General features: G+C 60.6%; 46 protein-coding genes, 1 pseudogene and 1 riboswitch (1 of these 48 running past the window's edge). Of the genes and pseudogenes, 18 read left to right on the top strand and 29 right to left on the bottom strand.

Translation table 11 applies throughout. The features are described 5' to 3' along the window. From ttcA to AS026_RS17800, 10 genes and pseudogenes are all read right to left on the bottom strand, one after another. Nucleotides 1–791, bottom strand: partial view of a tRNA 2-thiocytidine(32) synthetase TtcA gene (gene ttcA, locus AS026_RS17845; protein WP_025661701.1) — the 5' portion only. 94 nt of this gene lie to the left of the window's left edge; the window shows 791 of its 885 coding nt (coding positions 1–791); it begins with the start codon at nt 789–791; the stop codon falls past the left edge of the window. 59 nt (nt 792–850) lie between these two features. Continuing rightward, nucleotides 851–1,781 (bottom strand): annotated as a pseudogene (locus tag AS026_RS17840) (glutaminase). Nucleotides 1,782–1,850: 69 nt separating this feature from the next. Further along, nucleotides 1,851–2,468, bottom strand: a complete 618-nt coding sequence (gene rpsD / locus AS026_RS17835) for a 30S ribosomal protein S4 (protein ID WP_025661699.1) — start codon at nt 2,466–2,468, stop codon at nt 1,851–1,853. 244 nt (nt 2,469–2,712) lie between these two features. Further along, nucleotides 2,713–4,170, bottom strand: coding sequence for an alkaline phosphatase (phoA, locus tag AS026_RS17830; RefSeq protein WP_062370811.1), 1,458 nt, complete (start codon nt 4,168–4,170; stop codon nt 2,713–2,715). A 164-nt stretch (nt 4,171–4,334) separates the two neighbouring features. After that, the gene (locus AS026_RS17825; RefSeq protein WP_025661697.1) at nt 4,335–5,849 is read right to left on the bottom strand and encodes a helicase HerA domain-containing protein; all 1,515 of its coding nucleotides are present in this window, start codon (nt 5,847–5,849) and stop codon (nt 4,335–4,337) included. A gap of 92 nt (nt 5,850–5,941) precedes the next feature. Further along, nucleotides 5,942–7,069, bottom strand: coding sequence for an MFS transporter (locus tag AS026_RS17820; RefSeq protein WP_062371009.1), 1,128 nt, complete (start codon nt 7,067–7,069; stop codon nt 5,942–5,944). A 141-nt stretch (nt 7,070–7,210) separates the two neighbouring features. After that, nucleotides 7,211–8,011 carry a glutamate racemase gene (gene murI, locus AS026_RS17815; RefSeq protein WP_025661695.1) on the bottom strand — a complete coding sequence of 267 codons (801 nt, stop codon included), beginning with the start codon at nt 8,009–8,011 and terminating at the stop codon, nt 7,211–7,213. Then, the gene (locus AS026_RS17810) at nt 7,992–8,822 is read right to left on the bottom strand and encodes an RNA methyltransferase (RefSeq protein WP_018854861.1); all 831 of its coding nucleotides are present in this window, start codon (nt 8,820–8,822) and stop codon (nt 7,992–7,994) included. The genes murI and AS026_RS17810 overlap by 20 nt, the downstream gene beginning before the upstream one ends. A gap of 57 nt (nt 8,823–8,879) precedes the next feature. After that, nucleotides 8,880–10,862, bottom strand: a complete 1,983-nt coding sequence (locus tag AS026_RS17805) for an FUSC family protein (RefSeq protein ID WP_082728552.1) — start codon at nt 10,860–10,862, stop codon at nt 8,880–8,882. Between the two features lie 130 nt (nt 10,863–10,992). Further along, a complete protein-coding gene (locus tag AS026_RS17800) occupies nt 10,993–11,523 on the bottom strand; it encodes a hypothetical protein (RefSeq protein ID WP_029867446.1) in 531 nt (176 codons plus the stop codon). Nucleotides 11,524–11,710: 187 nt separating this feature from the next. On the opposite strand from AS026_RS17800, the gene AS026_RS17795 reads away from it, so the two are divergent. From AS026_RS17795 to AS026_RS17785, 3 genes are all read left to right on the top strand, one after another. Continuing rightward, a complete protein-coding gene (locus tag AS026_RS17795; protein ID WP_018854858.1) occupies nt 11,711–12,922 on the top strand; it encodes an NADP-dependent isocitrate dehydrogenase in 1,212 nt (403 codons plus the stop codon). Nucleotides 12,923–13,000: 78 nt separating this feature from the next. After that, nucleotides 13,001–13,447 (top strand): GNAT family N-acetyltransferase, encoded by a 447-nt coding sequence (locus AS026_RS17790; protein ID WP_025661692.1) that lies wholly within the window; start codon nt 13,001–13,003, stop codon nt 13,445–13,447. An 88-nt stretch (nt 13,448–13,535) separates the two neighbouring features. Continuing rightward, nucleotides 13,536–14,156, top strand: a complete 621-nt coding sequence (locus tag AS026_RS17785; protein WP_018854856.1) for a glutathione S-transferase family protein — start codon at nt 13,536–13,538, stop codon at nt 14,154–14,156. Between the two features lie 11 nt (nt 14,157–14,167). Here AS026_RS17785 and AS026_RS17780 read toward each other — a convergent pair whose 3' ends face one another. The 3 genes from AS026_RS17780 to recA all read right to left on the bottom strand — a co-directional run bounded on the left by AS026_RS17780 (nt 14,168) and on the right by recA (nt 19,062). Next, complete coding sequence (locus AS026_RS17780) at nt 14,168–15,019, bottom strand: AraC family transcriptional regulator (protein ID WP_025661691.1); 852 nt, start codon at nt 15,017–15,019, stop codon at nt 14,168–14,170. Nucleotides 15,020–15,158: 139 nt separating this feature from the next. Continuing rightward, nucleotides 15,159–17,819 (bottom strand): alanine--tRNA ligase, encoded by a 2,661-nt coding sequence (alaS, locus tag AS026_RS17775; RefSeq protein WP_062370809.1) that lies wholly within the window; start codon nt 17,817–17,819, stop codon nt 15,159–15,161. A 154-nt stretch (nt 17,820–17,973) separates the two neighbouring features. After that, nucleotides 17,974–19,062 (bottom strand): recombinase RecA, encoded by a 1,089-nt coding sequence (gene recA, locus AS026_RS17770; protein WP_016554154.1) that lies wholly within the window; start codon nt 19,060–19,062, stop codon nt 17,974–17,976. Between the two features lie 240 nt (nt 19,063–19,302). Between recA and AS026_RS17765 the strand changes: the two genes are divergently transcribed. Together AS026_RS17765 and AS026_RS17760 are read left to right on the top strand one after the other, a co-directional pair. Next, nucleotides 19,303–20,247, top strand: coding sequence for a carbohydrate kinase family protein (locus AS026_RS17765; RefSeq protein WP_062371004.1), 945 nt, complete (start codon nt 19,303–19,305; stop codon nt 20,245–20,247). Between the two features lie 28 nt (nt 20,248–20,275). Then, complete coding sequence (locus AS026_RS17760) at nt 20,276–21,202, top strand: pseudouridine-5'-phosphate glycosidase (protein ID WP_025661688.1); 927 nt, start codon at nt 20,276–20,278, stop codon at nt 21,200–21,202. 28 nt (nt 21,203–21,230) lie between these two features. On the opposite strand, the gene cckA is transcribed toward AS026_RS17760, so the two are convergent. After that, nucleotides 21,231–23,831 (bottom strand): cell cycle histidine kinase CckA, encoded by a 2,601-nt coding sequence (cckA, locus tag AS026_RS17755; RefSeq protein WP_025661687.1) that lies wholly within the window; start codon nt 23,829–23,831, stop codon nt 21,231–21,233. 288 nt (nt 23,832–24,119) lie between these two features. Between cckA and AS026_RS17750 the strand changes: the two genes are divergently transcribed. Then, nucleotides 24,120–25,136: a flagellar biosynthetic protein FliO gene (locus tag AS026_RS17750; protein WP_025661686.1), complete on the top strand. Its 1,017-nt coding sequence runs from the start codon at nt 24,120–24,122 to the stop codon at nt 25,134–25,136. A gap of 76 nt (nt 25,137–25,212) precedes the next feature. Here the strand turns inward: AS026_RS17750 and dksA are convergent, their stop codons facing one another. Next, entirely contained in the window at nt 25,213–25,632 is a 420-nt protein-coding gene (dksA, locus tag AS026_RS17745) for an RNA polymerase-binding protein DksA (RefSeq protein ID WP_007532954.1), read from the bottom strand. 272 nt (nt 25,633–25,904) lie between these two features. Here dksA and AS026_RS17740 point away from each other — a divergent pair, with 272 nt between their 5' ends. The 4 genes from AS026_RS17740 (at nt 25,905) to AS026_RS17725 (ending at nt 29,788) form a co-directional block, all read left to right on the top strand. Beyond that, nucleotides 25,905–26,402, top strand: coding sequence for a SixA phosphatase family protein (locus AS026_RS17740; RefSeq protein ID WP_018854849.1), 498 nt, complete (start codon nt 25,905–25,907; stop codon nt 26,400–26,402). A 79-nt stretch (nt 26,403–26,481) separates the two neighbouring features. Then, nucleotides 26,482–27,954: a YcjX family GTP-binding protein gene (locus AS026_RS17735; protein WP_025661685.1), complete on the top strand. Its 1,473-nt coding sequence runs from the start codon at nt 26,482–26,484 to the stop codon at nt 27,952–27,954. After that, entirely contained in the window at nt 27,951–29,027 is a 1,077-nt protein-coding gene (locus AS026_RS17730; RefSeq protein ID WP_025661684.1) for a YcjF family protein, read from the top strand. The genes AS026_RS17735 and AS026_RS17730 overlap by 4 nt, the downstream gene beginning before the upstream one ends. Before the next feature lie 209 nt (nt 29,028–29,236). Further along, nucleotides 29,237–29,788 (top strand): hypothetical protein, encoded by a 552-nt coding sequence (locus AS026_RS17725; RefSeq protein ID WP_018854846.1) that lies wholly within the window; start codon nt 29,237–29,239, stop codon nt 29,786–29,788. 53 nt (nt 29,789–29,841) lie between these two features. Here AS026_RS17725 and folK read toward each other — a convergent pair whose 3' ends face one another. Genes folK through folP form a run of 3 tightly spaced genes read right to left on the bottom strand, consistent with a single transcriptional unit; the run spans nt 29,842 to nt 31,590 of the window. After that, complete coding sequence (gene folK / locus AS026_RS17720; protein ID WP_025661683.1) at nt 29,842–30,360, bottom strand: 2-amino-4-hydroxy-6-hydroxymethyldihydropteridine diphosphokinase; 519 nt, start codon at nt 30,358–30,360, stop codon at nt 29,842–29,844. Further along, the gene (folB, locus tag AS026_RS17715) at nt 30,353–30,721 is read right to left on the bottom strand and encodes a dihydroneopterin aldolase (RefSeq protein WP_007792223.1); all 369 of its coding nucleotides are present in this window, start codon (nt 30,719–30,721) and stop codon (nt 30,353–30,355) included. The genes folK and folB overlap by 8 nt, the downstream gene beginning before the upstream one ends. After that, nucleotides 30,718–31,590: a dihydropteroate synthase gene (gene folP, locus AS026_RS17710; RefSeq protein WP_018854844.1), complete on the bottom strand. Its 873-nt coding sequence runs from the start codon at nt 31,588–31,590 to the stop codon at nt 30,718–30,720. The genes folB and folP overlap by 4 nt, the downstream gene beginning before the upstream one ends. Nucleotides 31,591–31,682: 92 nt before the next feature. On the opposite strand from folP, the gene AS026_RS17705 reads away from it, so the two are divergent. After that, a complete protein-coding gene (locus AS026_RS17705) occupies nt 31,683–32,309 on the top strand; it encodes a DUF922 domain-containing Zn-dependent protease (RefSeq protein WP_018854843.1) in 627 nt (208 codons plus the stop codon). A gap of 290 nt (nt 32,310–32,599) precedes the next feature. Here the strand turns inward: AS026_RS17705 and AS026_RS17700 are convergent, their stop codons facing one another. Beyond that, nucleotides 32,600–32,920: a 2Fe-2S iron-sulfur cluster-binding protein gene (locus tag AS026_RS17700; protein WP_018854842.1), complete on the bottom strand. Its 321-nt coding sequence runs from the start codon at nt 32,918–32,920 to the stop codon at nt 32,600–32,602. A gap of 204 nt (nt 32,921–33,124) precedes the next feature. Beyond that, a complete protein-coding gene (locus AS026_RS17695) occupies nt 33,125–33,493 on the bottom strand; it encodes an Hpt domain-containing protein (protein WP_062370807.1) in 369 nt (122 codons plus the stop codon). A gap of 464 nt (nt 33,494–33,957) precedes the next feature. Here AS026_RS17695 and AS026_RS17690 point away from each other — a divergent pair, with 464 nt between their 5' ends. Continuing rightward, nucleotides 33,958–40,167 carry an apolipoprotein A-IV repeat region-like domain-containing protein gene (locus AS026_RS17690; RefSeq protein WP_062370805.1) on the top strand — a complete coding sequence of 2,070 codons (6,210 nt, stop codon included), beginning with the start codon at nt 33,958–33,960 and terminating at the stop codon, nt 40,165–40,167. A 184-nt stretch (nt 40,168–40,351) separates the two neighbouring features. On the opposite strand, the gene AS026_RS17685 is transcribed toward AS026_RS17690, so the two are convergent. From AS026_RS17685 to AS026_RS17670, 4 genes are read right to left on the bottom strand one after another with little or no spacing between them, the layout of a single operon-like run. Beyond that, nucleotides 40,352–40,960, bottom strand: coding sequence for an ABC-type transport auxiliary lipoprotein family protein (locus AS026_RS17685; RefSeq protein WP_018854838.1), 609 nt, complete (start codon nt 40,958–40,960; stop codon nt 40,352–40,354). A gap of 22 nt (nt 40,961–40,982) precedes the next feature. Next, the gene (locus tag AS026_RS17680; protein ID WP_018854837.1) at nt 40,983–42,353 is read right to left on the bottom strand and encodes an MlaD family protein; all 1,371 of its coding nucleotides are present in this window, start codon (nt 42,351–42,353) and stop codon (nt 40,983–40,985) included. 9 nt (nt 42,354–42,362) lie between these two features. Continuing rightward, complete coding sequence (locus AS026_RS17675) at nt 42,363–43,208, bottom strand: ABC transporter ATP-binding protein (protein WP_037089011.1); 846 nt, start codon at nt 43,206–43,208, stop codon at nt 42,363–42,365. 9 nt (nt 43,209–43,217) lie between these two features. After that, the gene (locus AS026_RS17670; RefSeq protein ID WP_205634475.1) at nt 43,218–44,387 is read right to left on the bottom strand and encodes an MlaE family lipid ABC transporter permease subunit; all 1,170 of its coding nucleotides are present in this window, start codon (nt 44,385–44,387) and stop codon (nt 43,218–43,220) included. A gap of 99 nt (nt 44,388–44,486) precedes the next feature. On the opposite strand from AS026_RS17670, the gene dgcA reads away from it, so the two are divergent. After that, entirely contained in the window at nt 44,487–45,470 is a 984-nt protein-coding gene (dgcA, locus tag AS026_RS17665; RefSeq protein WP_062370801.1) for an N-acetyl-D-Glu racemase DgcA, read from the top strand. Here the strand turns inward: dgcA and AS026_RS17660 are convergent. Together AS026_RS17660 and AS026_RS17655 are read right to left on the bottom strand one after the other, a co-directional pair. Continuing rightward, nucleotides 45,422–46,642, bottom strand: a complete 1,221-nt coding sequence (locus tag AS026_RS17660) for an MFS transporter (protein WP_062370799.1) — start codon at nt 46,640–46,642, stop codon at nt 45,422–45,424. The two genes, dgcA and AS026_RS17660, sit on opposite strands and share 49 nt — an antisense overlap. Nucleotides 46,643–46,805: 163 nt before the next feature. After that, the gene (locus AS026_RS17655; protein ID WP_025661673.1) at nt 46,806–47,612 is read right to left on the bottom strand and encodes a UDP-2,3-diacylglucosamine diphosphatase; all 807 of its coding nucleotides are present in this window, start codon (nt 47,610–47,612) and stop codon (nt 46,806–46,808) included. 245 nt (nt 47,613–47,857) lie between these two features. Here AS026_RS17655 and AS026_RS17650 point away from each other — a divergent pair, with 245 nt between their 5' ends. Both AS026_RS17650 and AS026_RS17645 read left to right on the top strand, forming a co-directional pair. Then, nucleotides 47,858–50,170: an NADP-dependent malic enzyme gene (locus AS026_RS17650; protein ID WP_062371001.1), complete on the top strand. Its 2,313-nt coding sequence runs from the start codon at nt 47,858–47,860 to the stop codon at nt 50,168–50,170. A 122-nt stretch (nt 50,171–50,292) separates the two neighbouring features. After that, on the top strand, nt 50,293–51,378 hold the full coding sequence (locus tag AS026_RS17645) for a DUF2865 domain-containing protein (protein WP_062370797.1): 1,086 nt from the start codon (nt 50,293–50,295) through the stop codon (nt 51,376–51,378). A 6-nt stretch (nt 51,379–51,384) separates the two neighbouring features. Here AS026_RS17645 and bluB read toward each other — a convergent pair whose 3' ends face one another. Both bluB and AS026_RS17635 read right to left on the bottom strand, forming a co-directional pair. Continuing rightward, the gene (gene bluB / locus AS026_RS17640; protein ID WP_062370795.1) at nt 51,385–52,074 is read right to left on the bottom strand and encodes a 5,6-dimethylbenzimidazole synthase; all 690 of its coding nucleotides are present in this window, start codon (nt 52,072–52,074) and stop codon (nt 51,385–51,387) included. 40 nt (nt 52,075–52,114) lie between these two features. Next, nucleotides 52,115–52,296, bottom strand: a riboswitch (cobalamin riboswitch). 26 nt (nt 52,297–52,322) lie between these two features. Beyond that, nucleotides 52,323–53,156, bottom strand: coding sequence for a TolB family protein (locus AS026_RS17635; protein ID WP_062370793.1), 834 nt, complete (start codon nt 53,154–53,156; stop codon nt 52,323–52,325). 217 nt (nt 53,157–53,373) lie between these two features. Between AS026_RS17635 and AS026_RS17630 the strand changes: the two genes are divergently transcribed. The 3 genes from AS026_RS17630 to AS026_RS17620 all read left to right on the top strand — a co-directional run bounded on the left by AS026_RS17630 (nt 53,374) and on the right by AS026_RS17620 (nt 56,917). Next, the gene (locus AS026_RS17630) at nt 53,374–55,302 is read left to right on the top strand and encodes an LTA synthase family protein (protein ID WP_062370791.1); all 1,929 of its coding nucleotides are present in this window, start codon (nt 53,374–53,376) and stop codon (nt 55,300–55,302) included. Between the two features lie 81 nt (nt 55,303–55,383). Beyond that, nucleotides 55,384–55,908, top strand: coding sequence for a DUF1003 domain-containing protein (locus AS026_RS17625; RefSeq protein ID WP_018854826.1), 525 nt, complete (start codon nt 55,384–55,386; stop codon nt 55,906–55,908). 133 nt (nt 55,909–56,041) lie between these two features. Further along, nucleotides 56,042–56,917: a hypothetical protein gene (locus AS026_RS17620; RefSeq protein ID WP_025661667.1), complete on the top strand. Its 876-nt coding sequence runs from the start codon at nt 56,042–56,044 to the stop codon at nt 56,915–56,917. A gap of 175 nt (nt 56,918–57,092) precedes the next feature. Here the strand turns inward: AS026_RS17620 and AS026_RS17615 are convergent. After that, a partial coding sequence (locus AS026_RS17615) for a group II intron maturase-specific domain-containing protein (protein WP_280950890.1) occupies nt 57,093–57,671 on the bottom strand: 579 nt, incomplete at its 5' end.

The raw sequence follows: 57,671 nt of genomic DNA, 5'->3' as shown, positions 1-57,671 counted from the left end.
GCTCTCAGCATCGTATCCTTGCGGCCCGGCATACGCCGCTCGATATCGGCGAGCATGTCCTTCATCGCATTGCGCTGCAGCCCGTCCTGGGAGCCGCAAAGATCGCATGGAATAATCGGGAACTGCATGGCAGCCGCGAACTTCGCCATGTCGTCTTCCGCGCAATAGGCGAGCGGGCGCAGCAACACGAGGTTGCCCTCGTCATTGAGCAATTTGGCCGGCATCGAAGCGAGCCGCCCGCCATGGAAAAAGTTCATAAAGAAGGTTTCGAGAATATCCTCGCGGTGGTGGCCGAGCACCAATGCGTCACAGCCCTCCTCCTTGGCAATCCGATAAAGATTGCCGCGACGCAGGCGCGAACAGAGCGAGCAATAGGTCGCTCCTTCAGGAACCTTCTCCTTCACGATGGAGTACGTGTCGCGATACTCGATGCGGTGCTTGACGCCGACCTTGGTGAGATATTCAGGCAGGATATGCTTTGGGAAGTTCGGCTGGCCCTGGTCGAGATTGCAGGCGATCAGTTCCACCGGCAGAAGACCGCGCCACTGCAGGTCGAGAAGAAGGGCGAGCAATCCATAAGAGTCCTTGCCGCCGGAGAGACCGATCAGCCAACGCGTCTGCCCCTTCAGCATCGCAAAATCGTCGAATGCCTGTCTGACGTTCCGCAACAGCCGCTTGCGCAGCTTGTTGAACGACACCGAGTCAGGAGCTTCGGCAAAGAGCGCGTGCGCGATCGCCCCATCCGCGTTCGGCGTTTCCAGCTCATCGGCAATGTTGGCTGCGATGTTCATTTTCTCGTCCAATCAGAGTCTGCCTCCGCCTTAGCAGAAAGCGTCACGACAACCCAGCATCAATCGCCGAAAACAGACCAGCCAGTGCGGGCCGCCAGCATTTCGAGCGCGACAGCACCGAGCTGCGAGTTGCCGACCTCGTTGAGCCCCGGCGACCACACCGCAATCGAGGCAATGCCGGGCGCCACTGCAAAAATACCACCGCCGACACCACTCTTGCCGGGGAGACCGACGTGATAGGCAAAGTCGCCGGAACCGTCATAGTGGCCGCATGTCAGCATCAGCGCGTTGATACGCCGCGCCCGCTTCGGCGACACAACGGAGTGGCCAGTCATCGGATTGCTGCCGCGTGCGGCCAGAAACAGCCCGGCCTTCGCCAGCTGCTCGCAGGTCATCGACAGGGCGCACTGGTGAAAATAGACGCCAAGCACGTGTTCGACTGGGTGATCGAGGTTGCGATAGGCCCGCATGAAGTTTGCGAGCGCGAAATTGCGGTAGCCCGTCTGTGTCTCGGACTTTGCAACGCGATCATCGATGGTGACCGACTCGTCATCGGCGAGATAGCGGACGAAGCGCAGCAACTCACCAATAGCCTCGCGTGGCGCATGGCCGGCCATGACAACATCGGTCACGGCAATTGCCCCCGCGTTGATGAAGGGATTTGCGTGGAATGCCCTGCTCGTGCTCGAGCTGGACGATCGAGTTGAACGCCGAGCCCGAAGGCTCGCGGCCGACCCGCTTCCACAGTCCCTCGCCGACCTTGCCGAGTGCAAGCGTCAGCATGAAAACCTTCGAGATGCTCTGGATGGAGAACGGGACATCGGCATTGCCAACGCTGTAGACCTTGCCATCCACGGTGACGACCGCTAGGCCGAACTGGTTTGGGTCGACCTTGGCGAGTTCCGGAATGTAGTCCGCAACCTTCCCCTCGCCGATACGGGGGGTCAGCTCCTTGTGGATGCTATCGAGAACTGCCTGCAAGTCCGTCATCGTATCTCCCCAGATAACAAAAAAGCCGCCCCAGGAGGCGGCTTTTCCGTATGCGAAAACGCCTCGCGATTAACGCGAATAGAATTCGACCACCAGATGCGGCTCCATGACGACCGGATACGGTACGTCGCCGAGCGCCGGAACACGAGCGAAGGTAGCAACCATCTTGTTATGGTCAGCTTCGATGTAGTCCGGAACGTCGCGTTCAGCCAAGCCAACAGATTCCAGAACGGAAACGAGCTGCTTCGACTTCTGACGAACCTCGATGACGTCGCCAGCCTTGCAACGGTAAGAACCGATGTTTACGCGGACGCCGTTCACGGTCACGTGGCCGTGATTGACGAACTGGCGAGCAGCGAAAACGGTCGGAACGAACTTGGCGCGATAAACGATCGCGTCAAGACGAGACTCCAGAAGACCGATCAGGTTTTCCGAGGTATCGCCCTTGCGGCGGTCGGCTTCAGCGAAGATCGCGCGGAACTGCTTCTCGCGCAGGTCACCGTAGTAACCCTTGAGCTTCTGCTTGGCGCGCAGCTGCACACCGAAGTCAGAGAGCTTGCCCTTGCGGCGCTGACCGTGCTGGCCCGGGCCGTATTCGCGGCGGTTCACCGGGGACTTAGGACGGCCCCAGATGTTTTCGCCCATACGGCGGTCAATCTTGTACTTGGACGATTCGCGCTTGCTCATCGTATTTCCTTTCAGAAAGTTAGAACGGTCTGTTGCCAAACCGCGTGAAGGAAACACGCCCTCCTTTGATCTTCTTTCGAGGATCCGACAGGATCATCCCATTACGCGAACAGGACAAATCCACGGGACATGTCAAATGAAACACCGGACATCTCTGCCCGGTGCTGGGGCGGTCTTTAGGGCGAAGTCGCTGGAATGTCAATCACAATTCCACGTTTTCGCCCGTGGCATTCGCCGACGCGGCCTACTTGGCGCTGGCCGTCTCGGTCTTCAGGCCGAGCGCGTCGCTGATCGTATAGAACAGATCCGTCTGGTCCGTCAGGCCAGTGACATTGGCAGCGCGCGGCCCGTAAGCAGCAATGCGAAGCTGCGAGCCGGTATGGCCCTGGTCATCCGCATCGTCGGAGTTGCCGTAGCTCACGGCCATCACGGCGCCGTCCTTCGTCATCAACGCTTCCGTCAAGCCCGGAGCCTTGGCGTCGGCATCGATGATCTGGCTCGCGTGCGCATGATCGGCGGTGATGATGACGAGCGTGTCGCCGGCTTCTTGCGCAAACTTCAACGCTTCCTGAACGGCTTCATCGAGATCAACCGTTTCGCCGATCTGGCCGCACGGGTTGGCGGCATGATCCTGCTTGTCGATCGACGCTCCCTCGATCTGCAGGAAGAAGCCCTTCTCGTTCGTCCTGAGCAGTTCGATCGCCTTGGCCGTCATCTGTGCCAACGTCGGGGTTGCCGACGTGCGCTTCTCGTTGGGCTTGCAGACGACCGGCTCCTTCTCAACATTGCCGTAATGGCTGGCCTTCGGGCCTTCCCAGCGAACCGGCATATTGCCCTCGGCAAACAGGCCGAGTACCGGCGCACTGTCGTTCGCCTGCTTGACGGCCTGGAGCTCGTCAAGGTTCGAGACGATCTTGTAGCCTCGTTCCTCCGCCTGCTGGCGAAGCGTCTTGTCCTTCCATTCGCCGGCCTTGGCGGTCTCGCCGAAGCTCTTTGCGCCCCCGCCGAGTGTCACGTCGGGGCGCGTATTCAGCAACTGCTCGCTGATCGAACCTTTGCCGCCGTTTTCAAGCGCGTTCGTCGGGCACTTCTCTGTGGTGGACGCCGGACTGTAGCACTTACGCTGGGTCACGTGCGCGATCTGCACGGCTGGCGTTGCATCCTGCAGTTCGGCTGTCGAGACATTGCCTGTGCCAAGACCGGCAGCCTTTGCCTTTTCGATCAGCGTTTCGTGGCTCTTCTCATGAATGTCGACGCCGATCGCGCCGTTGTAGGATTTCACGCCCGTCGCCCAAGCGGTGCCCGAGGCAGCAGAGTCGGTCACATAGGTCGGCTTGCCCGTCTTCTTGTCGAGCGAATAATGCGTGTATTGCCCGGTGACCGGAAGCGCATCGATGCCCTTGAAATACTGGCCCGCGCCGACCGCATAGCTGCGTGCGATGGTGATCTCGGAGTCGCCCATGCCGTCGCCGATCAGGAGGATGACGTTCTTCGGGCGGGTATCGATGAGCGCGGCGCGATAAGCCTCGGTGATGTCGCCGGAAAGGCGGCGTGCGCCACCGGGAGCGCTGAGATCCGCGCTTGCCGCACGTTCCAGAAGCTTGTTCGCCGCATCATCGGCATAGCCAGGCTGAACGGCAACGGTTGCAAGCAGGCCGCCGACGACAAGGCGCAGCAGCTGGTGACGAACGTTGTTTCTCATGACCGAGATCTCCTTTTGATAATCCGCATCGACCGCACGGGTCGCGCGCCTTATCCACCAACCGAATGAAGCTCTTGTGACAAAAGCAACTTCTTCGTGTGACATTAGAGATCGAGTATAAACCGGGCACATTGTCCGCGCGCTATTTGCCGTCAATTCGGCCGTCATTCTGCTGCGGAGCGCACCTCATCCACATCAGGCGCATTGGCATCGCCCGGAGCCGTCTGGCAACTCATGTCGGGGAAAGCGACGATGCGCTTGCCCGAGAAGTCCGTGTGCACAACCACAGTCCCCTGCTCCTCGAAGTAGCCAAGTAGACGTCTCGCACGCCGGGCCGAGTGGGTGCCGTAAGCGCGCGCAATCCGTGCATCCGAGGGGCATGGTTCGCCACAAATTGCCGCTTTTGCCAACATCAGGAAAACACCCTGAAGATCGTCGGTGACGCCAGAAGAGAGCGACAACGCCATTCCCCAGGCCTCGGTTTCTGCGGTCGCCGCACCTACACCGGAACGCGAAATCGCCACGCGGCGTCGGAACTCCGACAAAGACATCGGAGCACCTGGAACCCGGCGCATGCGAAGTCGCACCAGGAACTCCTGGTAAAGCACGGAATCTGTTCGGAATCCGGAGCTCGGATCGTCCAGTATTTCGTTGAGCACCGCCGTCAGCCGCTCCTCCCGTTCCTCGACCGACAGCTCGGGCTGAGGCGCACGCGTCTCCGAAACCGGAGCCGAAGCAGCAGGAGCCGATCGCGACAACTCCGCGAGAATATCGGTGGTCGGCCGTGGTGCGGGCGCGGCGCGCCGAACGATCGGCCGCTGAAATTCTTCCGGATCCGGGGTGAAGATCAGGTCTTCGACGTCCTGCGGTGCGTCCGGCAGCGGCATGAGCTTGGGGCTCGACGAACGCGCCGAGGTCTCGACATTACCGATCTGGATCGGCAGCGGGCGGCGGGACAAGGCCGGCCCAAGCGCAACGAAATTGCCACGCTTCAGGTCGCGGAACATTTCCGCCTGCCTGCGATCCATCCCGAGCAGATCGGCAGCACGCGCCATGTCGATGTCGAGGAAGGTGCGCCCCATCAGAAAGTTCGAGGCTTCCGCGGCCACGTTCTTGGCAAGCTTTGCCAGGCGCTGCGTCGCGATCACGCCGGCAAGACCGCGCTTGCGGCCGCGGCACATCAGGTTCGTCATGGCGCCAAGCGACATCTTGCGGGCATCTTCCGAGACGTCGCCGCCGACCGAAGGCGCAAACATCTGCGCCTCGTCGACCACGACGAGAACCGGATACCAGTATTCACGGTCGGCATCGAACATCCCGTTGAGGAAAGCGGCTGCGGCGCGCATCTGCTGCTCGATATCGAGACCCTCGAGGGTCAGAACGCAGGAGACGCGATGCTGGCGGATACGATTGGCAATACCGGCCAATTCGGCCTCGGTGCGCTCGCCGTCGACGACGACGTGGCCGAACTTGTCCGACAGTGTGACGAAATCACCTTCGGGATCAATGATGACCTGCTGCACCCACTGCGCTGATTGCTCCAGCAGACGGCGGAGCAGATGCGACTTGCCGGAGCCGGAATTGCCCTGCACCAGAAGACGGGTAGCCAGAAGCTCTTCGATATCGAGCGTGGCCGGATTGCCTCCCGACGCCGATCCCATATCGATACCAACCTGCAATGTCACATTCCTCTTTCAATCAAACACGGCGTCCTAGCAGGTTTGGCCGTGTCTTTGGCAACACGCCCGCGCAAACCCACAGAAGAAAAACGTCAGAAACTTGCCTTCAACATTCGCGTAAAGGCCAGGCTGACCGCGAGAGGTACCAGCAAGACCGCCAATCCGACCCGTAGCCCTGATACCTCCGCGATAAAACCGATCAGAGGCGGTCCGATCAGAAAGCCGGTCAGTGCCATGAAGGATAGGATCGCGACATTAGCGGCCGCCGGTCGATCCCTGAGGCTTGCCGCCGCGGTAACAGCCAACGGAAAGCCGACCGACACACCGATCCCAACCAGTGCAAAGCCCGCCAGCGTCACCAGGCTATGCCAGGCAAAGACGACCATGAGCATGCCCACCAGCGAAGCCGCGCCGCAGCCCCGGGCCAGTGAAATCGCCCCGAGGCGCTGTTTCAGATGGTCGCCGCTGAAACGGCCCGCCGCCACCATCATGGCGAAAATCGTATATCCGATACCGGTCATCATGCCGTCGGTCTGGAAAACGTCCTTGAGATAGACGGCAGACCAGTCGGCGATCGCTCCTTCGGTCATCGTAATCCCGAAGACGAAGGCGCAGATGCCGAGAAGCGCGCTGCTTGGCAGCTTGAACGGCATATGCGGCGGAGCCGCGCCAGCTTCGCGATCGGGCGGCAGGCGGAGACTTGCCACTATGGCAAACGGCAAAACGACGAAGGCTGCCGCCATGATCGCCCATTCGGCCGGCACGGCAATCGCCACCATTCCCGAACCAAGCAGGCTGCCGGCCATGATGCCTAGGCTCCAGAAGCCATGGCACCGGTTCATAATTACAGAGCCGGTATCCTTCTCAGCACGATCGGCTTCGACATTCAACCCAAGCTCCAGCGTCGACATGGCAACGCCAAGGAGGGCAAGCGCGATGAACAATTCAACCGGCGTCCGGGAGAAGGCCGGAAGGCAGACAATCACCGAGAAAACTACAAATCCTGCGATGACGGTGGTTTCACCGCCGATGCGCGACACCACACGTCCGGCGACAGGCAGCGTCGTGAGGATGCCGACCGGCATGCCGAGCAGCGCCAACGCAAGATCAGCAGGACCGAGCCCCAGACGAGCCTGGATTTCGGGAATGCGCGGCAACCAGCTGCCAAATGCAATCGGTTGCAGGAAGAAGATAGCCATAACAAGTTTTTGGAAAGACATGCGGAGCCTGGCGGGATCGATGCGAATCACAACCCTCAGTTTGCGCAGTCATCAGGTCTTGCGAAAGCCCCTATCGCATCAACGTTCGACGCGATTGCGCGGGAACCGCCTGACCAGCCGGTCAGCCCTGCAAGCAGCCCATCAAGCCTTGAGACCAAAACCCTGCATCAGCCGCCTCGTCGCAAAATCGGGATTGCCTGAGGTGAAGACCGCAAAGTCGAAATTATCGGGATGCACGGCATCGGCGACATGCGGCACGAGGCTGCGGGCACGCCGGGCAATTGCCTCAGCGGGATCGAGCCAATCTACCGGCCAGGGCGCAAGTCGACGGAAGACGTTCGCCATGAAGGGATAGTGCGTGCAGGCGAGCACGACGATATCGGTCTTCGATCCGTCTTTCTCCACGAAGCATTGATCTATCTCGGAAAGAACAGCCTCATCCGACACCACATCACCGCGGATATAGGCCTCGGCCATTCGGGCCAGATTTTCGGACCCGACCAGACGCACATGGCACTGCTGCGCGAAGGACTGGATCAGGTCGCGCGTATAGGCCCGCTTGACCGTACCCGGCGTTGCCAACACGGAGACAAGCCCCGAGCGTGTCCGCTCGGCGGCCGGCTTGATCGCCGGTACCGTGCCGACGAAGGTCATCTGCGGAAACGCCGCACGCAGATCGGCGCCAACAAGCGTAAAGGCCGTGTTGCAGGCGATGATGCAGACTTCGGGATCATGCTCGTCAAGCAGCTTGGCGAAAAGACCAATGATCCGTTCCTTCAGTGCTTGCTCTTCCCAGCCGCCATAGGGAAAGCCGGCATCGTCAGCAATGTAGATGAAGCCGCGCTCGGGCATCAGCACGCGCGCCTCCCGCAATACGGTCAGCCCTCCGATACCGGAATCGAAGACCAGAACCGGTTTCAGCTCATTCAGCGCTGCTGTCATCTTCCGACTGTTCCTTGACGTCGACGGGCGGCCGCCTCCCGCGCGGATATTTCCGCGAGAAGCGGTCGAGGGAGGAGATTACGCCGCGCAACACGCTGATTTCCTGCTCCGTGAACGCGCGACGGGAAAGGACTGCCCTGAGGTTGTCTACCATTTTCGGCTTTTTCGCGGGTGGATGGAAATAATTGCGTGCATCCAGCGCTTCTTCCAACTGGTCGTAGAGACCGAACAATTGTTCCTTCGTGGATTGCGTCTGCGACATCGCCTGGAAGGGAACGGATCCGACATCCTCCATGCCCGACTTCATCCACTCGTAGGACATCAGCAATACCGCCTGGGCGATGTTGAGCGACGCAAAGGCAGGATTGACCGGGAAGGTGACGATCTCGTCGGCCAGCGCAACCTCCTCGTTCGTGAGTCCCCAGCGCTCGCGGCCGAACAGGATGCCGCTGCCCTCGCCTGCCTGGAATTTGGCGCGCAGCGTTTGCGCCGCCACGACGGGCGACCGTACGGGCTTGAAGCCATCGCGCTCACGCGCTGTCGTTGCGTAAACGAAGTTCAGGTCGGCGATAGCTTGCTCGAGTGTGTCGTAGACCTTGGTGCCCTCGATGACGTGGTCGGCCTTCGAGGCGGCGGCCTGTGCCTTCTCGTTCGGCCAACCGTCACGCGGATTGACGAGCCTCAGTACCGAGAGACCGAAATTCGCCATGGCCCGCGCGACCATCCCAATGTTCTCCCCCATTTGGGGTTCGACGAGAATGATTACCGGACCTTCCGTAAGAAGTTGCCGCTCGCTGTTCGTGCCTGCCATGACGCTGGATCCTTTTGCTACGGGCGGAATAGCCAAGCCGGGCCGAAACGGCAAGGGTCAACCATTCGGGTAGAGGCGATCGAGCGTCGAGCCGATCATCTCGACCCCAAGGCGCGCACCCGCATGCGACAGCGGCAAATGCCGTTCCGGTGCACTGCTGGCCTTTTGGTCGACGAAGAAGCAGTCAGACTGGCGCTTTGCGAGAAGCGTCGCACGCTCACGTTCAGCATCGATCAGTTTCATGCCATCGTTGTCACACGCGCTCCTGTCGAAATCCTTCGCCAGGATTCGCGCCCAATAGGTCGCCGCAAGAAAGATCGCGAGCGTCTGCCGTATGTGTCCCGGCCTGGTGACAACCGACCAGGTCGAACCGAGTGGGCGGGCAGCTGCAGCTATGTCCCGGTAAGCCGCATCGAGCTTCTGCGAAAGAGCGATCAGCGCGTTCGTTGCTTCGCCCGCCGCTGCGGCAGAAAGCAGCTCTTCCAATGCCGAAAACCACGTCGCCAGCGCCGTATTGAGCGCGCTGCGCGTTCGCGCAGGAAAAACGACGAAGGCAATGAACGTGCCCGCTGCAGCCCCAAGCATTGTTTCTTCGACGCGCAGCAACAGCAGGTCGACTGTCAGCGATCCCGTCATGCCATAGACTAGGCAAAGCGCAATCGATACGAAGAAGGTCATTGTCGCGTAGGATGTCTGAAGAAAATAGAAGGCCAGAAAGATGGCAATCGTGGTGATTACTAGGGCAACCGCCATATGCCCCGTCAGAGCTGTTGCGAGAAACAAGCCCATCGCAATCCCGAACAGCGTCCCAAGCGAGCGTTGCAGGGCCTTCATCGCCGTATCACCACGCGAATTCGTGTTGGTGAACACCAGGAAGGATGCAAGCACCGCCCAGAACCAACGTTCGCGTGACAGCATCAGCCCGAGGGTCATTGCGATTGCCGATGCCAGCGTAATCTGCAGGGCCGCGCGGATCAGGGGATTGGCCAGCGAGAAGTCGATCTTCGCGGGAGCAGCAGTCGCTTCGGTTACGGCCCCGACTTCGGCAAATCCTGTCGAATAGCCCTTCTCGATCGTTTCCGAGAGGAGCGCTCGCGCCTCTCCCAGCCGGATCAAGGATCGAGCCGTCTTGGCCTGCAGATCATCCGATTTCTTCGCCTCCACCAGAACGGGATCGCCCTCGATGACGGCATGAACGAGAGCGAACGGCGGCAAGCTCTGCGAGCTCAGCACAATCGCACTCTCCGCGGCAAGGTGGACGTCGAACAGTCGGATCGCCAGGATTGCCGCAGGCTCGGTACCATCAAACACGCCGGACGGCGGCCGCGGAATGAACCCCTCGGCCATCAGAACGACTTCCTTCAGGCGGTTTTCCAACTGCTCTAATTTGTGCGCATCCCTCGCCGTCATTCGCCCAACGGAGGCGAGCGTCGCGATCTTGAACAGGATCTGGTTGATGCGGCCGCGCACACTTTCGAGTGAGCGCAAGAGATCCGGGCGCCAATCATCGGGGAGGACAAGAGAGCGCACGACATGCCCGATCAATGCCGGAACGATGGGCCCCATCGCAATCAACGGAAGCTCACCAAGCGGGGGGCGGAAATAGGCACCCATGAAATAGGAGGTGAAGGCGAACATGCCGATTGCGTGTCCGCGTGGCCCGAACACTCGCCCGGCAGCAGCAAGAAAGATGATGATGAGAAAGGCCACATCCGAAACGATGCGATTTGATTCCAGGGCCGCGGCAAGGCCGACGACACAGACACTTGCGGCACAGCCGAGCAAGCGTGTCACGAGTTGCGGTGCGCTCCCCTTGTCCTTTACCGCGACGCCACCCTCGATCGACAGGACAAGCCCCAACCCATATGCAGCGGTCGGAAGCGGAAGCAGCAGCCTGTCGATTGCCAATAGCACCCCGAACGAGAGCGCCATTGTCAGCGTCACGCGCGACGCCATTCGCAAGCGCGAGAGCGCCGGGTCGTTGGCGAGAAGCCAGTCGCGGAAATCAAAACCGGAAAGCAAGCAGCCCTGGCCTCTCATTCAGCCCCCGACAGCCAATGGCCGAGGGAATTTCTCGACACACCGAGGACGGCCCCATCACCCGAAGCGACCGCCCTTCAACAACGAAAACGTAGCACACAGGCTTCGTTGGAAAAATGCAGTCCGCGCTTCACTGACCTTTGGCGATCTGCACCATCGTATTCTTGAGCGAGTTCGCCGGTTGCCCGGGATCGCCCTCGGTGACGATGTCGTCGATAACAGGCTTGCCGGCTTCTTCAAGCATCTCGAATCGAACGGTCGTCACCGCCTGCTTGTCCGATCCGTCGTCCATGCAGGTTGCCTTCTTGAAGGTGACGACGACCTCCGTCGCGCCACCGGCGGTCGGCTTCGGCTCATAGGTCAAATCTTCGAGTGGACACGCATCCTCACCATTCACGATCACATCGTAGTCGAAGGGCGAGACACCATCTTCGTCAGCAGCCGGGTTCTGGATCGCTGCCTGGTATTTCGTCACGAAATCCTTGCTGTAAAGCCGCGATAGCTTGCCCGGATCAAAGATGTCGATCCAGTCGCTATCTGCGCCCGACCAGTTCTTGATCGTCGCATCCATGATCTCCTTCACAGGCGCGGTAACGTCGGCGGCAAGCATCGGCGAGGTCGAACCGAGCAGGATCGCGAGGACAAGGGGAATCTTCTTCATGGCGAATATCCGGGCAATGGTTTTGCGCCGGAGACTAGCCATTTTCCTCCGCTTGGCAATGGCCGCAAAAACGCCGCCGCATCCTGCTTCCGGCTTTGCACTCCCGGTCCACAATGCTATAGCGCTCGGGATTTTTATATCACCCACCCGGGACGTCGGTCCCTTCCAAGCTTAACGAGGCAGATACATGAAGAAGATCAAGGTCGCCAATCCCGTCGCCGATCTCGACGGCGATGAAATGACTCGCATCATTTGGCAGCTCATCAAGGATAAGCTGATCCATCCGTATCTCGACCTCGAGATCGATTACTTCGATCTTTCCGTTGAAAACCGCGACGCCACAAATGACCAGGTGACGATCGACGCCGCCAACGCCATCAAGAAGCACGGTGTCGGCATCAAGTGCGCGACAATCACGCCAGATGAGGCACGCGTCAAGGAATTCAACCTCAAGCAGATGTGGAAGAGCCCGAACGGCACGATCCGCAACATCCTCGGCGGCGTCATCTTCCGCGAGCCGATCATCTGCAAGAACGTTCCGCGCCTGGTTCCCGGCTGGACGCAGCCGATCGTCGTTGGCCGTCATGCCTTCGGTGACCAATACCGCGCGACCGACTTCAAATTCCCGGGCAAGGGCAAGCTGACCATCAAGTTCGTCGGAGAAGACGGGCAGGTCATCGAAAAGGAAGTCTTCGACGCCCCCGGCGCCGGCGTTGCCATGGCCATGTACAACCTCGACGAGTCGATCCGCGAATTCGCCCGCGCTTCGATGATGTACGGCCTGATGCGCAAGTGGCCGGTCTACCTGTCGACCAAGAACACCATCCTCAAGGCCTATGACGGCCGCTTCAAGGACATCTTCGAGGAAGTCTACGAGACCGAGTTCAAGGACCAGTTCAAGGAAATCGGCATCACCTACGAGCACCGCCTGATCGACGACATGGTCGCTTCGGCGCTGAAGTGGTCCGGCGGCTATGTCTGGGCATGCAAGAACTACGACGGCGACGTCCAGTCGGACACGGTTGCCCAGGGCTTCGGTTCGCTCGGCCTGATGACCTCCGTTCTGCTTACGCCGGATGGCAAGACGGTCGAAGCCGAAGCCGCACACGGCACGGTTACCCGCCACTACCGCCAGCACCAGAAGGGCCAGGAAACCTCGACGAACTCAATCGCCTCGATCTTCGCCTGGACCCGCGGCCTCGCCCATCGTGCCAAGCTCGACGACAATGCGGAACTCGCAAAGTTCGCAGCGACGCTCGAAAAGGTTTGCGTCGACACCGTCGAAGCCGGCTTCATGACCAAGGACCTGGCGCTGCTCATCGGTCCGGATCAGCCGTGGCTCTCCACGACTGCCTTCCTCGACAAGATCGATCAGAACCTGCAGAAGGCGATGGCCTAAGCCAAGACCAATATCCGAATGGACGGCGGGGATTTCCCCGCCGTTTTCGTTTCAAGGACAAGCAAAGGGAACAAGAGGATGACCATAACAATCCGTCCGCTGCAACCATCCGACCGGGTCGCCTGGGAGCCTCTGTGGGCCGGCTACCAGCGTTTCTACGAGGTTGTTATCCCGCCCGAGACGACGAACCTGACCTGGAGCCGATTTCAGGATCCAGGCGAAGACATGCACGCGCTTGGCGCCTTCGACGACAGCGGCCGCCTTGTCGGTATCGTTCATGCGATTTTCCACCGTTCGACCTGGCTGCCGAAATACACCTGCTATCTTCAGGACCTCTATGTCGACGACACGCAGCGCGGTCTCGGCACAGGTGCGGCTCTCATCGATGCCGTGGCGGATCTTGCCCGCGCGAATGGGGCTGGCCGGCTCTACTGGATGACGCATGAAACAAACGCCACCGCCCGAAGACTCTACGACAGGATCGCCGAACGATCCGGTTTCATCCAATATCGCAAGCCGCTGTAGATAGTTAGGGCCTTTGCGCCGGACCTCTCTGTCCTATGTCCCTGATGGCGGACTTGATACGCTGCATTCAGCAAACGAGGAGGAGTTCATGGCAGACGAACTGGTATTTTATACGAACCCCATGTCGCGCGGCCGCATCGCCCGCTGGATGCTGGAAGAGACAGGCGTACCGTACAAAACAGAGATCATGACCTTCGGCGGAACGATGAAGGCGCCTGAATATCTCGCCGTCAACCCGATGGGAAAGGTCCCGGCCATCAGACATGGAAAAACGATCGTGACTGAGTGCGCAGCGATCTGCGCCTACCTCGCTGAGACCTTCCCCGAAGCCGGGCTCGCTCCAACATCAGATGAACGCGGCAGCTACTACCGCTGGATGTTCTTTACCGCCGGACCGCTGGAGGCAGCGGCGACCAACAAGGCATTGGGCTTCGAGACGCCACCAGACAAAGCCCGGATGGCGGGATATGGCAGTTTCGCCGACGTGATGAACGCGCTTGAAGGCGCCGTCAGTGCGACACCTTACGTTGCCGGCAATCGTTTCACGGGAGCCGATGTTTACGTCGGCTCCCATATTGGCTGGGGCATGAGCACAGGTACGCTTGAAAAGCGCCCAGCGTTCCTCAACTATCTCGGCCGCATCTCCGATCGCCCGGCCTACAAGCGTGCCACCGCGATCGATGACGAAGCCATGAAGGCTGCCCAGTAGAAACAGGTCGCTCAGGCAAGCGCCATGTAGATATCGGTCAAGAGCTCGGTCGGCGGAACCTCACGTGGGTTGTTGAGGTATTCCTCGAACATCACACTGTCGCGAAGCTGCCGACCCGAGGCGGGCAACCATTCCGCATAAAGCCACTGGTAAGCCTTGTGCATGTCTGCATAAGGCCCCTTGTGACGCAGTACGGCATACTCGCCTCCGTCGAGCATCCGCGCTTCGAACGGCGCCGTCGCGACAACCTCGCCGTCCGTAGTCACACATGCGATCGAGCGCAGCTTCTCGGGCGGCACGATATCGGGATCATCCAGATAAACACCGATCATCCGCATCGTCGGCTTGGCAAGCCCGCGCGCATAGAGCGTGCCGAACAAGGTCTCGAACGCCTTGCCGATCTGCATGTACGAGCCGGTGTGCGGCACTCCGAGCAATTGAATTGGCTCAATCTTCCGTAGGGTAACGTCGAACATCGCTGCAGTCTTTCCGTTAGGTGAGGGTTCAAAGGCTTTATGGCTTCCCTCTTTCCTGTACTGACCTGGCGGCATGCCATAGACCGATTTGAAGATACGGTTGAAAGACTGGAGGTTGGGATAGCCTGATCGCTTTGCTATCTCCCCGACAGAAAGATCCGTGCGAACCATGTCGCCGGCTGCACGATGCAGCCTTAATCGCTTGACTGTCGCCGCGAGTGTCTCGCCGAAAATCGCGTGATAGATCCGATGCCAGTGGTAGCTCGACATGCAGGCGATCCCGGCAAGTTTATCCATGTCGAGTTCTTCGTCGAGATGATCATGGATATAGGCTGATACCCGTCTGAGACGGTTCTCGTAGAGCGCCCATGCCGTTTCGCCGTTCATTGTCAAAACCTCCTGCAAATCGATCGGCTGCAGAAAACCATAGCCCGGTTTGACAAATCCTGCGGACTTTGGCGAATCCGCAAAGAAAAAGGCGGGGACCAGCCCCGCCTCTCTAAGACCTTTACAAACTTCAATTCGCTCAGCTTGCCAGTGCGACCGCAACGGCCTCAATGGCTTCATCAGCCTTCGTCCCATCCGGACCACCGGCCTGGGCCATATCGGGACGACCGCCGCCACCTTTGCCCCCAAGAGCCGCCGATGCAACGCGCACGAGATCGACGGCGCTGAACCGGCTCGTCAGATCCGGGGTCACGGCAACCACTGCGCTCGCCTTGCCGTCTTCGGCGACGCCGATCAGCGCGACGACACCGGAACCGAGGCTTGCCTTGCCATCATCGGCCAAGCCCTTGAGGTCCTTGGGATCGACTCCGGAAATTGCCTTGCCGAGGAACTTAACGCCGGCAACATCACGAACCGCATCGGCAGGGCCGCCCTGCCCTCCGCCCATCGCAAGCTTGCGTTTCGCATCGGCCAGCTCACGCTCGAGCTTCCGGCGTTCGTCCACCAGCGCCTCAACGCGAGCAAGAACATCGGCCGGCTGCACCTTCAGCGACGTTGCGAGCGATTTGACGCGCTCGTCCTGTTCCGCCAGGTATTCGCGCGCAGATTCGCCGGTGACCGCCTCGATACGACGCACGCCGGCGCCTACCGCGCTTTCGCCGAGAATGCGGATCAGCCCGATCTGACCGGTCGCGCCGACATGCGTGCCGCCGCAAAGTTCGATCGAATAGGCCTTGCCGGCCTTTGCGCCGCGCACGCCCTGGCCCATGGCCACGACGCGGACCTCGTCACCGTATTTTTCGCCGAACAGCGCCATGGCGCCTTCCGAGATCGCGTCATCGACGCTCATCAGGCGCGTCGAGACTGGTGAATTCTGCAACACGATCTCGTTCGCCATGTCCTCGACGACCTTCAGCTCGTCGGCCGTCATCGGCTTTGGATGCGAAACGTCGAAGCGCAGGCGCTCGGGCGCAACGAGCGAGCCCTTCTGAGCCACATGCGTGCCCAACACTTCGCGCAGCGCCTCGTGCAGCAAGTGGGTGGCGGAGTGGTTCGCGCGCAGACGCGAACGGCGCGCATGGTCGACCGTCAACGCAACCGGCTCGCCGGCCTTCACTGTGCCCTCGACAACAATGCCGATGTGGACGAAGAGGCCCTCGCCCTTCTTCTGGGTGTCGGTGATTTCAACCTTTGCGGTATCGGAGGTGATGATACCGGTATCGCCCATCTGGCCGCCGGACTCGCCGTAGAACGGCGTTTGGTTGACGACGATCTGAACCTTGTCGCCGGCCGACGCAGCATCGACCGCGGCACCGTCCTTCACGATGGCCTGAACAACGCCTTCTGCGGTCTCAGTGTCGTAGCCGAGGAACTCGGACGCGCCGTGCTTTTCCTTGAGTTCAAACCAGATCGTCTCGGTAGCCTTGTCGCCGGAGCCGGCCCAGTGCGAGCGCGCCTCGGCCTTCTGGCGTTCCATGGCGTCCGTAAAGCCTGATATGTCGACGCCGATTTCGCGGGCGCGCAGCGCATCCTGCGTCAGATCGAGTGGGAAGCCATAGGTGTCGTAAAGCTTGAACGCGGTTTCGCCGTCGAGCATGTCGCCCTTGCCGAGCGTCGTCGTTGCATCGGAAAGCAGTGAAAGACCACGCTCCAGCGTCTTGCGGAAGCGAGTTTCCTCCAGCTTCAGCGTCTCGGAGATCAGCGATTCCGCACGCACCAGCTCCGGATAGGCGCGACCCATCTCCTGAACGAGCGTCGGCAACAGCTTCCAGATCATCGGTTCCTTGGCACCCAGGAGCTCGGCGTGGCGCATTGCGCGGCGCATGATGCGGCGAAGCACGTAGCCGCGGCCTTCGTTGGACGGCAACACGCCATCGGCAATCAGGAACGCAGAGGAGCGCAGGTGGTCGGTGATGACACGGTGGCTCGCACGGCGCTCGCCCTCGGCCCTCACACCCGTGACCTCCTCGGAAGCCTCGATCAGGGCACGGAACAGGTCGATGTCGTAGTTATCGTGCTTGCCCTGCAGAACGGCCGCGACGCGCTCCAGTCCCATACCGGTATCGATCGACGGACGCGGAAGGTCGATGCGCTCTTCCTTCGTGACCTGCTCGTACTGCATGAAGACGAGGTTCCAGATCTCGATGAAGCGGTCACCATCTTCCTCCGGCGAACCGGGAGGGCCGCCCCAGATGTGAGCGCCGTGGTCGTAGAAGATTTCCGAGCATGGGCCGCACGGGCCGGTATCACCCATCGCCCAGAAATTGTCGCTGGTGGGAATACGGATGATCTTCTCGTCCGGCAGGCCTGCGATCTTCTTCCAGAGGTTAAAGGCCTCATCATCCGTGTGATAGACGGTGACCAGCAGCCGCTTGGCGTCGAGCGCAAATTCCTTGGTGATCAGGTTCCAGGCAAGCTCGATCGCCCGCTCCTTGAAGTAATCGCCGAATGAGAAGTTGCCGAGCATCTCGAAGAAGGTGTGGTGGCGTGCGGTGTAGCCAACGTTATCAAGGTCGTTATGCTTGCCGCCGGCGCGGACGCACTTCTGCGCTGTCGAGGCCGTCTTGTATGGACGCTGCTCCAGACCGGTGAAAACGTTCTTGAACTGCACCATGCCGGCATTGGTGAACATCAGCGTCGGATCGTTGCGCGGCACCAGCGGGCTCGACGGAACGATTTCGTGGCCGTTCTTCTTGAAGTAGTCGAGGAAGGTCGACCGGATATCATTCACACCGCTCATGCTATGCCCTTCAATGCTGCCGGAAGGCAGGTCAAAACTTAAATCCAGTGGCTTTTATCGCTCGCCTTAACCACTGTCCAGCAGACAAACAAAACCGGCCGCAATCTCATTAGGAATGCGACCGGTTTTGAACTCTGGGAAACCGTCAGGCAAATCAGCCGTCTGCAGCCTCGTCGCCGTCATTTGCATCAGGGCCGCCATTCTGCAGGAAGCGGTCCGCAATCAGGCCAGCATTCTGACGAAGCGCCGTCTCGATCTCGCGCAGGAGATCCGGATTGTCACGCAGGAACAGCTTCGCATTTTCGCGGCCCTGGCCAAGACGCTGGCTGTTATAGGAGAACCAGGCCCCTGATTTCTCGACGATACCAGCCTTGACGCCAAGGTCGACCAACTCGCCGGTCTTCGAAACGCCTTCACCATACATGATGTCGAATTCGACCTGCTTGAAGGGAGGCGCCATCTTGTTCTTGACGACCTTGACGCGCGTCTGGTTGCCGATGACCTCTTCGCGCTCCTTGACCGCACCGATACGACGGATGTCGAGGCGAACGGACGCATAGAATTTCAGCGCGTTGCCGCCGGTCGTCGTTTCCGGCGAACCGAACATGACACCAATCTTCATGCGGATCTGGTTGATGAAGATGACCATGGTGTTGGACTTCGAAATCGAAGCCGTCAGCTTGCGCAGCGCCTGGCTCATCAGGCGCGCCTGAAGGCCCGGCAGATTGTCGCCCATTTCGCCTTCGATTTCGGCACGCGGCGTCAGCGCGGCAACCGAGTCGACAACAAGAACGTCGACAGCGCCGGAACGCACCAGCGTATCGGTGATCTCGAGCGCCTGCTCGCCAGTATCCGGCTGCGAGATCAGGAGGTTCTGCAGATCGACACCGAGCTTTCGGGCGTAAACCGGGTCAAGCGCGTGTTCCGCATCGACGAAGGCACAGATGCCACCCTTCTTCTGCGATTCCGCTATCGTCTGCAGCGCCAGCGTCGTCTTACCCGAGCTTTCTGGTCCGTAAATCTCAATGATACGGCCCTTTGGAAGGCCGCCGATGCCGAGCGCGATATCCAACCCGAGAGAACCTGTCGAAACCGTTTCGATCTCGACGACGTTCTCGTTCGAGCCGAGCTTCATGATTGAGCCCTTGCCGAACGACCGCTCGATCTGTGAGAGTGCCGCTTCAAGTGCCTTGCTTTTGTCCACCGATTTGTCCTCTACAAGCCGCAATGTATTCTGTGACATTCGATCCACCTTTAGGTTATTGAAGCCGCTCAAGCAATGTCGCCAGCGATGGCGATTTTGTACCGCATTTGTTCTCATTGCGCAAGCTGGGTGCAAATAATTGAAACAAAAAGGTAAAATTGCCAGTGTTCTACATTTGTTTTCGTGATGGAATGCAACGGCTTAGATATAGCGCTCTGGTCGCCAGCCGACCAGCGGCGGCAGGACGATTCGTATCTTTCGACCATGCGGGACGATGAAATGAAGCGGAAGATTCTTGTCCTCGGCGGAGCCCACATCGACAGGCGCGGACGCATCTCAGGTGACACCGTGCCAGGCGCCAGCAATCCAGGCTCATGGTTTGAGGAGCCGGGCGGCGGCGGCTTCAATGCGGCGCGCAACCTTGCCAGGTTGGGCTTCGATGTGACGATGATTTCACCGCGTGGCGGCGATCCGATCGGCGAGATGGTCGGCGAGGCGGCCGACTTCGCTGGGGTTCATGATCGCCCCTTCATTTTCCTGGATCGGAAGACGCCGAGTTACACCGCAATCATCGAGAACGACGGAAACCTCGTGATTGCGCTTGCCGACATGGATCTCTATCGGATGTTTGTGCCGCGGCGCCTTTCGATCCGTGCCGTACGTGACGCCTTTGCCGCCACCGATTTCATTCTCATTGATGCCAACCTGCCGGCAGAGACGCTGGCATCGATCGTCGAGCGCGCAAAAGCTCTCGGCAAGCCGGTGGGCGCGATCGCCATCTCGCCCGCGAAGGCCCTCAAGCTCAAACCATGCATCGAAGGGATCGACTATCTTTTCCTCAACGAGGCCGAGGCTGCCGCATTGAGCGGCGAGCGCCCAAACGATCCCGCGCACTGGCCGTCACTGCTGGGTGACATCGGTTTACGCGGTGGCGTCGTCACCCGCGGCCAACGCGAGCTGATCGCCTTCGCGGATCGCCATGTTGTTGCCCAGCAGCCGGCAAACCTCGAAGATGTCGCGGATGTCACCGGTGCGGGTGACTCGCTTGCAGCCGGCGTTATCTCCGGATTGATGCGTGGAATTTCCTTGGCCGATGCCATCAGGGAGGGCGCCGCGGCCGCGGCACTTACCGTACAATCGCCGCATGCCGTCAATGAAAACCTCTCCCCAGATCTCGTGAGGGAGACACTTTCCCTTGTTCCGCCGGCGAGAATTTTGCATTGAAGGCAATACCGATGAAATGGAAGCGACAATGACGAAACCGATCTCCCCCCTCCTGCCGATCGCCTACTCCAAGGAAGTCGCAAGCGCCAAGCAGCGCGGCGCGCCGATCGTGGCGCTTGAATCGACCATCATCACCCATGGCATGCCCTACCCTGGCAACATCGAGATGGCCCGCAGCGTCGAGGCGCTCATTCGTGAGCAGGGCGCGGTCCCAGCCACCATCGCGGTCATTCACGGTACGCTGCATATCGGCCTCGAATCCGACCAGTTGGAGCAATTGGCGCAGGCCAAGGACGTCCTCAAGGTTTCGCGCGCCGATCTCGCCTTTGCGATCGCCGAGCGCCGTCACGGCGCAACGACCGTCGCAGCAACGATGATCGCCGCCGAGCGTGCCGGCATCAAGGTCTTTGCAACGGGTGGCATCGGTGGCGTCCACCGCGGCGCGGAAGAAAGCTTCGATATCTCCGCTGACCTCGAGGAACTGGGCCGCACCAGCGTCATCGTCGTTTGTGCCGGCGCCAAGGCGATCCTCGATATACCGAAGACCCTTGAAGTCCTGGAGACCGCGGGCGTGCCTGTCGTCACCTACGAGAGCGAGGAATTCCCGGCCTTCTGGTCACGCTCGTCCGGATTGCGCAGTCCGCTGACGCTGAACAGCCCGGCTGCCATCGCCAACTTCCAGACTGTACGTGAGCAGCTCGGCATTGACGGCGGCATGCTCATTGCCAATCCGGTGCCGGAGGCAGACGAGATCCCCCGCGAGGAAATGGAAATCTATATCGAGCGCGCCCTCGACAGCGCCGAGCGCGACGAAATCAGCGGCAAGGAAGTAACCCCTTACCTGCTCAGCACGATCTTCGACCTGACCGACGGCCAGAGCCTAAAGACCAACATTGCGTTGGTGGAAAACAATGCTCGACTCGCGGCAGAAATTGCCGTCGCGCTGGCTGGCTGAGTTTGAAGAAGGGGCGCTGCGGCGCCCCTTAACTGTCCAGCGTCTCCTTGACGACGACGGCAAGCTGCTTGAGGGAGAACGGCTTCGGCAGGAAGCCGAACTTGGAATCCGGCGGCAGGTTGCGGGCAAACGCGTCTTCGGCATAGCCTGAAACGAAGATGAATTTCAGGTTCGGATAGTTCTTGCGCAGTTCGCGCAGCAGCGATGGACCATCCATCTCCGGCATCACGACATCCGAAACGACAATGTCGACCTTACCCGCGAGCTCGTCCATGATATCGAGCGCCTCGACGCCGGACCCGGCCTCGTAAACTGTATAGCCGCGCGTCTCAAGCATGCGCTTGCCGCCGCGACGCACCGCTTCCTCATCCTCGACCAGCAGGATCACAGCCGAGCCTGTCAGATCCTCGGGCTGCTCCACCGCGGTGGGCGCCTGTTCCGCAGGTGTGCCGATAGTAGGCGTGACGGCATCGCCTTCCGCGGCAACCGCTGGCTCGACAATGTGGCGCGGCAGGAAGACGCGGAACGTCGTGCCTTTGCCAACTTCCGACTCCGGCTGAATGTAGCCGCCCGATTGCTTGACGATGCCGTAAACCATCGCGAGGCCAAGGCCCGTTCCCTTGCCCACTTCTTTCGTCGTGAAGAAGGGCTCGAAAATCTTGTCCATGATCTCAGGCGCAATGCCGGTCCCGTTGTCCGAGACCTCGATGAGGACCATGTCCTCATGCGGCATGTAGGAATAGTTGAAAGCCGCCACCTCTGCCGCCGTCACGTTCTTCGTGCGAAGCGTCAGCTTCCCGCCCTGCGGCATCGCATCTCGCGCGTTGACGCAGAGGTTTATCAGCACCTGCTCGAACTGCGACAGGTCGGTCTTCACAGGCCAGAGATCACGGCCATACTCGACGTCGAGCTTTACGTTGGTACCGGACAGCAGGCGATCGACCAGCATCCTGAGGTCGCCAACCACATCGGTGAGATTGAGCACCGTCGGCCGCATCGTTTGCTTGCGCGAGAACGCCAGCAGTTGCCGCACGAGCACGGCCGCGCGATTGGCGTTGCGCTTGATTTCCATCAGATCCGCAAAGCCAGGGTCCGCCGGCCGGGCCTGCAGCAGCAGATGATCGGAGGACAGCAGGATCGCGGTCAGGACGTTGTTGAAGTCGTGCGCGATCCCGCCCGCGAGTGTGCCGACCGCATTCATCTTCTGCGTCTGCGCCATCTGCGCTTCGAGCGCCTTCTGCTCAGTCACCTCGACGGCATAGACAATCGCCGCCTCTTCCGGCGTCTCGTCGCTCTGGTCGATCACCGCGTTGACGTAGAAGCGGAAATGGCGTGCTTCATCGGTCGGCGTGCGCGAATCGATCGGCGGGATATCGCCCTGGCGGTCCTTCGCCGCCGCGAGCGCCTGCTGCAGTTTGGATTTGTCGCTGTCCTGCACAATGACTTCGAGCAGTGCGCCGTTCTCGACATCGTCTCGGGAAACGATACCCGAAAACAGCTTCAGGAATGGGGCATTGGTTCGCAGGATCCTGCCTGCCCCATCCACCGAGGCAATCGCCATCGGCGTGTTGTTGAAAAAGCGGGTGAATCGCATCGCAGCCGCCGAGGCGGACTGATCGTTCTCGCCGCTCTTCTGCCGCGTCAGTACGATCGACCGGCTCTCTCCAGGAGCGCCATCGCGCATTGACGTCACGCTGTGGACGATCTGCGCCGGCAGGCTCTGGCCGTTCATCTTCTTCAAGTCGAGATCGAGCGTCACCGTCTTTTTCAGGCCCGGATCGGCCTGCACCGACTGAATAAGCGCAAGCCCCTCGCCCGCGACAAAATCGCCGATCGTGACCGAACCCGGAACGAACTTGGTAAGATCGATGCCAAGCCATTCCGCCAGCGTTGCGTTGAGGTAGAAGATCTCTCCCTTGCGGCCGGCCGAAAAGAACCCGGCTGGTGCGTGGTCGAGATAGTCGATCGCATTCTGCAGTTCCTTGAAGAACCGCTCCTGATCGTCGCGCTCGGAGGTAATGTCGCTGATCTGCCAGATGTGGAGCGGCTTGCGTCCGATCTCCTCGCTCTGCAGGGTCCGTGCTTTCAGGCGGTACCAATGCGCTCCGGAACCGTTTGTCGAGGGGCCCAGGGACCGCAGCAGCCGGAATTCTTCGCTCCCCTCCCGGCCTTCGCGAAGCCCGTTGGAAAGGCGATAGAGCGCCTCGTTCGATTCCCGATGACGCGACAGCAGCGCTTCGAGCGTCTGAACTTCAGTTGACTTGCGAGCGCCCGTCAACTCGCCATAGGCCGCATTCGCATAAACGATACGGCCTTTGTCGTCGGTGATGAGAGAGCCGTCGGGGTGACTGTTCAAAAATGCCCGCGCCAGGCTGTCGGACTGCCGCTGCGGCATGACTTCGATAAAGCCGATCACCGACGACACGAGGAAGAAGATCCCGACCATGGCAAGCACGCCGAGAACGCCGAGCACCATTTCGTTGTCGAGAGAACTCTTGAAAACGACGAACGCCGCGGCTGCGCCGATCAGCACAAGGGCCAGCAGGATGATCCGCAAAGCCGTTCCCGTGCGGCCCCCGCGGTCCAAGAGCGGTTCGCTATAATCGTCGGCCTGACGCGGTCTCGTCATCTATTCCCTCGCATGGCCTGCCGGGCTTCACTCGTAACAGGGAGACAAAGCAGGAATCAGGCGCCTTTTCCTTCTTACCAATTTGCGGTCTCCGCAAAAACACTGCTCTCTGTGAAGACTGATTGAATTCACAACGAAGAGCGCCAATTTCGCCATTAAAATGCGTTGTTAAGAAAGCATGTTCGAATTCCACTTCGGGTTGGCATGACTGGACAAGGCCATCACGACTTGTCTACGAAGTGGTAAAAGTCGCCATGTGGTTCAAAACCGCGAAGGGAGTAAGCCAAGATGTTCGATGATCTCATGGGAGCCTATGGGAGCCGCTTCCTTCTCGCAGCCGGCGGCGTTGGCATAGCTCTATTACTGCTGATCGTCGTGCTCTGGTTCATGCGTAACCGCGCACCTTCGCCCTTCCTTCGGGGGGGCCGCAACCGCCAACCACGGCTGCAGGTCCTCGATGCAGCCGCCGTCGATGCGCGCCGCCGCCTCGTCCTCGTCCGTCGGGATGACGTCGAGCATCTGATCATGATCGGCGGGCCGACCGATATCGTCATCGAGAGCAGGATTGGTGAGGCCACCGACAAGTCCGCACCGGTCGAGGCAACTGCTCAACCAGCCCCAGCCCTGGTGGCGCCGGCTCCTGCCCCTGTCGCGCCACCACAGCTCGAGGCAGCGCCAGAGCCGCCGGCGCCCGTTCACATCGTACCGACCGAATCCCAGTATGTGCCCCCGGTCCGCGGTCATACGCCATCCGAACCCTACGTGCCCGAACGTGCGCCGATCGAAGCCAGGCCAGAACCGGTCATGGTTGCGACTCCCGCCTCGCCTGCGCCCGTCATCGCCGAACGTGAGCGTGCCCCACGCCCAGCGCCGTCTTTCGAGCCGCGTCCTGAACCGCGACCGGCACCAGCCCCGATCGAAGCCTCGGCCGCGGCAGACATCCTCGATTCCGCCCGTCAACGCGTGTTGCCGCAGCAGCGCATCGAGCCGCAGGTGACGCAGCCTTCCGTCCGGAGCACTCCCGCGCCCGCACAGCCGTCATCGGCGTTCGTCGAGGTTGGCACGCTGGCGCCTGCCGCGCAGCCGAGCGACTTCCAGCGCATTCTCGAAGAGGAAATGACGAGCACGCTTGCCGCCGAGCGTATTGTGCCGGCGCCACAGGCGCCCGCCGCAAAACCCGGTCCGGCGTCAGGCAACCAGCCTCGCCGCGATCCTGAAATGGCGCCGCTCACCGGCGCGGATGCCGCTCTTCAAAACGAAGTCGCACGCATTTTCGGCGAGATGAGCGTTAACCGCGACAAGTAGCGGATCAACCGAACAAAACAAAAAGGGCGCCACGGTTTGCGTCGCGGTGCCCTTTTTGTTGTCGGTATGTAGGGACTTATTCGTCCCGGTAGACTTTTTCCCGCCGCTCGTGCCGCTCTTGAGCCTCGATAGAGAGCGTCGCAATCGGTCGAGCATCAAGCCGCTTGAGCCCGATCGGCTCTCCGGTCTCCTCGCAATAGCCGTAGGTGCCGTCTTCGATACGTTGCAGTGCTGCGTCGATCTTGGAAATCAGCTTTCTCTGGCGATCGCGGGCGCGCAGTTCGATGGCCCGGTCGGTTTCGGACGATGCCCTGTCAGCAAGATCCGGGTGGTTTGCGCTTTCCTCGGCCAAGTGGTCGAGGGTTTCGCGCGCCTCTCTGAGGATGTCATTCTTCCAGGCGACCAGCTTGGCTCTGAAGTAAGCCCGCTGATTGCCGTTCATGAACTCTTCCTCTTCCGAGGGTACGTAGTTGCTAAGATCGATCTTCTCACTCAACGCGATTCTCCTGAAGCAGATCTCATGTGGCGGGTGTATATCGCGAGCACTACTGGTGATTCAAGCCAAATACGCTAGGTAAACAGTTTTTTAAATCTGTCATATTTTTGAGCTAACAGACTATTTTCTCATCACTATTCCCCCGAACGCCTATTCGCCTCCCGGTAACCCCGCACTTTCCTACCCGGATTTGGCCGCAACACCTGGCGCTGCGGTTGACGTGCGTGCCGCCGACCCGCTACTGAAAAAGTCCCTTCGACGTGGATTTTCCTATGGCTGCAATCACGCCTCCACCCTCCCGGATCTATCTGCTGCGGCATGCCGAAGCCGCTTGGGCAACACCCGGGCAGCGTGATTTCGACCGTCCCCTGAACGCGAAAGGCTATGCAGACGCCGAGCTCATCGCCGACAAAGCGGCGGACAAGGGGTACCGGCCGGATCTGCTTCTGAGCTCGACGGCAGCGCGTTGCCGCGATACTGCCGACGCGGTGCATCGGGCCATGGGCTCCACGCTCGAGCTTCGATTCGTCGATGAACTCTACAATGCATCGCCTGATATCTACCTCGAGATCATCGACGCCCAGGAGGCGCTCGGCTCTGTCATGCTTGTCGGCCACAATCCGACCATGGAGCAGACGCTTGAAGCGCTGATCGGTCACGAGGCGCTCCATCAGGCACTGCCGACAGGCTTTCCGACTGCCGGACTTGCGGTTCTGGACTATGACAGCGAGTTGACAGGCTGGCAGCTCGTTGATTTCGTGATCGACTAAGGTCTTTTCGCGGAACGTCTTTTCGCGTCGATCTGCCCTTCCTATATGGCTTGTCACGATTAGAAACCGGAACTCCGCCTTGCCGCCCAGCCTGACCTCCCTCTCCGATGACGCGCGCATCGCCCTGGACAATTTCGCGGACCGGGCATCGGGCCTCATCAATCCCACGGTGCGCCTTGGCGTCACTGGCTTGTCGCGTTCCGGCAAGACGGTCTTCATTTCCTCGCTGCTTCACAATCTGCTGCACGGCGGGCGGCTGCCTCTCTTCGAGCCAGTGCAGTCAGGTCGTGTCTCGGCGGTGCGTCTTGAGCAGCAGCCGGATGATGCCGTGCCGCGCTTCCAGTACGAAGATCACATCCGCTCACTCGTGAAGGACCGCGTTTGGCCCGATTCGACGCGAGCAATCTCTGAACTGCGCATTACGCTCGAATACCAGAGCGCCAGCGGCTGGAACCGGCTCTTCTCGCCCGGCCGCCTGTCGATCGACATTGTCGATTATCCAGGCGAGTGGCTTCTTGACCTTCCGTTGCTTGGAAAGGACTATCGGACGTTTTGCGAAGAGACGATCGCCTTGGCCGGAACGGGCATTCGTGCGGAACTCTCACGCGCCTGGCTTGCCCTTACACGCGCCACAGATAGCAACGCCCCGGCAGACGAAATGCGGGCTCGCGACCTCGCCACCGCTTTTGCCGATTATCTGAAAGCCTGCAAAGCCGATGAACGCTCGCTTTCCACGCTGCCGCCTGGCCGCCTCCTGCTACCCGGCGATCTCGACGGCTCTCCTGCCCTGACCTTCGCGCCGCTTGCACTCACGCCGGAAGCCAAGCCGCAAAAGGGATCGCTTTGGGCGATGATGGAACGACGCTATGAGGCCTACAAATCCGTCGTCGTGAAGCCCTTCTTTCGCGAACACTTCGCCCGTCTCGACAGGCAGATTGTCCTCGTCGATGCGCTGCAAGCCATCAACCGTGGTCCGGAGGCCGTGCAGGACCTCGAACGCGCCCTGACGGACGTTCTGGCCTGCTTCCGCTCGGGCACGAACTCATGGCTGACGTCGCTGCTTGGCCGCCGTATCGATCGCGTCCTTGTCGCCGCAACCAAAGCTGACCACCTGCACCATGAAAGCCATGACCGGCTCGACGCCCTCACCCGCCGCCTGGTCGACCGTGCCGTCCAACGCATTGGTGTCACAGGCGCGGGAATCGACGTCATGGCACTGGCTTCGGTCCGCGCCACGCGCGAAGCGACGGTGAAACGCGACGGCCATGACCTCCCGGTCATCGTCGGAACACCGATGGCAGGCGAGACCATCGGTGGAGAGAGCTTTGACGGCCACAAGAAGACGGCAATCTTTCCGGGCGACCTGCCGGCAGACCCGGAGAACCTGTTCGAGCGTATCGAATCCGGAGAAAATATCGTGCTGCCCGATGTCAGCGTTGTGCGTTTTCGGCCGCCGCACCTCGAAGAGACCGGTGGCGGCATAAAGCTTTCGGTCCCGCATATTCGCCTCGACCGTGCCATGCAGTTTCTGTTCGGAGATCGCCTCGCATGATCAAGCCGCCCTCCGAACACCCCGCACGGCGCGCGCCGGCCGCCTTCTCCTACGAGGAGGACACGCCCTCCACGCCTGTCACGACCAAACACAGCCCGCGAAAGCCCGGTAGCTTCACGGACGATGTCGTGCTGACCGCCGACGAGGACGATCCATTCCTCAACCCCGAAAAGGATGTCCCTCCAATTGCTGTCGCCCTGCCGCGCAAGCGTGGCACCTCATTCGCGAAAATCGCTGCCGCCGCTTTCGGCGTTCTCTTCTCCCTCGCCTTCGGGCTTTGGACCGACAGCCTCATCCGCAATCTCTTCAGCCGCGCGGATTGGCTCGGCTATGCGGCCCTTGGAGCGCTCGCAATCGGCATTCTGGCGGTGATTGCCATCGTCGTTCGTGAAACGGCGGGCATGATGCGGTTGGCGGCCGTGCAGGAAATCAAGGCGGAAGCTGAGGCCGCCATGGTGGAGACGAAGTCGGCGAAGGCACGTGCGCTGGTCAAGCGGCTGGAATCGTTGCTCTCCGGAAAGCCGGAGACGGCGAAGGGCCGGGCCACGTTGAAGGCGGCGGAAGGCGACATCATCGACCCACCGCATCTCATCGCCCTCGCGGAACGCGAGCTTCTGGCACCGCTCGACCGGCAGGCGCGGGCCTTGATCGTCAACGCTTCGAAACGGGTCTCCATCGTTACGGCGGTCAGCCCGCGCGCGATCGTCGATCTCCTGTACGTGCTCTACGAGGCGGCCCGGCTTGTCCGAGCCATGGCGGATCTTTATGGCGGCCGGCCGGGAACGCTGGGCATGATCCGGCTGATGCGTGATGTTCTGGCGCACCTCGCCGTGACCGGCTCGATCGCGGTCGGCGATAGCCTCGTGCAGCAGGTACTTGGCCATGGATTGGCGTCGAAGCTGTCGGCGCGCCTCGGCGAAGGCGTCATCAACGGCCTGATGACGGCCCGCATCGGGATCGCGGCGATGGATCTTTGCCGTCCCCTTTCTTTTCACGCGCTGAAACGTCCGGGAATCGGCGATTTCATCGGGGACCTGACACCGTCCATGACAGCGCGCGACAAGAATTCCTGAGAATTGAAACTTTCGTCGCGCCTGCCGTGGCAGAAGCGCTGCACCAAAATACTCGTCAAGAATTCAACGCACTAACATTCCGCGCCGTCCTCTGCGAGCCGCGGAATTACTTGCTGCTCAGTGCTTTTCGGCCTAAAAGAAACCAAGCATTAACCATTCTTCGGCAAAACTTGAACCTAGTTAAGCGATGGTGTCGCTAGGGAAAATCCATGTATTCGCGCAAGTTTCTTCTTCTTTTCGGCCTGGCTGCGGTGGCGTTGTCACCGGCCGCCGACATGGCTTCGTCGGCGACTGCGGCGACACGTGACAAAGCCTTTTTCGAGTCTGTCGCCGGCACTTGGCGCGGTCCCGGCGAGATCGTTGCCGGAAAGTACAAAGGCACGAAATTCACCTGCAATCTGGTGGGCGAACCAGTGAGCGCCGGAGGTGCTGGCATCAAGCTCGACGGAAGCTGCAGGGTCGGCGTCTTCAAGCAGCCGATGACCGCGCTCATCACCCAGTCGGGGAGTTCCTACAAGGGGAAGTTTCTTGACGGCGCCGAAGGCAAGGGGCTCGACGTCGTGTCAGGTGCTGTCACGCAGGATACCGTCGTCGTCGGCCTCAATCGCTCCAAGCTCAACGGCGCCATGATCGCACGTGTCCGTGACGACAAGACCATGAACGTCACCGTTTCGGTCAAGGTCGAAAGCCAGATGATCCCTGTCATCGGCCTGACGCTGACGCGCCAGGTCGACGAAATCACGGTCGGCTCTGTCGAATAGCGTTCCAACCCCAGACATTCCAAAAGCGGCGGATTTTCCGCCGCTTTTGCATTTCAGGCGATATGCCACCAAGCGCTGCTTTGATCGGCCACTTCGATCCCCTGCACATCGGCCTTCGCCAGCCACTCGAGAACGGTTGTTCCTTCGACAAGCATGTCAGGCGCAAAATCGGCAAGCGGCATCAGCACGAAGCCACGGTCCGTCATGCGCGGGTGCGGTAGCTCAAGTCGCGGTGCCGATTGCACCACATCAGCGTAGGTCAGGACATCAATATCGAGCGTTCGCGGCCCCCACCGCTCGATACGCTCGCGCTTCATCTCCCGTTCGATATCGAGGCAGACGTCGAGAAGCGCCTCGGGGCCAAGCGTTGTCTGGATTTCAGCACAAGCGTTGAAGAAATAGGACTGGTCGGTCTTTCCCCATGGCGGCGTCCGATAGAGCCGCGACACGGCTACCACACGACAATCGGAGCGCTGGTCAAGCGCCCTCAATGCCACGGCCATCGCGTGCACAGGCTCGCCGAGATTGCCGCCAAGGCCGAGTGTTGCCGTCTTGAAAATGGACTCAGGCAAAGTGTTCGACGCTCACCTGAACGAAATCCAGAACGCCCGGCACCGGCGCGTTCGGCTTGCGCACCGTAATCTTTGCACGCTTGATTTGCGGAAACTTCGAACACAGCCCTTTGGCGATATCAAGCGCAAGCGCCTCGATCAGATAGCGACGCTTGCCCGTCACGATCTCCTCGATCACGGTGAAGGCAATGCCATAATTGACCGTGTCATTGATGGAATCGCTCTCCAGGGCGTCGCCGGCGACGACGTCGAGCTCGGCATCCACAAAGAAGCGCTGGCCGAGGAACTCTTCTTCGTCATGAACGCCATGGCGGGCAAAGAAGGCACAGTTCTGAAGCGTGATGGTGTAGGTGGTGCTCATGCCAATTGTCCCTGCTCAAAGCTATAGCGCGCCGCGAGCATAGCATCGGCGATGGCCAAAGCGTCCTTGTTGATTGCGACATCGTGTACACGAAAAATGCTAGCGCCCGCCAAACGCAACAATACGCTTGTCGCAGCCGTTCCCACATCCCGATCGGCGGCTTCCCGACCTGTGATCGCGCCGACGAAACGCTTGCGCGACGTGCCGGCAAGCAGCGGCAACCCCAAGCGGCGCAGTTCTCCGAAACGCGCCATCAGTTCCACATTCTCCTGTATATCCTTGGCAAAGCCGAAGCCCGGATCCAGTACGATGCGATCCTTGGGCACGCCGGCCGCCGAAGCGAGCGCGAGCGAGCGCTCCAGGAAGTAGAACTGGTCTCCGATCACATCCGGAAGCTTCTCCCGATCGCGGCCGGTATGCATCAGGCACAGTCCCGCACTGGTATCGGCTGCGATCCTTCCCACCTCCGGCTCCTTCTGCAACCCGAATACGTCGTTGATTACATGCGCGCCTGCAGCGACGGCAAGCCGGGCGGTCTCAGCGCGATAGGTGTCGATCGAGATCAAGGCATCGGTCTTGCCGCGCAACGCCTCGATCACCGGCAGCACCCGGGCCTGCTCTTCCAGTGGAGTGACGACGTCTGCGCCGGGGCGCGTCGATTCACCGCCAATGTCGATGATCTCAGCGCCATCGCTTACCGCCTGGAGCGCATAGGTCACGGCCGCATCGACCGTCTCGTATCGCCCGCCGTCCGAGAAAGAATCCGGTGTCACGTTGACGATCGCCATAAGGACGGCGCGCGCGCCCAGTTCGATCTCGCGGCCATGCCCGACGCGCCAGAAACTGCTCTCAAGCTGTGCCAACGGCATTCATCCTATCGATCGAAAAAGGCGCCCATGATCTTGCACTGGCCGTGGCTATGCCCCAAGCTCCAGCAAACTTCAACATGAGTATCTACAGAATGCATTCCGTGCCGCGTTATATGCCCCTCCTCCTCGGCTTTTCCATGGCCGTAGCGGCGTGCAGCCCAGCTGCCGCCACCGTAATCGCGACGCGAAGCTATTCCTATTTTCCCATCAAGGGCAAAACCGCGGACCAACTCGACCAGCAACTGAGCATCAACGGGCCGACGGCCAGTGGCTCGTCCGCCCGCCACCCGGGTGCGACCAAGATCCGATTCGGCGGCGATGCGACCTATGTTCAGGCCGGAGGGCGCTGCCGCGTCTCCAGCGCCAAGGTCACCGTCCATACGCAGATAATCCTGCCCCGCTGGACCGACCGCAAGGGTGCCAGCAAGCAGTTGTCAATCATCTGGGATGCACTTGCGAGCGACATCAAGCGGCACGAGGAGCGCCATGCAGAGATCGCGCGAAACCAGGCGCGTGTCATGGAAAAGCAGATCCTCGCACTTCCACCGCAGCGCAGCTGCGAGCGTATGCAGGAGCTCGTCACCGACGTATCGACCCGCGGCATCGATGAGCACGACAGGTTGCAGGCCCGATTCGACCGAATCGAAGCCGTCAATTTTCAAAGTCGAATGATGAGACTTCTGAACGATCGGATTAAAATATCCGGCGGCGCAAGGTAGCTGATTCTCAAGCTTAACGCGATCACAAAAGGTTAGCCGCGTAACAAAACTTGTGCGAAACCGCAATCGCCCCAGTGATTTAGTGGTTATTTCTCGGTCTAGCTAAATCAACCATAACGCGGTAATATTCAAACATTCGAAAGTTCAGGTCCGTAAGCCCGAACTTTCGCTCCTGGGTTCTCCTGGCGCGTTGCGAAGCCGCGGATGATCCTCCCTCGTCCGCAGGTAATGCGCCTACCTCGCCTCGCTCGTCTAACGGCAAGCGAGGCTTTTTTTGGACTGTGGTGGAATCAGGCCTGCCGCTCGGGCACGTGAACCACGAGCCCGTCCAGAGCCGCCTTCATTCTGATCTGACAGGAGAGGCGCGACGTCGGACGCACGTCAAAGGCGAAATCGAGCATGTCCTCTTCCATCGCCTCAGGCGAGCCGACGCGTTCCGTCCATTCGTCGTCGACGTAGACGTGACAGGTCGCGCAGGCACATGCGCCGCCGCATTCGGCCTCGATACCTGGTACCGAATTGCGCACGGCATTTTCCATAACGGTCGATCCCTGATCGACATCAAGATCGAAGCGCGTGCCGTCGAAGGCGACAATGGTCAGTTTGGGCATGATGATTTCCGGTGGTCGTCAATGGGAGGGTTTGGATTTTTTCTTCCAACAAATCGCCGAGGCAGTCAACATCGACCGCTCGGTGTCCTTCATCACAGATTGAGAAGCGACGCGCTTGTCAAAATGCGCCATGCCGGCGGTCACAAAAAGACCCGCTGCTCCGAAATGGATCAGCGGGCCTCTATTCCGTCAGATTTATAGAACTCAGCGGCAAAGCTTGAGGATAAAATTCTCCGCTTCGATCACGGCAATACCGACCGCCGCCATGCTGGCCGCGTCGCCGCAATTGCCCTCAAGCGCCTCGGCAGCCGCATGGACGCGAAACGCCCCGACCGCTCCGGCCGCGCCCTTGAGGCGATGGGCCGCGGCTTCAACGATCTTCGCGTCACCGGACGATATTTCCTGCAGGCAGGCCCGCGCCTGACGCGCAAACATTTGCAGAACTTCGATTTCCAGGCTCTTGTCGCCCATTGTCTGGTTTGCCAGATGCACCAGATCTACCGGACGCTCCTGTGAAGGCCGAGGTCCCTTGCAAATGTCGGGCGCCGCAAACGCAATACTGACTGCTGCCATGTGCCAATCCTCCGTCGTCCATGCCGACTTTCCACAAAAGTGCGGGCACCGAGTGGCCATCGCGTTAAATTCCGGCACATTCGGGGCGGATTTCTTGAGGTATGGTTAACGCCAGCTAAACGTCTCTAACGCTTTGGTTTCAAAGGCCCGCTTTTATTAAATGATGTTAACAAGACCTTATTATCCGGGAATTCGAGCGGTTGCGTTAATTGTCTAGCAGTCCCGGATGTGTCACTACGATACTACTGGGCGAGCTTTCCGGTACCTGCCTTTGCTCGCCAAGTGGATAATGGTAATGTTTTGATACCGTCTGTATGAAAAAGCAGCTATCCACTCTGAAATGATATGCTTATCCGTCCTCGGCAATGTCGACGGGCGGGCTCAGAGGCTAAGGTTTTGTGCGGGCTCCGCGGGAAGCCCGAGGCGTTGTTGAACCGGCTGGGATGTAACGAGGCGTAACGTAAATGGCGAACAACAAGTACAGCGAATCGATTGAGGACAAGGCGTTCAAGGCATTGGACGAGGCGCTCCAGATCGACTTCGGAGAAGACGATACGCTGTCTCGCAACGGCAAGACCGACGCCCCGGAGGCCAAATTGTCCGAAACACCGAGTGCCCGCAATCAACAAGGCTCCAAGGAGCGCGTGCGCCCCGCCAATACGCCTCGCCAGCCCGAGCAGCCGTCTCGCGCCCCGTCCTTCGCCGCCAACGACGCCAACCGCATATCGCCGGCTACGCTTCTCAAGTCCCTGGAGACCGGCTCCAGCCGATCGGCTGTTCGCAACGCAACCATCGTGTCGCTGCTTTGGATCGTCGGCGGTCTCGGCCTCATGGCCCTGCTCTATTCGCCGCAGATCTGGCAGATCCGCTCGATCGCCGATCTTTTGGCTCTTCCGGGCATTGTTGCCGGCCTCATCGGCATCATCGTGCCGGTGTTGCTGTTCTATGCCTTTGCCGTCATGATGGCGCGCGCCCAGGACATGCGCAACGCAGCACGCTCCATGGCCGAAGTTGCGCTTCGCCTCTCCGAGCCCGAGACCGTCGCTTCCGAACGCATCATGACGGTCGGCCAGGCCGTTCGCCGCGAAGTCTCGGCGATGAACGAAGGCATCGAACGCACCATCGCACGCGCTTCGGAGCTTGAAACCCTCGTCCACTCCGAGGTCAACGCCCTCGAGCGCAGCTACGCCGACAATGAATTGCGCGTGCGCGGCCTCGTCCATGAACTCGGGTCGGAGCGCGAAGCGATCGTCAACCACGCTGAGCGTATCCGCACGTCGATCTCGGGCGTGCATGATCAGCTCAAGGAAGACCTCTCTCTTGCCACGGAAGAGATCGCGATACGCCTTGCGACCTCGGGCGAAGCATTCGCCTCGATGATCGACACGCGCGCCGCGGCGATCACCGAAAAGTCGGAATCGGCCATCCAGTCGCTCGGCACGCTGCTTGCGGCAAAGACGGATTCACTGCTGCAAACGCTCACCTCCTCCGGATTCGCACTCACCAACGAATTCGACACGCGGCTGGATACCCTGGCGTCGAGCCTGAGCGAGCATGGAGAGCTTGTCCTTCGGCAGTTCGAGACGCGTGCGTCCACGATGGACAGCAACGCCGAGAAGCTGAACGCCGCGCTGAACGACCGTGCCCGCCAGTTGAACGAAATCCTGATCGCCCGCACCCGCGAGATCAACGAGAGCCTGACCGGTGGCGAGCGCACGATCAGCACCACGCTTGATGACGTTCTCTCCAAGCTCAACAGCGCGCTCGACGAGAAGGGTTCGACCTTCCGCCAGAGCCTGCAGTCGAGCGTCGACGACACCATCATGGATCTCGACCTTCGTTCCGGCTTCTTTGACGAACGGCTGCAAGCGACTGTCGCGCAGCTCTCGACCTCGTTCGATGAGCGCGTCGCGGAATTCGCCAATGCCTTCGACAAGCGTGCAGGCTCGCTCGACACGAAGCTCATGGAGAGCCTCAACCGCATCAACGACACCATGACCGGCGGTTCGGAGTCGCTGAACGGCATTTTGAGCTCGAGCATCGAACGCCTTGGCGCGTCGCTGACCGATCAATCGTTCGCACTGGCCACTGCCCTCGCGACCAGCCAGGAAGTTATGGAAAGCTCGCTGGCAGGCAAGGTCTCCGAGGTCACCGAGGCTATCCATACCCACACGACAGGCATGACCTCGGCGTTGAGCCACGCCACGTCCGAAATCTCCCTGGCGCTTGCGTCGGGCACCTCGGAACTCCACAATAATCTCTCCGCACGCGCGACAGAGTTCCGCGAAACATTGCTGTCCACGACCTCCGATCTCAGCTCGGCCGTCTCCGCGGGCACCGAGCAAATTACTTCGGCCTTCGGCCGCGCCGACGATCTGAACACGATGATCTCCAAGCGCGCTGCCGATATCACGCACGCGCTCGATTCCGCGCATGAGCGGATCGACGGCGTGATGACCGATCGCGGAGGCGCGCTGACTGCCGCCCTTGCCGACAGCCACGACCGCTTTGAGAGCACCCTGGCAAGCCGCTCGGACGCAATCATCAGCGCCGTCTCGGGCAGCCATGAGCGCCTTGCGGACGCACTCGACGACAAGGCCATGACGCTGGCCATCTCGCTGGATGAGAGCCAGAACCGCTTCGAGGATGCGATCGCCAAGCGTGCGGAAGCGATTGCCGCTTCGATCGCCAGCGGCCATGAGAAGCTCGCCGATACTCTTGATGACAAGGCAATGGCCCTCGCCATCTCCCTCAACGAAGGCCAGTCGCGCATTGAAGACACGCTCGGCCATCACGCCGAAACGATCAGCAACTCGCTTGCCGGCGGGCACGACCGGATCACCGAGGCGCTTGATGACCGTGTCATGGCGCTTACGGTATCGCTGAACGAAGGTCATAGCCGCATCGACGAGGCGCTTGCCCGGCGCGTCGATACCATCGCGAATTCGATTGCTACGGTCCAGGACCGCCTCTCGGATACGCTGGACGAGAAGGCCATGGCGCTCGCGATCTCCTTCGGAGAAAGCCAGAGCCGTTTTGACGATGCACTGGAAGCCCGCACCAACGCCTTGCTCGACACCGTGGCCGGCGCCGAGTCCCGGGTTGCCGGCGCCCTCGTCGACAAGTCGGACGCCATCCGCAGCGCCTACACGGAAAGCCAGGAGCGCCTCGAGCGTTCCCTGAACGAACACGCATCGACGCTTGCCGGAACGCTGTCGAGCGGCAGTGATCGGATCGAGCAGCTGGCTGGCAGCGCCGCGGCCCGCATCGAATACAACCTCAGCAATGCGCATCAGAAATTGGAAACACTGCACGGCGACGCTGCCGCCCGCATCGAAGGCGGTCTTGCGGCTGCGCATGATCGTTTCGAAGCCCTGACCGGCAATGCCGCTACGCGCATCGAAAGCGGCTTGGACTCGGCCCATGAACGCATCCGTTCGACGCTGGCCGATCGCGAGCAGGCTATCAACCTCGCCCTCACCGACGCCCACAGCCGTATCAGCGATACGCTCTCCGATCAGGCGACGACGATCAGCGCCTCGATTGCCACCAGCGTCGGCATGCTGGAAATGTCCCTGGAAGACCATGAAGTCTCGCTTCGCCAGGCGATCGACAACAGTGGCCGGGCCCTGGAAGACCGCCTGCGCGACAGCACCGGTCACATTGCCGGCCGTTTCCAGGAGGCTGCTGGCGAGATCTCACGTTCGGCAGAGACCTTCTCTTCACAGCTCGACCAGTCGATCGAGGGCATGACGGGCCGCTTTGCGGAAACCGGCTCGCGCGTCGAGGCCGGCCTTGCCGCCCTCGAAAACCGCATCCGTGACGGCGTCGGCGGCGTGGCCGAGCAGGTCGACGCCGCTGGCGGTCGCCTCTCCAGCACTTTGTCCGACGGCATTTCCCGCCTCGGAACGCTCGGCGAAGACGCAACGAACCGTATCGCTGCGGCGATCAACGGCAGCGCCACGAAGTTTACCGAAACGATCGATCGCCGCACCGCCAACCTCACCTCGGAGATCGACTCCCGTACGGTCAGCATCGACGAGGCGATGGAACGCGGCAGCGTCCGCATCGGGGAGCGCCTGTCCACGATGGACCGGGCCCTCACAGTCGGCCTCGACGCCGTCAATCGCACGATCGAAGGTAAGGCTGCCGGGCTCGCGGCTTCGCTGCGCAGCGCCGTCGCCGAGACGACGAAGGGCATCGACGACGAAGCAGCCCGCGCCGCCGAAAACCTAGGCCGCACCGGCCAGCAGTTTGCCGAAGGCCTCGACGCCAAGAGCAACGAGTTCGCCCGCACGATCGAAGAGCGTTCCGAGCAGATCGTCGGCCGCGTCTCCGACGCCCAGAACCGTTTGGCCGGCCAGGCAGCGGCCGTTGCCCAGACTTTCTCGGAAGCCGGCAATGCCATTATCAAGAAGGTCGCCGAAGCCGAGACCCTCGTCAGTGGCCAGGTTGGCGCCATTTCCCGCGCTCTCGGCGACGCCCAAGCGACTTTCGAAAACCATGGTGCCGGTATCCGCACGACGATTTCCGACGCAAGTCAGGAAATTACCTCAACCATGGCAGACGTCGAACGTGCTCTGGAAGCACGTGGCAATGCAATCCGTTCGAACCTCGAGGATCGCACGCGCGAAATCGACTCGACGCTGACCAATGTCGAAAAGGCGCTCGAGGCGCGTGGCGACGCCATCCGCTCGACGCTCGACGATCGCACCCGCGAGCTCAATTCGATGCTGTCCGGTCGTTCCACGGAGCTGTCGCGCATTCTCGAGGAGACGGCGCGACCGCTGATCGACCGCTATGCCGAAGCAGGTAAGGACGCCGCCGCGCGCATTACGACAGCGACCGAACGCAGCACCGAGCGCCTGCGCAGTGAGAATGAGGCGCTCGTCAACGCAATCACGGCGCGGACCGAAAGCGCATCCTCGGCCGTCGACGCGATGGAAAACAGCCTGCTTGCCAACGTCAACAAGCTGATCGAACGCCTGTCGGACAACAGCTCAGCTATGGGCCAGGTGATGAGCCGTGCCGCCGAAAATCTCGCGGCAGTGGATGGCCGCCTCGGCGATACGACGTCGCGCTTCACCGAGTCTGCCCAGAAGGCCGCCGAAATGGTGTCTGCCTCGACGCGCCTGCTCGAAGGCAAGGTCGACCGCCTCTCGGACATTTCGGGCCAGACGCTTGCCCAGGTCGGCGGTATCATCGGCCGGTTCGACGAACACTCCAAGGTGCTCAGCCAGGCATCCGGCCTGCTGGCAGCCGCTCAATCCAACCTCGTGTCAACGCTCGAGGATCGCGAAAGCGCCCTCCAGAACCTTTCCGTGGGACTCGTCCAGCGCTCCGAGGAAATCGAACGGACGATGCGTGCCCTGGGCGGCATGGTCGAATCCGCATTCGACCGCGCCGAACAGCGCTCCAACCAGGTCAGCGGAACGCTGCGCGAAAGCGTGCAATCCTCGTTCTCCGACATCGGCCGCGTTCTTTCCGAAACCGAAAAGCGGGCTGAGGAAGCCGCCTCAACGATGCGCGCTGCGATCGTCAAGGCCGGCGAAGACGCCAATGCCACAATCGACGGCGCCTTCGGCAACGCCGAACGTCGCTCCAGCGAGCTTTCCAGCCGCTTGCGTGGCGGCCTGACGGCCTCCCTGTCGGAAGTCGAGCGTATGCTGGGCGAGGCAGGTCGTGCATCCGACGGCGCTGCCCAGACCATGCGCGAGTCGCTTCGCGAGGCAGTCGAGGAGGCAGTATCCCGCTTCTCCGGCGCCACCGAGGAGATCCGCCGCTCGGCCGGCGATATCCGCAAGGAACTCGACATGACCCGCAGCGAATTGAAACGCGGTGCATTCGATCTTCCGGAAGAGGCCAAGGAAAGCGCTGCTGCCATGCGCCGCGCCGTTGCCGAGCAGATCAAGGCTTTGCAGGACATCTCGCACATCGTTGGCCGCTCGACGCAGCAACTGGAGATCTCCGAGCCTGCGCCGCGGGCCATTCCTCAGCCTCAGCCTCAGCCTGCGCCACGCCCGGCTCAGCCGGCCGTTACCCAGCAGGCGCCCCAACCCACCCCTCCCGCAGCCCCCGCCCCGGCTCCGGCAGCAACACCCTCGCCGATCGAGAACCTCGGTCTGCGTGGCTCCCTGACGCCTGCAGCCGCAACGCCGCAGCGCGCCCCCGTTGCCGCTCCCCCGGCAAGCGGCGGCTGGATCAGCGACCTCCTGCGTGGTGCATCGCGCGATGAGACCACCGAGGAAGCTCCAGCACGGCACCCAGCCCCACGCGCCGAGGCTGCCGCGGCGGCACCTGCCCGCACGGCCGATAGCCGCAATCCGCGCCACGTCGTCGAATCGCTGAACTCGCTTTCGGTAGATATCGCGCGTGCAATCGATCATGACGCTTCGGTCGATCTGTGGCGTCGTTACCAGCGTGGCGAACGGGACGTCTTTACGCGCCGCCTCTACACGCTGAAGGGCCAGCAGACCTTCGACGAGATCAAGCGCAAGTATGATCGCGAGCCGGAGTTCCGCACCGCCGTCGATCGTTATATCGCCGATTTCGAGAAGCTCCTTTCTGATGTTTCCCGCGGCGATCGCGACAAGACGATCACGCAGTCCTATCTGACCTCGGATACCGGCAAGGTCTATACGATGCTTGCTCACGCCGCAGGGCGACTGGGCTAAGCCACACTCAAGGAACAAATGAAATGGCCGCCCAAGAGGCGGCCATTTTCATCTCGGGCGATTGTCCTGACGTCGCTCTCTGCGAAAGATCGGGTCGGGTCGTGGACGGTGGATCGTGTTACGCCATCGCGCTAGGCCGGCACGCGCCAGCAGGCACCTTGTGGTGCATTGCCGGCGCCCTCGATCAGATCGACTGGAGGGTCCAGTTCACGATCTCAGCCGTCACGCTCGCGAACGCGCGATCGAGACCCTTCACAAGACCGTCGTTGGACCCATTGGCCGGCACCGCTTGTCTGAACACTTTCTGGGTTCTCACGGTGCCATTCCGGTCGTTCACGATCTTGGCCGAAATCTCGACGACCGCGTGGCTGCCACCGGTCGTGTCGATCTCGAAAGCGCGGATATCGGTCACGAGCTGATAGTCGATCGCCAGTCCCTGCCCCGGCACGCCGACGCCGCCGAGCTTGCCTGAGTTCTCGTAGGCTTCGACGAGCTTTGCCTGAACCATGCGCGGCAGCTTGTCGCCCCATTGCGCCTTGGAAAGGTACTGTATCTGCGACGGCGCCACCCGAATGACAATCTGTTCGCTGTCGATCGCCCGCAACGCAGTTGGCTGCTGCACCAGGATCTGCCGGCCCCTGGCCGCAGGCCCACTGCCAGTCACCGACGCGGAGAGGTCGTAGGTGTCGTTCCTGGCAGCCGTCCCACAGCCTGCCAGACCCGCCAATAGCGGCAGCGTAATCGCGGTCGTCGATAGCCACGAACGACGCTGCAACAGATCCGATACGGCCATATGCGCTCCCCTAATATCCCTATTAACGCCGCGTCCGGCCATCATATTGCTTTACGGTATCCCCACCGAAGATCAGCCGCTGCGGATTGCGGTCAAAATTGCCGATCGCATCGTTGAGGTTTTGCACGGTGGAGCGCGTGTCGTTGATGAGCGACTGCACATCGCGCAACCCACCGCTGGAAAATTTCTGCAAGTTGTCCGCAATAGGACCGATGCGCGAATTCAGATTGTCGGCGACCTTCTTGAATGAGGTGAGCGTGTCACGCGCCTGCGCAAACAGCGACTGCGTATTGTCCGTACCAAGCAGCGCGTCCAGCTTGATCAGAATGCCGTCGACACGTGTGGACGCCGCGTTCAGCTTGTTCGCCATCTGCGAAACATTCTGGATCGTCTGGTCGATGTCCTTCTGCCGAGCCGAAACAGTGTTCGCGACGTCCTTGATCGAAGCGACTGCGGTGCGTGCGTCCTTTGTCGCCTGGGAGATATCGTCGACGGATCCCTTGACCTTCGCCGGGTCGATCTGCGCGACCAACGTATCTACTCGATCGAGCGTCGCCTGCGCCTTCTTGCCGAGGTCGTTGTAGGTCGTCGCCGTTTCCTGGAACTTCTGGATCGCTCCCTTGAAGTTGCCCGAAGCATCGGCGACGTCGCGGCTGACTTTCTCGGCATTGCTGAGAATGGTGTCGATCTTCTTCGCGTCGACGGCCTTCACGAGGGCCTCGACCGCTTCCAGCGTCGAGTCGACACGACCCGAGACCTTACGCACGGTCTCGGAGAGTTGGCCGACACTCTGCAGGAACGAGTCGATGTTGCCTGAGTTCTTGGCCAGTGCATCGGAGAAGGTCTCGGCATTCTGCAATGTCTTCGTCAGCGGCCCGCGTGCATCCGTCACAAAGCCCTGAATCTGCCCGACAGCATCGTTCGCTCTGTCAAGAATCTTGTCTGCCGTCGCCAGAAGATTCGTGACACTCGACTGATCCGCGACGATGACCGCTCGCTTTCCGGTCTCGAGGGACTGTTGAAGGATGTTCTTTTCGCCGATCCTCCCGCCCGAAAGTTCGATATAGGCAGCACCCGTCAGACCCTGGATTTCAAGGATGGCTTTCGTCGAGGGATAGATAGGCGCGTCGACCCGCACCTCGGTGAACGCCAGTGAGAAACTGGGATCGTCGGCATCGATGGACAGCGACTTGACCGAACCGACCTGAATGCCGTTGAACCGCACCGGCGAGCCGACGCTCAAGCCGTTCGCGGAGCCGGGAATCCGGACGATCAGTTCGGCCATCGGCCCACCGCGCCCATATTCCGCCATCCAGTAGACGAAACCGAACGCCGCCGCGATAACGAGCACCGTGAAAAAGCCGACAATCGTGTAGTTCGCTTTTGTTTCCATCGTATCCGCTCACTTCCCGCGGCTATCTTGCGCCAGGCTGTCCTTGCCTGCGTGGCCACGCTGCGGCACGACCGAACGCGCCCGCTTGCCCTTGAAATAAGCCTGAACCCAGGGATCGTCGCAGGCCAGCATGTCGTCGATCGTTCCCTCGACCAATACCCGCTTCTTGCCAAGCACCGCAATCCGGTCACAGACCGAGAAGAGACTGTCGAGGTCGTGCGTGACCATGTAGACGGTCAGGCCGAGGGTGTCCCTGAGCCTTGCGATGAGCTCGTCGAACTCCGCGGCACCGATCGGGTCGAGGCCCGACGTTGGCTCGTCAAGGAAGACCAATTCCGGATCGAGCGCAAGCGCGCGTGCCAGCGCAGCACGCTTGATCATGCCGCCCGAAAGCTCCGACGGGTATTTGTCGGCGGCATCCGCCGCAAGCCCGACGAGGCGGATCTTGAGCTGCGCGAGTTCGTCCATCAGCGACTGGGGCAGGTCCAGATACTCGCGCATTGGAACCTGGATGTTCTCCCGGACGGTCAGCGACGAAAACAGCGCCCCCTGCTGGAACAGCACACCGAGCCGCATGTCGAGCGCGTTGCGCTGCGGCTCGTCCAACTCATCGAAGTCCTGACCGAGAATCTTGATCGTTCCAGAGCGCCGCGGCAGCAACCGAAGCACCGTCCGCATCAAGACCGACTTGCCCGTTCCCGACGCTCCGACAAAACCGAGAATTTCGCCGCGATAGATATCCAGATCCAGATGGTCGAGAACAACCTTCGACCCGAAAGCGACGGTCACGCCGCGCGCTGATAGCACGACATCTCGCCCCTCGTTGTTTCCGGTCTCTGTATGCTGCCCGTCCACGTACAATCCTTAGAAATTGATGGCCGCATAGAACATGGCAAAAAGCCCGTCCATGAGGATAACGACAAAGATCGCCTTCACTACCGCCGCGGTCACGTGCTGGCCAAGCGACTCGGCGCTGCCGCCTACCTTTAAGCCCTCGACCGCCGCAACGATACCGATAACCAGCGCCATGAACGGCGCCTTGATCATCCCGGACAGCACCGTCGACAGCGTGATCGCCTCATGCAGGCGGGAGACGAAGTTGGCGAAGGTGATGCCGGAATAGGCCCAGGCGACCACGGCTGCGCCGGCGAGCGAGGCAAAGTTCGCGATGACCGTCAACAGCGGCAGCGCCACCGTAAGGGCAACTAGGCGCGGGAAAATCAGCACGCCCACGGGATTGAGCCCCATGACCTTCAATGCGTCCACTTCCTCGCGCATCTTCATCGAGCCGATTTCAGCCGTGATGGCGCTGCCCGAGCGGCCGGCAATCATGATGGCGGTGAGAAGCACACCGATTTCGCGAAGCTGCAGGATACCGACGAGATCGACGACGAAGACTTCGGCGCCAAAATAGCGGAGCTGAAAGGCGCCCTGCTGCGCGATGATCGCACCAATCAGAAACGACATCAGCAATATGATCGGCACCGCGCGCACGCCCATGTGGTCGATCTGGTTGACGATCGACGCCGGCGATACGCCGCTGCCTCGCCCGAATTTCATTTGCGCGCCGCGGACAGCGGAGCCGAGGATATACATCGCGGCCGCGAGGTTGTTCCAGAGCTCAGAGGTGATCTTGCCGATCGGTGCGAAGATCCGCTCCGGCCAGCTTGCGCTTGGCTGCGGCTCCTGCTCGGGCTGCGGCGGTTCCTCGGAAAACTCCGCGATCATCTCGTCGATATGGGTGTTACTGCCTTCGAAGCGCACGAGCCCACCGGCGCCTTCCACCTGCTTCTTCAGCCGGCAGAGCAGCCAGACGCCCGCAGTGTCGATATCGGTCACGCCTGACAGGTCGAGTGTCACCTCGCCGCTTCGGCCGGCGGTAAGCTTGTCGAAGTCACGCAAAACGAGATGCAGGTTGGCGCTTCGCCAGTTCCCTTCGATATGAACGAACTGACCCGCGCCATGGCTCTGGTCGTCCACATGCAGTGAGGCGGCGTTACGGGTTTCGGACTTCAAAACGCTTGTGTCTTTCAAGGCTTACGGCGACATTGCCGACTCGCGAACTAACGGTTCGCCGCTTCGGATCAATATACCCAAGCCGCACCAAATTTCCATGCGCGCAGGATTGCAAATATGCCACGGTCACTTGAAATTCAGACGGATTCCTTCCCCATAGCGGGCACATTCACGATCTCGCGGGGCGCCAAAACGTCGGCAGACGTGATCCTCTGCATAATCCGGAAAAACGGGTTTGCCGGCCGAGGCGAATGCGTTCCCTATCGCCGTTATGGCGAGACCATGGAAAGCGTGGCAGCACAGATCGAAGCGGCAAAGCCGTTGATTGAAGCCGGCCTGACGCGAAAGGAACTTCAGCGAGCTATGCCTCCCGGCGCCGCGCGCAATGTCGTTGACTGCGCCCTCTGGGATCTGGAAGCCAAGAGTTCGGGCGAAACCGTGATCATGGCGCTGGGCCTGGCGCAGCCGCAGCCGCTGACGACCGCCTTCACGATCTCGCTCGGCGAACCTGACGTCATGGCTGCACAGGCGCGCGCAAACGCCGATCGGGCCCTCCTGAAGGTCAAGGTCGGCACCGGCGATGACGAAAGCCGTATCCGCGCGGTTCGCGAGGCAGCGCCCAATGCGGCGATCATCCTCGATGCCAATGAGGGCTGGCCTGACGAAACGCTTGAGCATCATCTGCGCATCGCTGCCGAGATGGGCGTCGCCTTGGTCGAACAGCCGCTGCCGGCCGGCAAGGACGAATTTCTGGCGGAGATCCGTCGTCCCGTTCTCGTTTGTGCGGATGAAAGCGTCCACCATACCGGGGACCTCGCCAGCCTTCGCGACCGCTACGACGCGATCAATATCAAGCTCGACAAAACGGGTGGCCTCACGGAGGCGCTTGTGATGAAGAAAGAGGCGCAACGCCTTGATTTCAAGATCATGGTCGGCTGCATGGTCGGCACATCGCTGGCAATGGCGCCAGCCGTGCTGTTGGCCCAGGACGCCGAGTTCGTCGACCTCGATGGACCGCTGCTGCTTGCTCGCGACCGCGAACCGGGACTGCGTTATACGGCCTCTCTCGTTTTCCCGCCGGAACCGACGCTCTGGGGCTGAAGATAGTAAGCCGCGATAACCAGCCCGAGACCGGTCAGGGCGACGAGTGCCATCACGTAGTAGCTTGCGAGGCCGAGCCAAGCGTAGATGTAACCGGAGGCGATGGTCATCAGCCCCATGAACATGCCGTTGTAGAAGAAATACGCGCCCTGCGCCGACGATTCCTGCGTCTCCTGCACCGAGGCGACGATACGTGTCTGCACGCCCGTATGCACGAACGCATAGGTGCAGGAATGCATGCACTGAAGCAGGAAGAAGCCCCAGAACCCCCAATGCATCGGGAACAGAATCCAGCGACACACGCTGACCGCCGCCCCGAACCGGATTAGCGTCCAGGCGCTGAATCGGCGGTTCAGCCGGCGGGAAAGAAAGAAGACGGTCACTTCGGCCGCAACGCCAGCACTCCACAAAACGGCGATCTCGGTGCCGGAAAAGCCGAGTTCTCGCCAGTAGAGGGATGCGAAGGCCTGCAGCACCGCGTGGCTCGACTGCTGGATTGCGACCCCGATCAGCAACGCCAACAAATGGGGCTGGCGCAGAGAACTCCCCGTTGCAGCCGAGATATCGACAGGTATCCCGCGCCTGCGCGTCGGGCCGATCCGGGGACAATAGATAGCCATCACAACAGTCATAACAAAGCCAAAGGTCATGACCGGCAACACCATCTCGCCACCCCAATGCCCGATCAGCTGCCCGCCGATCAGAGTGGAGACGATGAACGCTACCGACCCCCATACCCGCATGGAGCCGTAATCCAGACCCCAGCGCCGCACTCCGGAGATCACGATCGATTCGACAACCGGGACATAACAGGCAAAGGTCGCTCCCTGGATCGTGTAGACGATCAGCACCGGCCAGAATGTGTTCGTCCAGTAGAGCGCGATGGCTGTCAGCAGCGACAGGACTCCGGAAAACAGCAACACATCCGCTCGCTCCCTCATCCGGTCGGCATACATCGCCACGATCGGGGCGACGAGCACGCGCACGACCATCGGCACCGCGAGGATGACGCCGATCTCGTGGTCGTTGAATTCGTGCTGTGCAAGCCACATCGGAAAGAAGGGCAACGCAACACCATTGACGAGCAGGGGCGCGCAGTAAGACAGGGCACTGAGAAGCCGAAAGCGCGGCGGGGCGCCCTCGCTTGTCTGAGGGTTTTGAGCGGGAATCATTAGGTGGACCTGCAGGAAACTGAACGCTGCCTATCACGTCAACCTAAGGGCGACTATGGCAAGAAATTGCCCGATTGAAACGTTTAAAAAAATAAATAGGGCCTGTCGCAAAGACACAACGGGCTAAACTGATGCACTGAATTGCTGGCTTAGGAGATTGCGCCTAAGCGGCTTGCGGGGCGACGTCCTTTTCGCGATGACCGATCGCCATCGGGACCGCCTGCGTACCGCTCATGGAACGCCATTCGATCAATTCAAAGGCGCCGTCTTGATGCTCGGCGATCGCCGTACAGCTTTCGACCCAGTCTCCAGTGTTGATGTAACGGATCCCGTCCATGTCTTCCATGACAGCGTGATGAATGTGGCCACAAATCACGCCGTCCGCACCGTGCTTACGGGCTTCGTCGGCAACGACGCGCTGGAACTCGCCGATGAAGTTGACTGCATGCTTCACCTGAAGCTTGGCCCATGCGGAAAACGACCAGTACGGCATCCCCATCCGGCGACGGATTGCTGCTAGGCCAATATTGATCATGATCGCCATGTCGTATGCCCAGTCGCCGAGATAGGCGAGCAGGCGGGCGTTGCGCACCACGACGTCGAACTCGTCGCCATGCAGCACGAGGTACTTCTTGCCGTCGGCCGCATCGTGCATGATGCGCTCGGCAACCTCGATGCCACCGAAATGGGTGCCTGGAAAGTCACGAAGGAATTCGTCGTGATTGCCGGGGATATAAATCACCCGCGTGCCCTTGCGCGCCTTGCGCAGCAGCTTCTGGACCACGTCGTTGCAATCCTGCGGCCAGTACCAGCTGCGCTTCAGTCGCCAGCCATCGATGATATCGCCGACGAGGACGATGGTATCCGCCTCGTGATGCTTGAGAAAATCCAACAGGAAGTCCACCTTCGCGGCCTTGGAGCCGAGATGCACATCGGAAATGAAAAGCGTACGGAAGTGCCGCGTATCCATATTGTCCCTCACAAGCATCCTGCTCGTGTCCCATGGTTCACCCGACCATCCAAAACCAGAGTCGTGTTTCAGGAAGATGACATCCGGTTGTCACGCCCGATTTTCCCGGTCTCTACAGACCTGCGCTCCCGTCACGGCAGATTTGCGCTGTTTTCGCATTTCGAACGGAAATTCCGACTGTTCGACCATCCCGTTTGATGTATTGAAGGCAGTTCAAAGACAGCATGCGGCAGCCGGAGGCGATGATGGATCATCACGAAAAGTCCAAGACGGAAAAGAATTTGGCAGGTGGAAGCCTCGACGAGCAGGCGCTCTACTTCCATCGCTATCCGCGTCCGGGCAAGCTTGAAATCCAGGCAATCAAGCCGCTCGGCAACCAGCGCGACCTGGCGCTGGCCTATTCCCCCGGCGTCGCAGCACCCTGTCTCGCCATCCGCGACAATCCCGAGACGGCCGCCGACTATACCTCGCGCGCAAATCTCGTAGCGGTCATTTCAAACGGTACGGCCGTTCTCGGCCTCGGCAATATCGGTCCGCTGGCATCAAAGCCGGTCATGGAGGGTAAGGCCGTCCTCTTCAAGAAGTTTGCCAACATCGATGTCTTCGATATCGAGGTCGATGCAACGAGTGTCGATCAGATGGTCTCGACCGTCGCCTCGCTCGAGCCGACCTTCGGCGGCATCAATCTCGAGGACATCAAGGCGCCGGAATGTTTCGAGATCGAGCGCCGCCTCCGCGAGACCATGAAGATCCCGGTTTTCCATGACGACCAGCATGGCACGGCCATCATCGTCGCTGCGGCGATCCTTAATGGCCTGGAACTGGCCAACAAGAAGATCGACGACGTCAAGATCGTCGCTTCGGGCGCGGGTGCCGCTGCCCTCGCCTGCCTCAACCTCCTCGTCACGCTGGGCGCCAAACGCGAGAATATCTGGGTCCACGACATCGAGGGCCTGGTCTACGAAGGCCGTACAGAGTTGATGGACGAGTGGAAGAGCGTCTACTCCCAAAAGAGCGACACGCGCACGCTTGCGGAAAACATCGGTGGCGCCGACGTATTCCTTGGCTTGTCTGCCGCCGGCGTGCTGAAGCCGGAACTGCTGGCGCAGATGGCCGAAAACCCGCTGATCATGGCGCTCGCCAATCCGACGCCGGAGATCATGCCTGATCTCGCCCGCGCTGCCCGCCCCGATGCAATGATCTGCACCGGTCGCTCCGACTTCCCGAACCAGGTGAACAATGTTCTTTGCTTCCCCTACATCTTCCGGGGTGCTTTGGATTGCGGCGCGGTCACCATCAACGAAGAAATGAAGATGGCTGCCGTGCGCGCCATCGCCGCACTTGCGCGCGAGGAGCCGTCCGACGTCGCCGCCCGCGCCTATTCGGGCGAAACGCCGGTCTTCGGCCCGAACTACCTGATCCCTTCGCCCTTCGACCCGCGCCTGATCCTGCGGATCGCCCCGGCGGTCGCGAAGGCTGCCGCCGAAAGCGGTGTCGCCCTGCGTCCGATCACCGATTTCGACGCCTATCTCGACCAGCTCAACCGTTTCGTCTTCCGTTCCGGCTTCATCATGAAACCGATCTTTGCTGCGGCGAAGAATGCCGAGCGCAAGAGGGTCATCTTCTCGGAGGGTGAGGATGAACGTGTGCTGCGCGCCGCGCAGGTGCTGCTGGAAGAAGGCATTGCCGAACCGATCCTGATCGGCCGCCCGCAGGTCATCGAAACGCGCCTCCAGCGCTACGGCCTGCGCATCCGCCCGCTTTCGGATTTCGACGTCATCAACCCGGAAGACGATCCGCGCTTCCGCGAATATGTCGATCTCTACTTCTCGCTGGTCGGGCGTCGCGGCGTCATTCCGGAGGCCGCCCGCACGATCGTTCGTACCAACACGACCGTCATCGGCGCGCTGGCGCTGAAGCGCGGCGAAGCCGACGCGCTGATCTGCGGCCTAGAAGGCCGTTACGAGAAGCATCTGCGCGACGTTCGCCAGATCATCGGCAAGCGGCATGACGTCTGCGACTTCTCGGCACTCAGCCTGCTGATCTCGCAGCGCGGAGCCACGTTCTTCACGGACACCTACGTCACCTTCAATCCGACTGCGGAAGAAATCGCCGAGTCCGCGGTTCTCGCCGCCGAGGAAATCAAACGCTTCGGCATTACGCCGCGCGTGGCCCTCGTTTCCCACTCGAATTTCGGCTCGCGTGAATCCGAGAGCGCGACGAAGATGCGTGCTGCTCTCAAGCTCGTTCGCGAAGCAGCCCCGGAGCTTGAAGTCGACGGCGAGATGCATGGCGAGAGCGCGATCTCCGACGCCCTGCGCAAGCGCGTCATGCCCGACACGACCCTGCATGACGAAGCGAACCTGCTGGTCTTCCCGAACCTGGATTCGGCGAACATCACCCTCGGCGTCGTGAAATCGATGATCGACGGCTTGCATGTAGGGCCGATCCTGCTGGGCGCTGCGCTGCCGGCGCACATCCTGGCGCCCTCGGTGACCTCCCGCGGTGTCGTCAACATGGCTGCCCTCGCCGTCGTCGAGGCTTCACAGCCGGCGTGATTTGCGGCCGATCGAGAAAATGCGCTAAGATTCCGACTGCAGCCTGTTAAGACAAACGGGCTAGCAATGGAGGCGCGGCAGGACGCCGCGCCTTACGACCTGCTCATCGATGGGACGATGCCTTGAACCGCTGGATTCTGTCATTCGCAGCCGCACTTGTGTTGATCGGCCCGGCCCATGCCCAGGTGCCGGCGATCTGCGGAGACCTGCGTGCCCGCCTTGCCGATCTGCCGCAAATCATCGGCAGCACGCCCGAGGTGCGCAAATTCGCCAGCGCCATCGCCGAACAGAACCTTGAGCTTCGCAAGGTCCGCAGCGATCTCCGTCAGAACGGCTGCACAAGCGGCAGCATGGTCGTGATCGGCGACGATGACGGCTATTGCGGGGAGCTTGAGCGCGCGGAGAGCAAAATGGTCGACAACATCCGTTATCTGCAGCAGCGGCGCGACGAGCTGCGTGGCCAAAGCGAGGATGTCCGCACTCGAAACGAGCTTCTTGCGGCGCTCGATGACAATGGCTGCAACGAGGAACAGTGGCCCGCCGACAGCGGCGATGGATATGCACCGCCTCCAAGCATTGAAGATCAGGCGCTGCGAAACGACACCTTCGTACCGCCGGGTGGCGATCCCGGCCAACGCCGCTACGGTCTCCCCGGCATGTCGACGCCCTCTCATCTCAATACCGTCTGTGTGCGCACCTGCGACGGTGGCTTTTTTCCGTTAAGCTCGAATGCAACCTCGCAGGACTTCGCCCGCGATGCCGACACCTGCTCGAAGATGTGTCCCGGCATCGACACCGAGCTCTTTTATCATGACGTCTCCAGCACTGAGACTTCACAGATGATATCGGCGGCAACGGGCGCTCCTTACAGCGCGATGCCGAACGCTTTCGCCTACAAGAACCGCAAACCCGGCGAAAAATCATCCTGCAGCTGCGACCTCAACGCCTACTATGAACGGATGCGAAAAAGCCAATCGATCAGCGAACCGCCGCAACAAGGATCGATCACCACGATCGAAACCAAGAAGCCCGAGCCAGCGAGCAAGGTCGCCGCCCCGGCTGCACCGCAGCCTCAGGTGCCGGACAGGCCATATGATCCGGCGACCAACAAGGTGCGCCAGATCGGTCCGCAGTTCTTGGCCGGCGACCAAGGCACAATCGACCTCAAGCATCCGGCAAAGCCGGGCCCTCAGCCGCGGCAGCAATAGCCGCCCTCAGTCCGCTGGATTGTCCCAGCGATCCGAAAACACCAGTTCCTCCAGCAGCAATCGCTGGCGCCATCCTTTGACGGCGAGTTCCGGCTGGTCATAGAGCCGGTCGACATAGCCGACGCAGAGCCAGGCAACGATCTCGACCCGATCAGGAACACCGAGGATGTCCTTGATGTCGGACTCGTGAAAGATGCTCACCCAGCCGACCCCCACGCCTTCGGCTCGGGCGGCGAGCCACAGATTCTGCACGGCACAGACCGTGGAGTAGGAATCCATTCGCCGATTGTGCGTCCTGCCAAGAACGACATCGCCGCAGCGATGCGGATCGCAGGTCACGCAGATGCTGAGCGGTGCGGTGCGGATGCCCTCAAGCTTCAGTGACCGGTAGAGCTGTTGCCGCCCGCCTTCAAACATCTCGCCCGCCTCGCGGTTGGCGCGATCGAAGGCCTGCCACACGGCCTCCTTCACCTTGTCATCGCGCACCAGGATGAAATTCCAGGGCTGCATGAACCCAACGGACGGCGCGTGATGTGCGGCCGTCAGAAGCCTTTTGACGACATCGTCCGGTATGGCATCCGGGAGAAACTCGGAACGCACGTCGCGTCGCGTCGAAATCGCCCTGTAGACGGCGTCGCGTTCCTCGGTCGAAAAGGCTGCGGCTCCCGACAGGGAGCCTGAATGGTCTGGTCGCATCGTCAATCCCCAACAACACAACCGCCCGCCGTCCACGCGGGTCAGTCTATGATGTCGGGCCGGTCTTCTGACTTGGCGTCATCCGACTGCCGCGCCTTCCCGGTACTAGACCAGTGGCTCTTTGCGGCAGCCGTCAGCCTTACAGCGTTGGGCACGTTTCGGTCTTTCACCGAATTCCCGATTCTCCCGCCTGCGGCGGGCACCCGACGGACGCGTCTATGCCTATAAACCCTGGCCGACGCAATCCCTTAATCCGAGACGGGAAAGTAGCGCACATAGGCGAACTCATCACCTGACGGCGACCAGTTGGGCACGTTGACCGTTCCCTGCCCGCCGAAGAGATCGAAGAGCGTCGTCAGGTTTCCGCCATCCATGTCCATCAGCCGCAGGCGAACATGGAGGTCGCGTGGATGGTCGAACACATCAGGATCGTAAGAAAGGATCAGAACCTTGTCGTTGTTGGGCGACGGATGGGCAAACCAGTTCCCATAGTTGTCACTGGTGACCTGCTCGAGACCGGTCCCATCGGGATGGATTCGCCAGATTTGCATGAGGCCGGTGCGGCTAGAATTGAAGTAGATCCATTGACCGTCGGCGGAATAGTCCGGCCCGTCATTGCGTCCCTCGCCGTGGGTCAGCCGCTTTTCTTCGCCGCCGTCAACGGAGATCGTGTAGATATCGAACAAATCGTTGCGGATGCCACAATAGGCGAGTTGCTTCCCGTCGGGCGACCAGCCGTGCCAATAGGATGGCCGATTTTGCGTCACCAGCCGCGGCGTACCACCTTCGGCCGGCAGCACATAAATCGTCGACTTCCCGAACTCGGTTTTGTCGGAGATGACGATCTGGCGGCCATCGGGCGAAATACCGTGGTCGTTGTTGCAGGTCGTCGCAAAGCCGGTATCGACCTTGCCGACCTTGCTCGAACCATCAAGTGCGAGACGGTAGAGGAGTCCGTCGCCGTTCAACAGTAGATAGGTCCCATCCGGCGAAAAGTTCGGCGCCTCAACGAGTTGCGTGGTTTGCCAGACGACGCGCGCCTCGCCTGTCCTGATGTTGTAGATCTCAACGGAACTGCGCAATCTGAATCCTCCTGAGCATCGAATCCGCCAGACCTACGACGGCTCGCCACTCAGCACAAGCAAATGCGCCTGACCGAGAATCTGCTCTGGAGGTAGCTCCTGCGTGATGGGCGTTTTATCCACCGATCACAAATGCGGGAAACCTAGCGGTTCATCTAGCGTTCATGACGAAGATGTGACAGTTCGACGAAGCTTTTATGACGTCGGAGTTTTCCAGTTGATCGCGTTGGTAATGAGGTCTGCAGCGGCAGCGCGTTTTGCGTCGCTTTCCACCGATTTCGGGGGAAGCGCTCGGTCGCCCGCCCTACGCACCGCACTCAGCGTTGCTTTTTGTGCCCTGCTTGCGCTCCTTGCCACCGCCACTGTCGAGATCATTGCCCGCGATGGGTTGGCCGACGTCCGCGAATTCCTGACATCGCCTGTGCGTCCGGGGATGACGACGGTTGTGATGTTGACTGTCCTGATGCTGTCGCTCGATGCAGTCCTGGGCCGGCGGTTCATTTCGGCGCTGATCGTTCTTCCGCTTGTGATCGTCCCCGCCATCGTATCCAACCAGAAGCAGCACTACCTTTCGGACCCGCTTTATCCATCGGACGTCCTTTTCGGGCGGCAGATCATGGAACTGCTCCCTGTGATGGTGCGCGACCGCCCCTGGACGGCCGTTGCAATGCTTGTCGGCATTGTCCTTTCCGCTACCGCGATTGTCATCTTCTGGCGCTTCGCCTGGCGCAACTTCCCGAAGCTCCCAAGGGCCTCTCGCGTCCGCCGGCTTTGCGTCGGCCTGCCCGTTATCGCGGCTTTCGGGTCCTTGATGGACTATTCCCAGTATTCCTTCATCCGTGACCGCCTGCAGGTGGTTCCGATGATGTGGGACCAGAAGGAAAACTACCGGAGCAACGGCTTCATCCTCGCCTTCATCTTCAACATTCCGATGGCAGACGTGGCAGCGCCTGTCGGCTTCGGTACAGAGGCGCTCGACGCCATCCCCGGCCGCAACTACGGCTACCTCAGCGGACCACGCGAAAAGCCTGACGTGATCATGCTGATGAGCGAGTCATTCTGGGATCCGACCCGCCTGAAGACGCTGAGCCTGTCGCCAGATCCTATGCCGACGATCCGTGCAGAGCAGTCCGGCTATGTCTTCTCGCCGGAGTTTGGCGGCATGACCGCCAATGTCGAATTCGAGGCGCTGACAGGTTTCTCCAACGCCTTCCTGCCATACGGCAGCATTCCCTACCAGCAATACATCCGTCGTGATGTTCCCTCGCTCGCCACGTTCTTCCGTGGCGAAGGTTACGCGGCGCGGTCGCTGCATCCGTTCAGCGGCTGGTTCTGGAATCGCAACGAGGTTTACAAGGACTTCGGCTTCGAGCAGTTCCGCTCCGAAGAAACCCTGCCTCCCATGGAAAAGCGAGGCATCTTCGCTTCGGACGAGTCGCTTATGAAGGAGATCATGAACGAGGCTGACGGCATGGATCGCCCGTTCTTCTTCTTTGGTGTCACCTTGCAGGGACATGGCCCCTACGAACCGAACCGTTACGCCCACAACACTATCGACATCAAGGGCAACCTGAACGTTGCCGACCGCGCCACCCTTGGCACCTATACGCAGGGTGTCAAGGAAGCCGACGACAGCCTCAAGATGCTGATGGATTGGGCAGAAAAGCGCGACCGCGAAACGATCATCGTGCTGTGGGGCGACCACCTGCCCCCGCTCGGCAATGTCTACATGGCGACCGGCTACATGCCGGACCAGGTTGCCACCCGCAAGGCATCAGTGAGCGTCATGAAGCAGGAACACGAGACCCCGCTCGTCATCTGGTCGAACAAGAAGGGCAGCAAGAAGGATGTCGGCACCATCAGCCCCTCACTGCTTCCGTACCACCTCCTGAAGTTCGCCGGCTTCGAGCATCCCTACTACACGGGCTTCCTTGGCCGCGTGCAGAAGAAGTACCGCGTCATCGACCGATATCAGCTCATCGCCCGCGACAACGCGGCATCTCCCGATTGGGTCCTGAAGCCGAAGAACCTCGATCCCCTCGTCCGGGACTATCGATACCTCCAGCATGACATCATGTTCGGCAAGGCTCAGACGCTCGAGCGGTTCTTCCCGCAGCATGCCTGGCTCTATGCGCAAGGCACATAGAAAAGCGGCACAAGCCCGCATTGCAATTTGAAAACATTACGGAATACTGGCGCCCGAGCGATCTAGCATTCGGAGTCGGCCATGCATAACCTATCGGACCTCATCCACCATCACTTCGACAAGCCGGCCGACGAACTCGGCGAGATCGAAAGGCGCGTTCTCGCGAAGGCGCACGAGCGCAAGATAATCTCGACCGATATCAATGCCGCTCTTCAAGCCGAATCTTCCTCCGGCCAGCGCTTGGCAGATACGATTGCGCGTGTTGGCGGCTCGTGGAGCTTTATTATTGCTTTCCTGCTCTTCCTGGTCTTCTGGTGCGTTGTAAACACCATTGTATTGCTGACGCGCGCCTTCGATCCCTATCCGTTCATTTTCCTCAATCTCGTGCTTTCGATGCTGGCGGCGATCCAGGCTCCGATCATCATGATGTCGCAAAACCGCCAGGCGGAGCGCGATCGGTTCGAGGCGGCAAAAGACTATGAGGTCAATCTCAAAGCAGAACTGGAAGTTCTATCCCTCCATCAGAAGATTGACATGCGCGTGCTCACCGAAATTGCAGCATTGCGCGAAGACATCGAGCGTTTGAACCAGCGTCTGCCCAGTTGATCGAAGGATCCGGGATCGCTTGAATTTAACTATAACAATCGATTAACGATCCGCTAACCAAGTCCCGCATTGAAACACCGACGCAAATGTTGGAGGAGCAACGGGAACCAATCCGATCCGACAATACGATACGATGCTCACTGGCCGACTGCATACACGCGACGAAATCCTTCATCACCCTCTGTTTCTGTCGATCGAACGCCAGATCGCGCTCCACCTTATCGGAATTCACAAGCGAGCTCCTCGCCTTGCCCGCCTCGCCGCCTCGCACCAAAAGTGGCTGCTGACGCAAACGCTGTTTGCCATGCACGCCGGACGGGACCGAGACAACCCGCTTTCGGGACTCACGGCCGGCCGCATGATGCAGGCCGCCAAGGAGTTCGATCTCGCCAGCAAGAATACGGCTGCCTCGTTCCTTGCCGAACTCATCGCCTATAAGTTCCTGCGGGATGCTGCCGATGAAACGCCCGACCGGCGCCTGCGTCGCCTCGAGACGACCGAGGCGAGCGAGGAGGCCATGGCCTCCTGGTTCCAGGGCCATATGGCCTGCCTCGATCAACTCGACGGCGGCAATCGCGCAAGCCTGACCGCTGACACCCCGCGACACTTCCTTCTCGCACAGCCACGCGCTGCGCGTGCCCTTATCCAGGATCCGGTCTGGAAAGAACCACCGAGCAGCATCGGGCATTTCCTCTGGTCGGATGTCGGCGGCCTCGTGCTGCACGATCTGATCAGCCGCCTGCCGGACGACGCGCGGGAGCATGATCGCACTCTGCTGAAAGGCGTGACGATCAGCGAAATCGCGAGCGACTTCGGCATCTCCCTCACCAACTTGAAACGGATGTTCAAGAAAGCAGAAACGGACGGCATGCTCGGCTGGGAAAACCCGCGCAACCTCGGCACGCTATGGCTTTCCAAGACATTCATCGAGGACTATTTCCACTGGCAATCCGCAAAGTTTGCTGAATTAGACAGCGCTATCCACTGGGCGGCCGACCAAATCCGCTAGCACCATTGAGCATCCCGCCGATGCGGAACTTATACGGACCAACGTCCGATGCGGTAGTCAGAGCGCGCCACCCGCCACCATCGTATAAATCGGCATAGGGGACGATCGATGTGATCGCACCCCTGCCACACCACCCGGCATGCGGGTCCGCACCGGGCGGTTCGAGAGATTGAGGTTAGACGAGCCTGGGCATTCCAAGTTGGTCAGCCCATCTAATGGTGAGGGTGGCGTTAAGGAGCTTGCCGCTGTTGCGCCACCAGCGACCGGCATTTGCTGCCACTTGCTGGGCCACCCCAGGTTTCGCTCCCCTTGCCATCATTTCCCGAAAGATCGTCCTGCCGTGCTTCCATTGCTTGAGCTGGATTGCCCTCACACGATGGCGCATCCACTCGTCCAGCGCTTGCCAGACCCGAGGTGTTTGCGCCAGCCGGAAGTAGGCTTTCCATCCGCGCACGAAGAGGCGCAGCCGTTCTGCCACCGCTTTCAGGGATCGACCCGTCACGCGCGGTGTCAGTTCGCGAATGCGCTCCTTGAACGCCTTGATTGCCTTGTCGGCAACCCGTCTCTTGACCACCCGCCCTGGTGCTTTGAAGAAAGCATAGCCGAGGAATTTGCGGCCGAAGACGGTGGCAACGGCGCTCTTGGTCTCGTTCACCTTAAGGCGAAGTCGGCCATAGAGACGCCGCAGCAGAGCCATCACCCGCTCGCCCGCCCGCTGTGACCGCACGTAGACGTTACAGTCGTCGGCATAGCG

Source organism: Rhizobium altiplani, from assembly GCF_001542405.1.
Classification (GTDB): Bacteria; Pseudomonadota; Alphaproteobacteria; order Rhizobiales; family Rhizobiaceae; genus Rhizobium; species Rhizobium altiplani.
This window is presented reverse-complemented; position numbering and strand designations above follow the sequence as displayed.

What these genes read in the sequence shown, in the direction of transcription:
- AS026_RS17805 (WP_082728552.1), bottom strand. Translation starts at nt 10,862, where the DNA reads ATGAGAGGCCAGGGCTGCTTGCTTTCCGGTTTTGATTTCCGCGACTGG.
- AS026_RS17705 (WP_018854843.1), top strand. Translation starts at nt 31,683, where the DNA reads ATGCATTCCGTGCCGCGTTATATGCCCCTCCTCCTCGGCTTTTCCATG.
- AS026_RS17765 (WP_062371004.1), top strand. Translation starts at nt 19,303, where the DNA reads ATGAAGCGGAAGATTCTTGTCCTCGGCGGAGCCCACATCGACAGGCGC.
- AS026_RS17820 (WP_062371009.1), bottom strand. Translation starts at nt 7,069, where the DNA reads ATGTCTTTCCAAAAACTTGTTATGGCTATCTTCTTCCTGCAACCGATT.
- AS026_RS17695 (WP_062370807.1), bottom strand. Translation starts at nt 33,493, where the DNA reads ATGGCAGCAGTCAGTATTGCGTTTGCGGCGCCCGACATTTGCAAGGGA.
- AS026_RS17650 (WP_062371001.1), top strand. Translation starts at nt 47,858, where the DNA reads ATGGATCATCACGAAAAGTCCAAGACGGAAAAGAATTTGGCAGGTGGA.
- phoA (WP_062370811.1), bottom strand. Translation starts at nt 4,170, where the DNA reads ATGAGAAACAACGTTCGTCACCAGCTGCTGCGCCTTGTCGTCGGCGGC.
- cckA (WP_025661687.1), bottom strand. Translation starts at nt 23,831, where the DNA reads ATGACGAGACCGCGTCAGGCCGACGATTATAGCGAACCGCTCTTGGAC.
- AS026_RS17690 (WP_062370805.1), top strand. Translation starts at nt 33,958, where the DNA reads ATGGCGAACAACAAGTACAGCGAATCGATTGAGGACAAGGCGTTCAAG.
- AS026_RS17780 (WP_025661691.1), bottom strand. Translation starts at nt 15,019, where the DNA reads ATGAACGGCGAAACGGCATGGGCGCTCTACGAGAACCGTCTCAGACGG.
- AS026_RS17800 (WP_029867446.1), bottom strand. Translation starts at nt 11,523, where the DNA reads ATGAAGAAGATTCCCCTTGTCCTCGCGATCCTGCTCGGTTCGACCTCG.
- murI (WP_025661695.1), bottom strand. Translation starts at nt 8,011, where the DNA reads ATGACAGCAGCGCTGAATGAGCTGAAACCGGTTCTGGTCTTCGATTCC.
- AS026_RS17795 (WP_018854858.1), top strand. Translation starts at nt 11,711, where the DNA reads ATGAAGAAGATCAAGGTCGCCAATCCCGTCGCCGATCTCGACGGCGAT.
- AS026_RS17620 (WP_025661667.1), top strand. Translation starts at nt 56,042, where the DNA reads ATGCTCACTGGCCGACTGCATACACGCGACGAAATCCTTCATCACCCT.
- AS026_RS17785 (WP_018854856.1), top strand. Translation starts at nt 13,536, where the DNA reads ATGGCAGACGAACTGGTATTTTATACGAACCCCATGTCGCGCGGCCGC.
- AS026_RS17700 (WP_018854842.1), bottom strand. Translation starts at nt 32,920, where the DNA reads ATGCCCAAACTGACCATTGTCGCCTTCGACGGCACGCGCTTCGATCTT.
- folB (WP_007792223.1), bottom strand. Translation starts at nt 30,721, where the DNA reads ATGAGCACCACCTACACCATCACGCTTCAGAACTGTGCCTTCTTTGCC.
- AS026_RS17730 (WP_025661684.1), top strand. Translation starts at nt 27,951, where the DNA reads ATGATCAAGCCGCCCTCCGAACACCCCGCACGGCGCGCGCCGGCCGCC.
- folP (WP_018854844.1), bottom strand. Translation starts at nt 31,590, where the DNA reads ATGCCGTTGGCACAGCTTGAGAGCAGTTTCTGGCGCGTCGGGCATGGC.
- AS026_RS17660 (WP_062370799.1), bottom strand. Translation starts at nt 46,642, where the DNA reads ATGATTCCCGCTCAAAACCCTCAGACAAGCGAGGGCGCCCCGCCGCGC.
- AS026_RS17790 (WP_025661692.1), top strand. Translation starts at nt 13,001, where the DNA reads ATGACCATAACAATCCGTCCGCTGCAACCATCCGACCGGGTCGCCTGG.
- AS026_RS17740 (WP_018854849.1), top strand. Translation starts at nt 25,905, where the DNA reads ATGGCTGCAATCACGCCTCCACCCTCCCGGATCTATCTGCTGCGGCAT.
- AS026_RS17760 (WP_025661688.1), top strand. Translation starts at nt 20,276, where the DNA reads ATGACGAAACCGATCTCCCCCCTCCTGCCGATCGCCTACTCCAAGGAA.
- AS026_RS17625 (WP_018854826.1), top strand. Translation starts at nt 55,384, where the DNA reads ATGCATAACCTATCGGACCTCATCCACCATCACTTCGACAAGCCGGCC.
- AS026_RS17810 (WP_018854861.1), bottom strand. Translation starts at nt 8,822, where the DNA reads ATGGCAGGCACGAACAGCGAGCGGCAACTTCTTACGGAAGGTCCGGTA.
- AS026_RS17750 (WP_025661686.1), top strand. Translation starts at nt 24,120, where the DNA reads ATGTTCGATGATCTCATGGGAGCCTATGGGAGCCGCTTCCTTCTCGCA.
- recA (WP_016554154.1), bottom strand. Translation starts at nt 19,062, where the DNA reads ATGTCACAGAATACATTGCGGCTTGTAGAGGACAAATCGGTGGACAAA.
- rpsD (WP_025661699.1), bottom strand. Translation starts at nt 2,468, where the DNA reads ATGAGCAAGCGCGAATCGTCCAAGTACAAGATTGACCGCCGTATGGGC.
- AS026_RS17685 (WP_018854838.1), bottom strand. Translation starts at nt 40,960, where the DNA reads ATGGCCGTATCGGATCTGTTGCAGCGTCGTTCGTGGCTATCGACGACC.
- AS026_RS17680 (WP_018854837.1), bottom strand. Translation starts at nt 42,353, where the DNA reads ATGGAAACAAAAGCGAACTACACGATTGTCGGCTTTTTCACGGTGCTC.
- dgcA (WP_062370801.1), top strand. Translation starts at nt 44,487, where the DNA reads ATGCCACGGTCACTTGAAATTCAGACGGATTCCTTCCCCATAGCGGGC.
- AS026_RS17655 (WP_025661673.1), bottom strand. Translation starts at nt 47,612, where the DNA reads ATGGATACGCGGCACTTCCGTACGCTTTTCATTTCCGATGTGCATCTC.
- AS026_RS17725 (WP_018854846.1), top strand. Translation starts at nt 29,237, where the DNA reads ATGTATTCGCGCAAGTTTCTTCTTCTTTTCGGCCTGGCTGCGGTGGCG.
- bluB (WP_062370795.1), bottom strand. Translation starts at nt 52,074, where the DNA reads ATGCGACCAGACCATTCAGGCTCCCTGTCGGGAGCCGCAGCCTTTTCG.
- alaS (WP_062370809.1), bottom strand. Translation starts at nt 17,819, where the DNA reads ATGAGCGGTGTGAATGATATCCGGTCGACCTTCCTCGACTACTTCAAG.